Here is a 55,965-nt window from a genome sequence, read left to right on the forward strand (position 1 = left end):
CTCTCTGAGCTTTAAAACCCGGTGTTTGTGTATTTGCGACATTGTGAGATATTACGTTCATGCGCTGAGCAGCATTAATCATACCGCTCAAACTGATAGACATAATGCGAGACATTTTTTATCTCCCGCTCTGTTTTTTACGTGCTTTGTTCCTCGTAATTTTCACATTCTCCACATGTAAACCCCGGCCACATGGCACGAGCGGCTTTATCGAGACAGTCGTCGTAATAGGGACAATCAAAATTCCTTACTCCTTTTCCTTCTTTGCATCGAACTGGGTTAGGCGCTGGTTTTTTAACGACCTGCTGATCAACTTTTTTCTTAGCCGCAGCCATGAAGCGTAACCTCCCTTTAGTATTCGGTAATTTACGTTGCATTCTTAAAACTTTTACTTAGATTTTCCGCTAGTCAAGAATTTTATTTAAGCAGCCACAAAATTATTAAACCTACAAGGGCAAATCCCCAACTTGCTAATTCCATATTTTTTTATCCTGGCACCTCCAAGCAGATAGGATTTTTACGGAAAAAAGCTTCCTAATAAAGCTTAGAATCTTCGTCAAGAGAAAAGAAAGAGGGTGTTCTAAAAAATCGCGACGATAACCCGAGCCGTATCGTAGGGGCATGGCATGCCATGCCCCTACTGAGGGTGTTCTAAAAAACTCCGCACCAAATTGTAGGGGCGCAAGGCCGTGCGCCCCTACAGTCACATGGTGAATAATATTTTTAGCTACCCGAGTCTGGGAAGGTCTTCTAAGCTGAGTTTCGTCCCTGCTTTTTCTATGTTTAGCTACCCCATAAGGGAAGTTTTAGAACACCCTCAGAGAAAAGAAAGGATATTTTTCTAATAACCGTGTCGTGGCATTGTTGAAGTTGGCGGTGTTCTTAAGTAAATTAATACGGCTATTCAGATCCTTAGGAAAAATTCTTGAGCGAAAGGAGATGTTTGTGAAACAGCCGTTGCAAGCCGTAAGAGGCATGATGGACATCCTGCCCGAGGAAGTGGGAAAATGGCGTTTTTTAGAGGAAACGGCAAGGTCTATATTCCAGCGTTTTGGATATCGTGAAATTAGGACACCTCTTCTGGAAGCAACCGAACTTTTCGCCAGAAGTATAGGAGAAGCCACAGATATTGTTGAAAAAGAGATGTACACCTTTTACGATTCTAAAGGGAGATCCCTTTCGCTTCGTCCCGAAGCAACAGCTTCTATCATAAGAGCTTTTATCCAGCATCAGCTCCATACAACTCGCGACCTTAAATTCTTCCTCATTGGGCCTATGTTCAGGCATGAAAGGCCTCAAAAGGGGCGCTATCGGCAATTTCATCAAATTGACGTGGAAGCCTTTGGAGTTCGAGATCCGATACTAGATGCAGAGCTTATGTTTATGGCAGTGCAGTTTTTACAAACGCTGGGGGTAAAGGATATCTCGCTCGAATTGAACACTCTGGGATGTCCTATTTGCAGGCCTCAATTTAGATCCGTCCTTCAGGATTATCTCAAAGAGCGAACGGAACTTTTATGCCCGGACTGCGTTCGAAGGATTACTCGAAATCCCTTAAGATGCTTTGATTGTAAAGTTTCTCAATGTAAATCAGCTCTTCAGGATGCTCCACGTCTCATAGACTTTGTGTGTAAGGACTGCGAAACTCATTTTGGGCATGTTAGGTCCTATCTTGATGATCTTGGAGTTAGCTATGTAGTTAATCCGGTTATGGTGCGAGGGTTAGATTATTACGTTCGCACTGCCTTTGAGATTGTTACACAACACCTGGGAGCTCAAAATGCCGTGGGAGGTGGAGGGCGATATGACGGTTTGATGAAGGATTTGGGAGGACCAGACTTGCCAGGTATAGGTTTTGCCCTCGGTATTGAACGTATAATGCTGCTTATGGATGACTCGAGAGCTTTATACCAGAAGCCTAATATTGACGTTTTTATGGTTCTTCTTGGAGAAGCCGCTCGTAGAAAGGGATTTCTTATTGCTCAACAACTTAGAGAAGCTGGTTTGTCTGTGGAAATGGATTACGAACCCAAAAGCGCGAAAAGCCAGATGAGATCAGCCGACAAGTCAGGAGCGATGGTATCTGTGATTATAGGGGATGATGAACTGAACCAATCTGTCGCGCAGATCCGATTTATGAAAATGGGATCTCAGAGAATCTGCGAGCTAAACGAGCTTGTTTTCGAACTGACTTCGATCTTAAAAGATCAAACTTTATAAAATTCCAGGGGTAGAAGGGTTATTCGAAAAATCCCTTATTCTTTGTAATGTAGGGGTAACCACACAGGGTTACCCCTACAACAATTTTTCTTTCAGAAATTCCCTCAAGGTGAATGAATATTCGGTTTGTTCCTGCCTTATTTATGTATAGCCTGTGTTTACCATCCTTTTATCTTCGCAACTTAGGAAGATTTTCTATAGCTTTCAACGTTTCGGAAATTTCTTCTTCAGAAAGAGAATAATTTGTTAATTTGCCTTCCATATAAGCCTGATAAGCTGCCATATCGAGAAGGCCGTGACCGCTCCAGCAAAATAGTATCACCTTTTCTCGTCCTTCCTCTTTAGCTTTTAGAGCTTCTTCAATCACAACTGATATGGCATGAGTCGTTTCGGGTGCAGGGATGTAACCTTCTGTCCTTGCCCAGGTAATTCCGGCCGGGAAGGTGTCAAGTTGTTGAACCGCCTTTGCTCGAATTAACCCATCCGCAAAAAGTTTGCTCACCAGTGGAGCCATTCCATGATATCGCAATCCTCCTGCATGTAGTGGAGGTGGAACAAAATGATGCCCCAGAGTATGCATGGGAAGCAGAGGAGTTTTTTTAGCGGTGTCGCCAAAGTCGTAGGTGTATGGACCTTTGGTAAGAGTAGGGCACGAAGCTGGCTCCACGGCTATGATATCAATATCTTTCCCGTAAATCTTGTCTCTCACAAAGGGAAAGGCAAGACCCGCAAAATTGCTTCCTCCACCTACGCAGCCTATAACTACGTCAGGATGTTCTCCTAGAAGTTTCATTTGTTCCTGGGCCTCAAGCCCAATGATTGTCTGATGGAGCAATACGTGATTCAGAACGCTTCCCAGTGCATATCTAGCCCCTTCGTGGGTTATTGCTGCTTCTATGGCTTCGCTGATAGCTATTCCTAGACTTCCGGGTGAATCAGGATCATTCGCCAGAATGGATCTTCCTGTGTCCGTCTTGTCACTTGGGCTCGGTATGCATGTGGCTCCCCACGCCTCCATCATGATCCTGCGGTATGGTTTCTGATTGTAACTTACTTTAACCATGTAAACTTCGCACTGGATTCCAAAAAAGGATGTGGCAAAGGCTAGAGCGCTTCCCCATTGGCCTGCTCCGGTTTCGGTGCATATCTTTTTTGTGCCGTCTATTTTGTTGAAATACGCCTGAGGAATGGCAGTGTTGGGTTTATGACTTCCTGGGGGGCTTACGCCTTCGTCCTTGTAGTAAATGCGAGCAGGGGTATTCAAATAACGTTCGAGATTTAGAGCTCGTCTCAAAGGTGTCGGGCGCCATATAAGATACTTCTGTAAAACAGGTTCCGGTATATCAATCCACCTTTCTTGACTTACTTCTTGTTCAACAAGACTTGGCGGGAAAATGGCAGCAAGGTCTTCTGGCTTTACAGGTTGTCCGGTAGCTGGATGCAAAACCGGCTCTAAAGGACTGGGTAAATCAGCAACTACATTATACCATTTTTTTGGGATTTTATCTTCGGGCAGCATAATTTTGAACATAGACTGAGGCCTCCTCATAAAATAAACCCCGCCACTAAAATCTGGCGGGGTTATTTGAAAAGAATATTGGTTGAACTCTTTTATGCTCCTAATTCTTCTTTAATGCTTACGGCTATCTTATACAGCACAGCTAGGATAAAGAATCCTGCTGACCAGACCCCAAGAGTAATAAACACTTCGGGAATTGTCGGTATGTAGCGAGTAATGGTTTCAAATGTGTTGGGGATAAAACCTGTAATAACAAGCGTAATTCCTTTCTCGATCCAGAGCGAGAAGAAAGTGGCAAAACATGCAATCTTAAGGGTCTTTTCCTGTTTTCGAGTGTTGGGATTGATGAGAAGCGCAAGAGCAACCACAGCAAGGATGTTTGACAGCCATGTCCAGGGCACAAGTTCAGCGTGACCGTGAAGACCAAACAATAGATAGTTAAAGTGGTTCGTATGACCTGGAACCTGGCTGTAATAAGCGGTGAAAAGTTCCAGGAGCACGAAAAAGACGCTGATGATGAGAGCATAAGTTACGATTTTTGCCAGAGCCTGGATAGCTTCTTCGCCGGGATCAAATTTAGTTCTCTTCTTGATGAAGAGAGCAAGCAGTATCAAAAGAGCAGGACCTGAAGAAAATGCCGAAGCAAGAAATCTCGCAGCCATAATAGCCGTCAACCAGAAATGACGTCCTGGAAGACCTGCGTAAAGGAAGGCCGTTACAGTGTGAATACTGACTGCCCAGGGTATGGAGACATAGATAAGAGGTTTTACCCATTTTGGAGGTGCAACGCCCATGCGTTCTGCATCAAGCACATTCCAGCCGATGAGTATGTTCAGGAGTAGGTATCCGTTTAGAACCACCATGTCCCAGAAAAGTATGGAGTTGGGAGTGGGGTAACGAAGCACATTGAAAAGACGATGAGGCATTCCAAGGTCAACGATAATGAATAGGAGACACATGGAGACGGCGGCTATAGCCAGGAATTCTCCAAGAATGGTAATCCTACCAAAGGCTTTGAAGTTATGGAGATAATAGGGGAGCACCACCATAACAGCGGAAGCTGCAACTCCAACGAGGAAAGTAAACTGGGCGATATACAATCCCCAGGAAACATCACGGCTCATGCCCGTGATGCCCAAGCCTCGGTAGTATTGAAACAGGTAACATATAAATCCAAGCCCTATAAACACGCTAAGCAACTTTAACAGCTTCTTAAAATCATCCCCTGATTTAGTGAAAACTCTGTCAAACATGGCTCTACCTCACTGAGAGAAATATGGGTTACACCAGGTAATACACATTCGGTTGTGTTCCAACCTCTAGCTTCCTGCGAAGGCTGAGCCGCTTACTAAGTATGCGACGCACTTCAGATGATGGATCATCTAGATCTCCAAATATTAGAGCTTTTGCAGGGCAGGCCTCTACGCAGGCAGGAAGCAATCCCTCTCCCAAACGTTCATCGCAGAAGGTGCATTTTTCTACCACGCCTCGACGTCTTATCGGGTAGTCATAGTTAAGCTGGGTAAGATATAGCTTTGGATCACGCCAATTAAAGCTTCTTGCTCCAAAAGGACATCCCGCCATGCAGTATCTACAGCCTATACAGCGATGATGATCCATCATAACAATACCATCGGCTCGCTGAAATGTGGCTTTAGTCGGGCATACTCTGACGCAAGCCGGGTTAGAACAATGGTTACAAAGCAAAATAAAGGGCCCTTCGTGGAAATCCTCCGGCACGTATTCATGAGCTGTGCCCGGGAATGAATGTTCAAAATTGTCTTTCCAGATCCACTTGATTTCTTTCTCGTTTGGAATTGTGGGCACATTATGAAGGCTATGACAGGCTTCAATGCATTTTCGACATTCGCCTTTTTTGTTTTGTTCCTGGCAACGCTTAACATCCACCACCATAGCCCAGCGTTTCCCATGAAGAGCCTTTGGATGCGCTTTATAAGTTGGTCCCTTTTCTTCTGTGACCTTTTTTGCGGCTGATACTTTTAGCGCAGGTAGGAGCGAGACTCCCAGAACGCAAGCACCTGTTATCTTAAGAAAATTCCTTCTTTTTTCATCCATTGTCTCTTCTCCTCTTTACTTCTTGGTTGCCTGAGCTGTTTCCTGTTTCGGCGGCAGATGGCAGTCCCAGCAGTATGGTGCCAGCCCTATATAGTTATGACAGGTATCGCAGAATTGAGCTTTATTGGAGTGGCATCTCATACAGGCACGCTGCAGACTGGCTGGATAAGTAGTTCCTCCTGCAGTTACGTAGTAACGTTTTGCGTTGCGAACCGCCTGAGTTCTCCAATCGTTAAGAACCACCATGTGGGCTTTTCTCATGTAGTCTTTGCTCGCCACACATTCCTTCTTCTCAAGAATTTGTATTGCTGGTGTGTCGAGCTTGGGATCGGGCGGAGGGGAAGCCTTGCCGCCGTTTAGCCAGAAGGGCAGGCTAACAAAGCCTATGAATATAACTAAACCGATCAAAATGGGTTTTGCATCATAGATCTTCATCGGTTTCTTCCTCCATACCTGGCAAAGGTTCACCACGCAGGTTGGTTGTTCGTTCCTGTTCACCGGTCATAATTAGAGCATTACCAACCAGTTCGTGAACTCCAGTAACCTGAACGCCGGGGACCCAATAGTTCATAAGAGGTGTAAGAACAGCACGGTCTATGGCGCAGATACAGGCGAGCATATTAACGCCGTGTTTTTCATTTACATATTTTACAGCGTTTGCTCTTGGTAACCCTCCCCTCATTCTCATTTCCATATATTCGTCAGTGTTCAATCCAGATCCGCTTCCGCAGCAGAAGGTCTGCTCTCTTGTAGTTTCAGGTGGCATCTCGTAGAAATTATTGCACACGTTCTTGATTACGTATCTAGGTTCTTCAAACATTCCCATGCCTCGAGCCACATTACAGGAGTCGTGGAAAGTGACCACTAGATTGTCGTTTCTGCTCGGATCGAGTTTTAGTTTTCCATGTTTGATAAGATCCGCGGTGAATTCAACAATGTGGATCATCTTGGTTGACTTAGCGTGTTCAAAGCGGGTTCCTGTTATAGGAGATACAGGGACCTCCAGATTTTTTGGTGGAGCCCACCAGGTAGATAAATACTGATGAATGAGACGCCACATGTGGCCACATTCGCCGCCTATAATATATTTTACCCCGAGGCGTTCCGCTTCTGCATAGATCTTATAGTGAAGCCGCTTTGCCATTTCGTGAGAGGTGAAAAAGCCAAAGTTACCACCCTCCGATGCGTATGTGCTCCAGGTGTAGTCGAGACCCAATTCATGGAAAAGCATAAGATATCCCATACAGGTATAAGTTCCCGGGTCGGCGAATACGTCACCTGATGGGGTTACAAATAGGATTTCGGCGCCCTTACGGTTAAAGGACGGTTCGGGTCGAACGCCTGTAACACCTTCTATTTCGTCGCAGAAGAATTCAATCATGTCACGGAATGCATGAGGCTGAATACCCAGATGGTTTCCCGTGCGGTAGCAGTTGGATACGGGTCCCATGATCCAGTCTATGTTGCAACCGAGAAGATTCAGGAGTTCCCGACCTATGATGGTGATTTCAGCTGTGTCAATGCCGTAGGGACAAAATAGAGAGCAACGGCGGCATTCGGTGCACTGGAAGAAGTAATACCAGAGCTCCTTAAAGGCTTCCTCTGTTAAATCTCTCGCTCCAGCCTTCCTTCCAAGAAGTTTCCCTGATGTTGTGAAATAACGACGATAAATCGAGCGGAGCAGTTCTGCTCTAAGAACAGGCATGTTTTTAGGATCGCCACTTCCAATGAAAAAGTGACATTTATCAGCACATGCTCCGCATCGAACACAAATATCCATGAAAACCTTAAACGTCCTGAAACGCTCAAGGCGTTCCTTTATGCCGTTTATGTAGATTTCTTTCCAGTTTGGTGGAAGCTTCCAATCATCGTCGGTTACTCTCCATTCTCTTGCAAAAGGAAAACCCACAGCTTCAAGATATTGTGGTCGTGAAGCATTACAGAAAGTTCCGGGACGGAACTCCACCGGCTTATCCATCCACCACGTTTCAGGTGGTGTATGGTTAATGCTTTTAAGAAGTTCGTTTGGTTTAGGAACGCTTGCCATATCTCCTCACTCCTTGTTATTACTCGGCTTTTTCTTCTTCCATCCCTTCCAAAGGTTTTTCTACGGGAAGCCCGGCTTCGACCATCTTTTCACGGAATTCTTCCTCATAATCTTCATACTTATGAACCTTTACAGGGTAATCCCATGGATTTACATGTCTTACCATGCGGTTGTTATTTGGAAGATTTCTGGTTGGGCTAAGGAATATTCCACCCATGTGCATGAGTTTACTGAAGGGGAAGTAGGCAAACAACGTGCTTACCAAGAAAAGATGAACGAAGAACAAAACACCCAGTCCACTTGGGACTGTAGGATGGAAGGTTGCAAGCCCCATCGTTAGCTGCTTAATGGATACAATATCTACTCTCCATACGTATCGCATAAGCATACCAGTAAGTGCAATACCCAGAATGAGGAATAAAACAAAGTAATCGGCTGGAAGGGATACGTATTTAACCTGAGGAATGATGACTCGTCTGATAAAAAGATACGTTGCGGCTGCTACAAGAACAAAGTCTGAAAGAAGAATTCCTGGAAGTCCCATTTCAAAGAAGGTGTCGGCTTTTTCAAGCCATTGAATAAGTCCTGGAACGGGATCCGCAAAAAACCTAAGATGCCTTAACAAAATCACCAGGAACGAGTAATGAAAAACGAGAGCTGCCAACCATAACCACTTTTCCCAATGATAAGTAAGCTTCCCACCTTCTCTAAGTTGCATTTTGGTATTTCGGAAAAGTGAACGAAAGACTAAGATCTCAAGCGCCATCCTGACAACAACACCTAGCTTGTTATAAGGGCTGTCAAACTTGGATGGCTTGATCCAGGGTAGAGAAGAATACTGTTGTCCTGCAGTCGTTGGAATCCTAAAGGGAACAGGCGATCTGGCCCAATCTATGATCCGGTAAATAAAACCCACGAGGAAAATAGCGAAAGCTGAGTAAGGAACAATAACCCCGAAAACATACTGAAGTCCTAGCAACTTTACTCCAACGATTACTGCAAGAGCTAGGCCGAGCACAATACTTAGAGCAAACTTCATTCCCATAACATCTCACCTCGCTCTTTTAATGTTTAACACTTTAACTATCCACACCCCTATTCTTGCAATCGAACCACTGACAATATATTATTCTTAAAGGACTATTGTCCTTCATTCCCCTTTTCAGGATCTGTTTCAGAATTGGGTGAAATCTCGTAGAGCATCCCCGCTCTCTGAAGCAACCGAAACGTTCTGTTTTTTACTTCTTGAAGTCTCACTTCGTAAAGATCTTCACGACATTTTACAAAAACATCGAAACTTTCCATTATAAGTCTATCCACCAATGCATCAAATGATTCAAAGGAAACAGTCGATTCTTTCTCTTTGCCCTTTAGACAAATGTTTCTTGTGACCGTTTTAAGGTCAACTATGAACTGGAGAGCCTCTGAAGGTTTAAATTCCTGGACAGCTCTGATCCTTATAATCCTGTCCAAAAATGGAATAAGTTCCTTGGATGTTCCTCCAGATATAACCCATTCCAATATGCCTTCCAGACCTTCCCGTATTGCTGCTCCTACCGGGTTAAGAAAAGGATTTTTCTGACTTTTAATGAATTTTGCAGTTTCCTCCGGGTAAGTTTCGATAACTCTCTGAAACCAGGTTTCAATGACCTTTTGTTTATTGCGCTCCAGCAACTCAATCCATTCCATAAGACATCACCGAAGTTTTCCAATGTTGCTAAAATACAACACCCCGTAAGCCTCTTCCCTTTTAACACCCCTTATTAAACTCGGTCAAGATAATTCGTGCTAATAAGCACATCCAATCCTTTTACCTGGCTTCCAAAATTTCCAGGATTTTATGAAATATTTCGTTCTGTTCTTCAGTCTTTCGGCATATTTCCTTTAGTAGTTCGCTTATTTTCTCATAGCCCATCTCTTCAGCCTTTGCTGCCCACTCTCTATAGCTTTCAAGATGGTCTTCGTTGTGGTGCTTCCAATGAGAGATTCGCTTTGCAAACCTACCTTTTAAATCCTGGCTTTCCTCCGAATTATGACTATGGTGATGATTGTGATGATGTTCATCGTGGTGATGCATTGGTATCCCTCTCTTTTGAGTAAAGGTATTTATTTCCCTTGGGCAATAATTGTGAAATCATACACTACATGCCTTTGTCAATCTCTTTTTCCCGGGAAGGTAAAAAACCAATAATTAGAGCACAGTATGCTATACCTTATAATAATTTATTCAACTTTTCTGAACAAACTTCTATCTATCTGAGGGTGTTTTAAAAACTCCGTAATAAATTGTGGGGGCAACCCATGTGTCGTCCCACAGTTATGCGGTGAATCATATATTGAAGTTGTTTTTTAGCCACCTGAGTCTAGGAAGATTTCCAAACTGAATTTCGTCATTCAAGGCATCATCGTAGGGGCAACCCCTTGTGGTTGCCCCATAATAGGGTAGGCACAAGGCCTGCCCCTACAAACGGCCAGAACTTTCTCCTCCCCCTGTGAGGTTGTTTTACATGTAGGGACGACCGGCCGGTCGCCCCTACAATATCCCCTATATGCACATCAACCAATATCGTAAAATGGCCGGCGCTACGAACATATCAACCACTTTTTAGAACACCCTCTCCTATCTCTCTTGACATTTTCTCTGCCGATTAGTAGATGTAACGTGAAGTCTTTGGAGGGGGTCAAAAGATAATCACTATTACAGGAGACTTAGATGTCATCTGTGGCAAGTCATCTCACAGGTGCGGTTACTGTTGTAGGTGGTGGTATATCTGGCATTCAGGCGGCTCTGGATCTAGCTAACGCCGGTTTTAAAGTTTACATGATCGAGTCTAGCCCCAGCGTGGGAGGGGTAATGGCAAAGCTAGATAAAACCTTTCCCACAAACGATTGTTCGTCTTGCATGATGGGTCCAAAGCTGGTGGAACTTGCCAACCACCCTAATATCGAATTATTTGCCTATAGTGAACTTGCAGCCGTATCGGGAGAACCGGGAAACTTTGAAATTACCGTCAGAAAAAAAGCCCGTTATGTAGATCCCGAAAAGTGTGTTGGCTGCGGCATTTGTGCTACTAAATGTCCTACCAAGGTTCCCGATGAGTTCAATTTTGGGTTAAGTTCCCGCAAGGCGATTTATATACCTTTTCCGCAGGCGGTGCCTCTTGTTTACACTATAGATCCGGTTCACTGCCGAATGTTCACTAAAGGAAAATGCGGAATCTGCCAGAAATTCTGCCAGAACAAGGCTATAGACTACGAACAAAAAGATGAATTTGTAACGATTCCCAGTGGCGCAATTATTCTCGCAGGAGGATATACGCCCTTTAATCCCAGAGTTATGGAGGAATTGGGTTACAGTCGCTGGCCAAACGTGGTTACGGCGATTGAATACGAGCGCATTTCGTCCGCTGCTGGACCTTTCCAGGGGCATATAATCCGCCCATCAGATCACGAAGAACCAAAGCGTATTGCCTGGATCCAGTGTGTTGGATCCCGTGATGCCGCTCAGGGAATAGAATATTGCTCTTCCGTATGTTGTATGTATGCTACGAAGCAGGCGATGGTTACCAAAGAGCATGATCCATCGGCAGAGACAACCATTTTCTATATCGACATGCGAGCTCACGGAAAGGGGTTTGACGCCTTTGTAGAAAGAGCCAAGCGTGAGTATGGAGTTCGATACGTCCGTAGTAGAGTGTCTCGAATTGTTCCGGATGCTACGGGTAAGCGCCTGGATATAACTTATGTAACCGAAGATCAAAAGCTTTTTACCGAAACCTTTGATATGGTTGTTCTATCTGTAGGGCTTTCCCCTAATCCTTCAGTTATTGATGCTATGAAGGTTCTTCATGTGCCCGTAAATACTTACGGTTTTGCCGATACCCATCCTTTCCATCTTACCCAAACTGTTCGCCCTGGCGTGTTTGTTTGCGGAGTCATTCAGGAACCCAAAGATATTCCGGATAGTGTTCAGCAGGGTAGTAGCGCTGCAGAAGAGGCGATGGCTTTTCTAGCATCAGCCAGGAATACGATGGTCCACGTGCCGGCTCAACCGCCCGAAAGAGACGTTAAAGGCGAAGGGCCCAGAATAGGAGTTTTTGTGTGCCACTGCGGAATAAATATTGCCGGCGTAGTGGACGTAAAGGAAGTAGCAGAGTATGCCGCAACTCTTCCCAATGTGGTTTATGTTTCAAACTGTATGTTTGCCTGTTCGACAGATCAGCAACTGGAGATAAAGCGAGTTATCAATGAATATAAACTGAATCGAGTTGTAGTTGCTTCCTGCACGCCTAGAACTCACGAACCTCTTTTTAGAAACACTTTACGAGAAGCCGGGCTTAATCCTTATCTCTTTGAACAGGCTAACATAAGAGAGCATATAGCCTGGGTGCATCAACAAGAGCCGGAAAAGGCTACTCAGAAAGCCAAAGAAGTTGTTCGGATGGCTGTAGCGAGAGCAAGACTTCTCGAGCCTCTTTACGACTCTTCTTATGAAGTGATTCAGCGAGGACTTGTAATTGGTGGAGGACTAGCAGGACTTACGGCTGCTTACGAGCTTGCCAAACAGGGATTTGAAGTGATGCTGGTTGAAAAAACCGGTCAGCTTGGCGGATTGGCAAGGACACTGCATCAAATAGAAACCGGTTTTCCTGTATCAAAGTATGTGAATGAGCTTATCCAGTCTGTCCAGGCAGATGATCGAATAAAAGTTTTTCTGAATTCTGAAGTCAGCGAGATTAAAGGAACCTGCGGTCGATTTACTGCTTTTATAAATACTCCTCAAGGACAGGAAACGGTTCAAGTGGGAGCGGTTATAGTTGCAACAGGTGGTAGAGAGCATAAGCCGTCAGAGTATCTTTACGGTCAACATGATGCTGTGCTGACCCAGCGACTTTTAGAACATATTCTCTTCACCAACCCTGAACGAATTAAGCAAATACGCCATCTAGTTATGATTCAGTGTGTTGGATCGAGAGAGCCTGGTAATCTCTACTGCTCACGACTGTGTTGCACAATGGCTATAAAGAATGCGTTAATATGCAAGGAGATAAATCCTAACATCAACGTAACAATTCTCTATCGTGACATCAGAACCTTCGGTTTTCGTGAACACTACTATCGTGAAGCCAGATTGAAGGGAATCCGATTTGTTAGATTTTCTCTCGAAGAAAAGCCGCAGGTTGTTCCAAATCATGGAAACCAGACCTTGAGTGTTCGTGTAAGAGATCCTATTACTGGTATATATCTTTCTATCCCGGCTGATCTCGTTGTTCTTAGTGCTGCCATTAGACCTCAGGAAGACCAAAAAGAATTGGCTGAGCGGTTAAGACTGCCTCTTGATGAAAACGGCTTTTTCCTTGAAGCTCACATAAAGCTTCGTCCTCTGGATTTTGCTACACCGGGATTCTTTGTTTGTGGGCTTGCTCAGGGACCTAAATTCTCCTACGAAGCAATAGCTCAGGCAAAGGGAGCCGTGGCTCGAGCCGCTACTGTTTTGTCTCGTAAAGAAATGTTCTCGGATGCTGTGGTAACAAACGTCGATCCTTTCCTTTGTCGAGGCTGCGGAGAATGTGAGAAGGTTTGTAGCTTTGGAGCTATTAAGGTGGTTGATCGAAGATCCGAAGGGAAGGGTGTTAAAGCTGAAGTGGATCCAGCTTTGTGTACAGGATGTGGTGCTTGCAATGTCGCATGCCCAACAGGGGCGGCATCTCTTGCTCACTTTAAGGATACACACGTCCTGGCAATGCTCGAAGCTTTAAGTGGCGTTTCTAAAGATGCGGTAACAAGTGATGTGTAAGTAATTATCCCGTTTGGTGAGGGGATTCGATGAATCGTCAAAAAGAACCTCTTATTGTTGCTTTTGTTTGTAACTGGTGTGCCTATGCGGGTGCCGATCTGGCTGGAGTGTCCCGAATGCAATACCCGACAAATGTAAGGCTTATCCGCCTTATGTGTTCGGGACGCGTTAACGAAGGCTTTATATTAAAAGCTTTTGAACGTGGTGCTACCGGTGTGCTTGTAGCTGGATGACATATAGGCGATTGTCATTACCTGGATGGTAATGTCAAAGCTCAGAAGGTGGTTCAGAGGACGAAAGAAATTCTTGATACACTTGGTATGGATTCTGAGCGGTTGAGACTTAGGTGGGTTTCTGCCTCTGAAGGAGCCCGGTTTGCTGAAGAAATAAAAGATTTTGTGGCATATCTGAAAGCAGTATTGGAAAATAATGCCGAAAAGGGTGAAAGAGTAGCGTTATAGAGTCAAAAAAGCGTCTATATGAATGCATTTTGCTAAAAAATTATAGACTTGCTCTAGCGTTACCAAGGAATTGTAGAGGCTAAGGTTATGAAGCTAACGGATGAACAAATTGCTTACTGCATGGAATGCGGAGTCTGTGCCGGGAGTTGTCCTGTAACAAGAAATTATGAGGATTTTTCTCCAAGGCTTGTTATTAAGCGCCTTCTTGTCGATCGGACAGATGAAGTAACTCGGTCGCCTGTTATTTGGCGCTGCATTACCTGTGCCAGGTGTAGCGTTCGTTGCCCGGCTCTTATTGATATACCCAGAGTCGTTAATGAGTATCGGGAAAAAGCCAGAAAAGGGGGGGCGCTTCCCCAACCAAGCCATCATGAAGTCCTTCATATCATACCCAGGCTTCAATTAAGGTCTCCTGCACAAAGGAGAACTGGCTGGGCGTCTCAGTGGCGAGTTAAAGAGCAGGGAGAATATTTCTACTTTGTAGGCTGTGCTCCCTACCTTAACTCAGTTTTTCAGTATCTAGAAATCCGTCCGATGAATGTCCCTGAAGCTGTGCTAACACTGCTGAATGCCCTGGGGATTGAGCCTGTAGTTAGTAATGAGGAAGTCTGTTGTGGGCATGACGCTTTGTGGACCGGTGATGAGGAAACGTTCGTTAAGCTTGCTAAGAAAAATCTGGATGCTGTAAAGCGTTCGGGAGCTAAAACCGTTATATTCTCCTGCCCGGAAGGATACCTTACTTTCAAGCAGGAATATCCAAAAATTTTCGGGGAACTGCCTTTTCAGATCGTATATGCTTCGGAGTTTTTCTCTCAGAGACTTGATCAACTGAAAGAACTCTTTTCTAACGGATCTTCCGATGTGTCTGAGCGAGTAACCTACCATGACCCATGCAGATTAGGGCGTTTCGACGGTATTTACGATTCGCCAAGAATGCTAATTGATGCGGTTTCTGGATCAGAGCGCTTTGAAATGGAAAGAAGTCGGGAAAACGCTCTCTGTTGTGGCACAAGTGCCTGGATTGAGTGTTCTTCCTGTTCTAAGGCTATACAGTTTGATCGATTGGAAGAAGCTTTCGACACGGTTTATGGGGAAAACTCCGAAAAGGTTCTTATTACATCTTGTCCCAAGTGCTTTATCCACTTAAGTTGTGCAAAGACGGCGCTTCCGGAGGATCACCGAGCAAAACAGTTAAAGATTGAAGATTTGTTTGTGTTTCTAGCTCGTCACATAGCGAGGAAATAGAAAAAATGATGGGAGATAGAGAACATCACGTTTTGGTTGTTGGTGGAGGAATTGCAGGCATTCAGGCATCACTGGATCTTGCCGAGATGGGCTTTTTTGTCCACATGGTGGAAAAGCTACCTTCAATCGGCGGGAAGATGGCTCAACTTGACAAAACCTTTCCTACTAACGATTGCGCTATCTGAATTCTTGCGCCTAAGTTGATGGATGTCGGTCGACATCCAAAGATAGAACTTCTTGCTTATTCTGAAGTGGAAAGGGTTGACGGGACGGTTGGATCCTTTGATGTGACGATCCGAAAAAAAGCCCGTTACGTGGATGAAAGCAAATGCACGGGATGTGGATCCTGTGCTGAAAAGTGTCCAACAAGGGTTTCCGATCCTTACAATGAAGGACTTGGGGAGCGGAAAGCGATCTATCGCTATTTTGCCCAGGGTATTCCTTCTACATACACTATAGACCCTGATGCCTGCCGTCACCTTGCGGGACTTAGAGCCGAAAAGGAAGGTGTTGGAGGCAAAGTAAAAAAATGCGGCGTCTGTGCAAAAATCTGCCAGGCTAAGGCTATTGATTACTTTCAGGAAGATAAGATTATTCAGAGAAAAGTTGAAGCGATTGTATTGGCTGTGGGGTATGAAGTGTTTAAGCCGGAGGGGATCACTGAATACGGCTATGGTAGAGTGCCAAACGTGGTGACAGCTATAGAGTTTGAAAGGCTTCTTTCTGCAAGTGGTCCTACAGCCGGACATCTTTATCGCCCGGCGGATTTTGTTGGTAAGAAGAAAATGCCTGAGCATCTTCCTCATGCTAAACGGTTAGCCTTTATTCAGTGTGTAGGTTCGAGAGATGGTCGTCGTTCCATTCACTGCTCGGGCTTCTGCTGTATGCACTCGATAAAGGAAGCAATAATCGCCAAAGAACATGACAGCGAAGTGGATGCCTGGATTTTTGGGATGGACATTCGAGCTGTCGGGAAGGGCTTTGAAGAATATCGGCTTAAGGCTGAGCAGATCGGGATAAAATTTGTGCGCAGTAGAGTAGCCGAAATTACAAAGGGGCATAATGGGCTTCCGATCGTATGGTATGAAGATACTATGGCGAGGCGAGTCTATTCCAGAGAATTTGACATTGTAATTCTTGCTTCGGCTTGTCTTCCTCCAAAGGATGCTCCGGTGCTTGCTGAAAGATTCGGTATTGAACTCGATACCTTCGGCTTTATAAAAACACAACCGTTTGCGCCCTTTGATACTACAAGAGAAGGCATTTTCGTGTGCGGTTGCGCTCGCGGTCCAGCCGATATTCCTGAATCGGTGGCTCAGGCAAGCAGTGCTGCAGCTAGAGTTGCCCAGGTTGTGCTTAAAGAGTCAAGAAAGGTGGTAGGGCAATGAGGAAACCAACGCAGAGGCGCATATTGAAACCAGAAGATGTCAGAATTGGCGTTTTTGTTTGCCATTGTGGGTCAAATATTGCTGGTTATCTAGATTGCAAAGAGGTAGCAGACTACGCTGCCACTCTACCGGGAGTTGTGTTTTCCACGACGAACCTCTACACTTGCTCAGAATCGGGCATAGCAGAGATCAAGCGAACCATTGAGGAAAAGAAATTAACTAGAGTGGTAGTAGCTTCATGTTCTCCAAGAACTCATGAACCTCTCTTTAAGAGTTCATGCAAAGAAGCAGGCTTAAATCCCTATCTTTTCGAGATGGTGAATATCCGGGATCAATGTTCCTGGGTTCATATGAATAATCGCGAAGAAGCTACCGAAAAGGCTAAAAACCTTGTGCGCATGGGAGTGGCAAAGGCATGGTTCCTTGAACCTCAGGAAGATATTGAAATGCCTATTGAAGCTAGAGTGGCTGTAATTGGAGGCGGTGTGGCCGGGCTTTCGGCGGCAGAATCCCTTGCCGACATGGGTGTTTCGGTGGTGCTTATTGAGAAATCACCTCAACTCGGCGGCTTAACGCTTCGATTGAATAGCCTTGCACCTCATCTTCATAATCCTGATGATCTGCTGAAACCTCTTATAGAGAGAGTAGAACATCATCCCGGGATTAAGCTTTATAAAGAATCATCTATCAGAAGTATTGAGGGGTATGTTGGAAATTACCGTATAGAGCTGGACACTAAAGATCAGGGTGTTGTGCGGGAATCCGTAAGTGCGGTTGTAGTTGCTATTGGTGCTAAGCCATACATGCCAGATAGGGGAAATTACGGGTATGACGGCGAAAAAGTTATAACCCAGTTTGAATTAGAGCAGAAACTAAAAGACGGAAGTATCGGAAATGATATTCGCCATGTTGTGATGATACAGTGTGTTGGAGCTCGATCTACAAAGGAAGGTGAAAAGACTTACTGCGGTCGTATCTGCTGCGCCACTGCCGTAAAGAATGCCGTTATATTGAAAGAGCGCTTTCCTGATATAAAAGTTTCCATCTTGTATCGAGACATGCAGACTTACGGATCCGAATTTGAGGCTATGCTCTGGAAGGCTCGCTCCATGGGCATAAAATTTTATGTTTATGATCAGTTAGATCCTCCTACGATAAAAGACAATACAGTGCTGGTTAAAAGCAAAGTTTTTAGCGACGAAGTCCAGGAACTTCCTGTCGATCTTGTTGTTCTTTCCACTCCCCTTGTGGCTTCCGATGAGGCAACAGGGATTGCTGGATTTATGCGCATTCCAACCGACGCAAATCACTTCTTCCTAGAAGCTCATGTCAAACTGAGACCCCTAGATTTTGCCACTGATGGAGTCTTTCTCTGCGGTAGTTGCCGTTTCCCGTGCACGGCTGAGGAAGCTCGCATTCAGGGAATGGGAGCGGCTGCCAGAGCGGTATCGCTTCTTGCTAAAGGAAAAGTTGTTTCCAGTGCTCTCGTGGCAGAAGTGGATGCATCTACCTGCTGTGGTTGCCAGGGTTGCTTGAGGATATGTCCCTATGGGGCGATTACTTATGATGAAAATAGACACGTGTGTCAGGTTAACCCGATATTGTGTAAAGGATGTGGTGCCTGCACTGCTGCCTGTCCGTCCCAGAGCGTTCAACTGAAGGGATTTAAGCCCAAACAGCTTCTTTCTCAAGTGCGCGCAACAATGGAATCTCTGAGGGAAATGTTTGTGAGTTGCGAATTATAAGGGGGAACAATGGAAAAGATTTTTAAGCCAACCATATTGTGCTTCTTCTGCACGTGGTGAGCATACGCAGCTGCTGACCTGGCTGGGGTCAGTCGATTGCAGTATCCACCCTACATAAGAGTTATAAGGGTTATGTGCTCTGGGAGCGTCTCGCCTCATCATGTATTGAGAGCTTTCCAGGAGGGGGTGGATGGAGTGCTTATCGGAGGATGTCGATTGGGCGATTGTCACTATCAGACGGGAAATTATATGACTGAAAAGCGAATGCGGCTTTTGAAAAAACTTCTGCCTTTCTATGGTATTGAGCCTGAACGGTTGAGAGTGAGGTGGGTTTCTTCAGCGGAAGCTTCCGAGCTTGTGGAAACAATCGAAGATTTTACAAATGAGCTGATAAAACTCGGTCCTTCACCGCTGAGACAGAAAGAACGAGAAAATGCAAATCTTCTTGTTTGTGAGCAATGTCAGTGAGGGATTGTAACAATGTTTGAACGTGAGGAAGCTCAGGTGACCAGACAGATATTAGATCAGGTTAAAGCTTACGTTAGGGATTTATTCGAAAAGGGAACAATACAGGCATTTATCGGGTATAAAAGGGAAGGGGGGCACCCGATACCCGCCCTATTTAAAGATGTCGCTGAGTTGGATGCCCTGGATCTCGGCAATGACGAGAATTATGGTGATGTAAGGTATCCCTTAAGTGATGTTTGCAGGCGGCTTTTAGAAGTTTATCCTGATGGAAAGATTGGAGTGCTGGTTAGGGGTTGCGACGAGCGAGCGATTGTAGAAATGTCCAAATGGAATCAAATCTCCATTGATAGACTTGTTATTGTTGGTATAGCCTGCTCAAAAGAATGGGTTAACCGCTGCGGTTGTAAAAAACCCTATCCTGACGCTTTGATTGCGGGAACTCCAGTGACTGAAGAAATCCGTCATGATGCCTTAGAACTGCTAGAAGAAAAATCCTTTGCTGAAAGGAAAGCTTTCTGGGATGATGCTTTTTCCCGATGCATAAAATGCTACGGTTGCCGAAATATCTGCCCGGTCTGTTTCTGCAAGGATTGCTCTTTAGAAGATCCACTTCTTGTAAAGCCTGGTTTTACACCCGCCGAGTTCCCAATTTTCCATCTTGTTAGAGCCGTTCATATGGCGGGTAGATGTATTGATTGTGGTCTCTGTGAAGAAACGTGTCCAGCAGATATACCCTTAAGAACTCTTTACCGAAAGATTAATGCTATAGTTAAAGAAGAATTCGGATATGAAACAGGTGTAAAAGATGACAGTGTGTGCCCACTTAACACTGTCGCATAAAATTTATCTACGAAATCTTTGACGAATCAATTCCCGTTCTTCGGGAGTGAGTTCTTCCCATCGTTTTAGCTTTTCTCGAATATATCTTTGATCTTCGGGCGGCAACTGCTTCCACTCTTCGTAACGTTTCTGGATGAGTTGCTGCTCCCGAGGAGGTAAATTCTGATAACGTCTCCATCGCTGCCGAAGTTCTTCCCTTTCCCGGGGCGAGAGTTGTTCCCATCGCTGGTAACGATCATATGGCTGCTGAGTATATGGATTCTGGGCAATTTTAATATGGTCTGCTACGGTGACGTAGCTGAAAGAAGATCCATAGGCATAGTTTTGGACAATCGTAAATAGGGCAAATATCAAACTTAATGTTAGTATCCGACAGATCCTGCCCGTCATGATTGGTTCTCCCATCCTTCGTCCAGCACTTTTGTGAGTTTTTCAATACTGTCGAGTTCTTCAAGCATATCGATGTGAGCGATTACGTTGAGATCTTCAGGTGAAATGTTTTCTTCCTGTTGAATATTGGCAGTTGTTAAAAAGGATAGGGAGTGATCCCGCAGTTTCCACCATCCCCCGACTGTAATGATCATAACGCATAGTCCTACAGCTACAGGTTTCAGTAAGCTTGTAAAGACTGATTTATGTTTTGGTTTTCGTATGGCTCTGGTTAGTCTGGCAATTTCCCAGATGTTCAGCGGTTCCGGTTCTGAAAAAGTTTTTAATTTCCGATAGAATTCCGACAGCTTTGTGACTCTTTCCATGCATACTTCACAGGAGGTAATGTGATTTCGGAAAAAAGATTCGCTTTCCGGAGAAAGTTCACCCATCAGCGCCAGAGTAATAAGTTCATCTCGCTTATCTGGAGTGTAAATACAACTTTTTAACTTCATTCTACCCACTCCTTGAGCTCTTTCCTTAAGGTATGTAAGGCTCTAAAAAAATGGGTTTTAACTGTTCCTTCAGCCATACCGGTTACTTCCGCTATCTGAGCAAAGCTCATGCCGTCCAGCATCCTGAGTTTGAATACGATTTCTTGTTTGGAAGAAAGTTTCTTCATAGATTTAGCAAGGGCTTCCTTTAGTTCCTGCCTCTCTAAATTACTCAACTGCAATGCTTCAACTTGTTCGGTTCGATCAGGTGATCGTCCAAACATTTCCAAAAATTTTTCATGTAGCCATTTCCTCCGCCGCTCTTGCAGGTAGAGATTAATCATAATTCGGTAAATCCAGGTATAAAGGTCGCTTCGGTTATCGAACTGAGGAAGTTTTTCCCACACCTTCAGGAAGACGTCTTGAGTGAGGTCAAGGGCGGCTTCTCGATCGAAGTTGCATAAGCGATAAGCCCCGGAGAATATACGATCGCGATAGACCAGGAAAATCTCCTCATAAGCTTCAGCATCACCGCCCTTGGCTCTTTCCAGGGTATCTGCATCAATTTTGGAACAGGCAACACCTGTTCTTATGAGCACATCAGCCTCGCTTTTTAGTTGCAGTTGCTAGAGCCGTCCTCCAAATCCGAAATTCAAATACCATCCACCCGTGGGAGCGTAAAGATTATATCCGGGATAATATCTTGGATATGGACGATAGTAAACCCTTGGGGGTGGTGGGCAACAAGAGGGGCGACAGTATGAATAGCAATGAACACAGCACCGATATTTTGGATGGTGATAATGATGCTTTTCAACGACCACAACATTAGGGGCACTTCCGTAATAGTAACCGCCCTGGACAACCACTCCTCCTCTACCTGCTTCACTTGAAGTTGCAAAAAACAACAGCAAGGCTGCCAAAGCGGCTATGAAGGTAAAAACTCTAATTCGTTTCATTTCTAGTGCCTCCTCTCATAATGATGTTTTCGCCTTTAAATGTTGCATTCTTTTAGATGTTTCTGGTCAGAAAAAGTTTACGGGAGGGTTAGAAAAAATTATGAGGCTTGAATAAACTTTCCAAGGAGCGACGCAAAGGTCGCTCCTGTTTTCATGACTGCTCTGGAAACAGACAACGTAGGGATATATGTTCCAATAGATTATTATTTTTCTGCTTCGAGACGTTCCTTTATGAGCATAGCAACTTTTTCGCCGGAAAGAAGCATCCCACCAAATATGGGTCCCATGCGAGGACCACCAAAGGTAGCATTGGCTGCCATTCCTGCCACAAAAAGCCCGGGAAACACTTCTCTGGTGTTTTCCAGAGTCAGCTTTTCTGCTTTGTCTGACCACATAGACTTTTCACCCTCAATGTTGCCACTTGGCGTCATAAGCCGCCCCGGAACTTTTTTATGAACTACCTTTACGACTTCTGTATCATGTCCTGTAGCGTCCACAACATACTTTGCTCTTATTGCAAGTGGATCTACATGAAGCCCTGCCATTTCCACAGCAGTCCAGTTTATAACAAGTCCAACTATCCTTTCCGGTCTTATAACCACGTCCTCCACAGAAACGCAGTTGAATATGGTCACTCCTGCTTGAACGCACTTTGCGGCTAGCATGCTCACGGACTCAACGGAATCCGCCGTAAAATAGTTTTCGCGAAAATGACGCACTCGAACACCAAAATCTTCAAGAATCCGCTTTGCCTCTTCCTGAACCACAATGTCATTAAAGAGCATTCCTCCGCCCCACATGCCTCCGCCAACACTGAGCTTCCGTTCATATATCGAGACCTTATAACCGGCTCTTGATAGATAAGTTCCGGCTACAAGACCAGCTGGACCGGCTCCCACAATTGCAACATCAACTTCAAGATTATTAGTGAGTTTTTCCATGTATCGCTCAATGATGGCTCTGGTAATCATAATTTCGTTTAATTCGGCGGTTACCATGTTTTGCTCCTTTCTTAAAAGCTTGGTGTTTTCCAATTACAAGGTGTAATTAAGTAAACCGATAAAGGTCTGACGTGTCCTGTTTTGACAATAACTTCCCCTCACCCCCTTTTTCAATATACCTCTGGGTAGCAAATCACTATGACAGAAATCACAGAACTTAATCAATTCCAAAATGTAACTATCTGAAAAATTGGGGAAACCTGATATAAGTTGCTATACTTTAGAAGTCGTGCCCTAAATGAGGTAAACAGTTACCCGAGACCCTTCATCAAGTCCTTCACTGTGTTCATCTATGGTTATAAACCCGTCAGCTCTTGTTAGAAGAGACACCATGCCAGATTTTCCAAAGACTGGTTGAGCCACCCATTTGTTGTTTTCTTTCGTTAACTTAACCGGCACGTAATCTTCTCTGCCGTGAACGGATGGAACTCGAACCGATAAAACAGCCTCAACCGTTCCCTTTGAATATGGAAAATTTGGATGTGCTCCCTGAATCACCTGCAAAAAGGGGCACACCAGAGCAAACATCACCGTTAGCGCTGAGGCTGGCTGTCCCGGAAGTCCCCAGAGGTATGTTTTGCCGCTTGTAGCAAGGATCGTAGGCTTTCCTGGTTTTAAGGCAACGCCATGAAAAAGGATGTGACTTTGGGGGAGTTCCTTAAGAACTTCGAGGGTAAAATCCCGGATCCCGACGGAACTTCCACCTGAAAGCAGGACAACATCGTGAGTTTCCACCAGTTCGTGGCAAATATCTCTAAGGCGTTGTTTGTCATCGGCCACAAGGACTTGAGTTCCGACTTCGGCGCCAACTTCTTCGCAAAGTCCAGCAATAAAAAGAGAATTGACGTCTCTCACAACCCCCACAGGAAGGGGAGTCTTTGTCGTGTAAGGAACTATTTCATCACCGGTTGAAATAATTGCCACCTTTGGTTTTCTATAGACTCTCAGTTCGCAAACCCCAAGAGATGCCAGGACACCTATATCTTGTGGCTTCAAAATTCGCCCCGCCTTAAAAACCTCGACACCTTCTGGGATGTCTTCACCCACAGATAATACGTGTTCACCTGGCGCAACCGGTTTGTAAACTTCTATGCTCGATTCGTCTATCCGTTCAGTGTGTTCTATCATAACGACCGCATCGGAACCTTCCGGTAACGCTCCCCCTGTCGAAATGGCCCCGGCCTGGTTAGGTTCCACCGTAAAAGTTGGCGATTTTCCCATTTCTACCGATCCAACAACTTCCAGAAGAGCCGGAAGCGATTCGCTTGCTCCGAAAGTGTCTCTGGCTCTTACAGCGTATCCATCCATTGTTGCACGGCGAAAGTGCGGCACCGGTTCTCCAGCAAAAATCGTCTCTGCTAGAATCCTTTTGCAGGCTCGATCAAGAGGCACGGTTTCCACGTCCAGAGGTTGAAAATCCTCAATCGTTTTGATGACTTCTTTGACTGAAAGAACTTTTAGGAACTCCACTGCAACTTTCTCCATCCAGAAGGTTAATAAACCAGAGCGGGACACATAGCCCCGCTCCGGCATGTTCTATTGTATAGAAAATTTTTCGCACCTGCTAGGATAACACTTTTGAAAAAACTTCTTTACAAACAACCCCCAGGTTTCCGAGGTTTTTAACTACTGTAATTCCCGCCGCTTCCATTGCAGCAATTTTTGCCTGAGCCGTCCCGCTCGAACCACTTATGATAGCTCCTGCATGCCCCATACGGCGTCCTGGTGGAGCTGTAAGACCGGCAACGAAACCAACAACTGGTTTGGTTACATATTGTTTTACGAACTCCGAAGCTTCTTCTTCAGCCGATCCGCCGATTTCTCCAACCATGACGATGCCCTTTGTTTCAGGATCATCCTGGAAAGCCTTAAGACAATCGATAAAGTTTGTGCCGTTTATGGGATCTCCACCTATTCCTATACAGGTGCTCTGCCCAAGTCCCTGAAGAGTAAGCTGATGGACTACTTCGTAAGTCAATGTTCCAGATCTGGAAACTACTCCAATGTTGCCTGGTTTGTGAATATGTCCGGGCATAATACCAACCTTTGCCTGTCCGGGAGTTATAATGCCCGGGCAGTTGGGACCTATCAGCCGTGATGACGAACTCTTAAGCGCTCCTTTGACCTTCATCATGTCAAGGACCGGGATACCTTCTGTTATGGCAACGATAAGAGGCACGCCGGCGTCTATAGCTTCCAGAATAGCATCAGCTGCAAAGGCAGGTGGCACAAAAATTAGAGAGCAATTAGCTCCTGTAGCTTTTACAGCCTCTTTTACCGTGTTAAAAACTGGTACTTCATCCATATATTGTCCACCTTTTCCGGGTGTCACGCCGGCTACAACTTTTGTCCCGTAGGCTATACACTGCCTTGCGTGAAACTGTCCTTCTCTTCCTGTAATACCCTGAACAAGCACTCGAGTCTCTGAATTAACCCATATACTCATGGTTTGTCTCCCCTTTGTCAGTCATCCTTCTGTTGTTTCAGGATTTGACTATAGCCGCTATTTTCTGGGCTGCATCGTTAAGATCCGTAGCCACGATAAGATTCAAACCTGATTGCTGAAGTATTTCCCTGCCTTGTTCTACGTTAGTTCCTTCCATCCGGATGACCACAGGCACTTTTACTTCGACTTTCTTAGCTGCTTCGACAATTCCCTGAGCCAGCACATCGCATCGGAGTATTCCGCCGAAGATATTTATAAGCACAGCTTTTACGTTGGGGTCGCTCAGGATGATCCTGAATCCATTTTCAACCATCTCGGCGCTGGCTCCACCACCAACATCTAGAAAATTTGCGGGTTCTGCTCCTGCAAGCTTAATAAGATCCATGGTCGCCATGGCAAGACCGGCACCGTTCACCATGTTTCCAACGTTGCCGTCCATTTTTATGTAGTTGAGATTATATTTGGAAGCTTCCACTTCGAAGGGGTCTTCTTCGTCGAGATCCCGGTAAGCCAGGATGTCTTTGTGTCGAAACAGTCCGTTGTCGTCGAAGTTAACTTTGGCATCCAGAGCAATAAGGCGCCCATCCGAGGTTATTACCAGGGGATTTATTTCCACGAGCGAACAGTCATAGTCCATAAAAAGACGGTAGAGACTCGAAACCATGGAAGTGAATATTTTGGCTATATCTGGTGATAGTCCCAGCCCGTAAACTATCTGGCGTGTATGGAAGGGCTGGAGACCTATAAGGGGATCCACGTAAACTGTTATGATTTTCTCTGGTTCTTTTGCCGCTACTTCCTCGATGTCCATACCTCCGGCAAGGCTTGCCATCATGGCTATGGTGCCGGTTCGGCGGTCGGGAAGCATCCCAAAGTAAAGTTCCTGAGCGATAGGAAGTCCTTCTTCCACGAGGATCTTTCGAACGATTTTCCCTTCTGGTCCTGTTTGATGAGTCACAAGCCGCATACCAATGAGTTCACCAGCATACTGCTTGACTTCATCTTCTGACCGAGCCAGCTTTACTCCCCCACCTTTGCCTCGACCACCTGCGTGAATTTGGGCTTTAAGAACCACCGGATAAGAGCCAAGTGATCGAGCCACAGCCAAAGCTTCTTCGACCGTAAATGCCACTCCCCCTCTGGGAATCGGTACACCATACTTTGAAAAAAGTTCTTTTGCTTGATACTCATGGATCTTCATCGCAACATGCTCCTTTTTCCTGGGAAGACCAACATTTAACTATACTTTTTACGTGCGTCCACAATTCGGTGGGTTTAATCATATTGAAAACTTTTTAATTGGTCAAACTGATTTGAAAGTTTTAAACTGAATCAAACCTGTCCATGTTCTATTTGTGGAAATTTACCGCTACTCCCTTAATGGGGGTTGTCCGCAAAGTCCTCTAACAAAGGCTCTCACGTTTTTGCCCAGCACATCATGATTGTATCCGCCTTCCAGCACACCAAAAGTTCCTGCTCCAATCTCTCTTGCCCTGGTGAAAATCATTCTGCCAATCTCGTAATAATCGTCCGTTGTAAGGAGACCACCCCAGTCCTGAATGTGATTATCAAATCCCGCTGAGACTCCAATTACGTCCGGAGTAACTTTCCAAAGGGTAGTTCTTATTGATTCCAAATAGGCTTCCCGGGATGATGACTCAGGATTGTGAATTGTGACATAGTCCTTTGATCCCAGGATGTTTACTGTGCCATCTCCGTAGTGGAGATCGAAATCCAGAATGTGAGCCGACCGAATTTTTCCGCTGTGCTTCAGGAATTCTATGGCGATTGCCATATTGTTAAAGAAGCAAAATCCCCATGAACTGTCTGCGGAAGCGTGATGACCAGGGGGGCGAATGACCGCAAAGGCAGGTTCTGTCATTCCGATTTCCGCTGCTTGAATGGCTCCCCCTGCTGCCAGAGCAGCGATATTGTAAAGTCCGTGACGAGAGACACGGTCTATGTGATCCTTTGTGTGGACTCGAGCGATATCGTCCCATCCTGCAGTGAGAGCCTCGACGAACTCATAGTTTTCTTGCTTGAGTTCATCCAGGATTGGCTCGAGGCGTCCCGCTGCCGCTGCTGGATCGCGAGTATAAGGTCTTAAAAAATCCTGATGTGTCACGATTTTCATACAAATATCCCTCCAGAATAGGGTTGTAAAATCTCATTCCCCTCCGTGCCCAGCGTGATTTTTCTTGTTGTGAAAACACAATAACCCAATTTTCCCTTTTTTCATAGCGTTAAGGATAACATCGTGGTCTGGTTGAGATGGGAAAAAGCGTATTAGAGCTCTAAACTAGAAGCCATTTCATAAATATTTTCGCAAAAAGAGAATGATGCGGGCAAGCTGCACGAAGCCAAGGTAGTTTACCAAATGGCACTCATGAGGGATCCCCAGCCGTCGAAGGACGGGAAAAAGGTTGAAGTGCATGCTACGCTTAATGGCTGGAGGCTTACAATCTCCAACTGAGTGCCAAAACTCTTTGTGACGTAACCACTCCGGGCGGGTCTAATGACCTGTTTGTAGTACTTTTCCTTCCTTGCATCCAGTTTTGCTTGGTTTTCGTAATTTGGCGATTAACGGAACGACGAGTTTGCAGTCATGATAATAGAAATCGCCCCAAACAAAATTTATTATTCTAAGCTAAAAAAAGCCTTTTGGGAAAGATAGAACCGAGGGTGTTCTAAAAACTAGATAATCGAGGTATAAGTCTATGGATACCCCCGGATAAGTGGGGCAATAAAAGTTTTAATGTTGAGAGGGATGTAAAATTAGAAGAAGCAGGCTTAGTCTAGAAAGAATCTTTCAAATAGTTGTGAGCATCATAAAAGAGGAAGAAAGGATCACCTCTCGAGGGCGTCCGAGGATTTATTCTGAGGCCTTTATTGTATCTTTGTTTTTATACCAGACCCTGAACAACTTATCATATCGAGAAGTGCTGGAAGAATGCAGGAGGGTATACGGTAAGAGCCCTGGGCTTTATACTTACTACTACCGTGTCAGGATGCTTTCTAAAGAGACACTGAAAAAGCTCCTTAAAGAGATATGCCGAATAATACTGTCCAGAGATAGGATTATAAAGTTTGTTATTTCTGATGGCACTGGTTTTGGTTTTAACGAGCTGTTTCCATTAAAGTTCTTAAGGGGCATGGAAATCAGGAAGGTAAAATCTCATGTAGTTCTGGTGACTTCATCTGGCCGGAGAGTTGTTGTTGCGGTTGAAACGGGAAGTTCCTATGCCAGTGAAGTAAAACTTCTTATTAAAGCACTGGATCAAATTGATTGGTTAGAGCTGGAAGGTCAGAGCCTTATAGCGGATAAGTGCTATGACAGTATCGGTTTGATTCCTCTGAGGAAAGTCTCCAAGGTTCTTTGGGAAAAATGGGGACACAACAGATATCTTATCGAAAGTTTATTTGGGACAATAAAACAAAAAATAGGTTCTCATTTCAGGGTAAAGATAGAGGATATAGCTCAAAAAAGGGCTCTGGCTGCCTTCGTGCTTTATAACATGTATCTTCTGATTACCATCCTTCTTATTTTATTGCTGTTGCAAAGGGCTAATTTTCGGGTGAGACATTTTGATCTCAAATATTCAAACACGGGTATTCGGATATCTCCATAAAAGAAGTTTTTAGAACACCCTCCAGACACACTTGACTAAACACTGTGCATTTTTGATATAATTTCTTACCTTCCAAAATCCGTAGAAGTATTTGCTTCGGAAGAGGGAAAATTCCATGAAGGAAATAATCGCTCACGGTAGTCTATCCCTTCCCACAAAGCAGAGCAAATTATCCTACCTTACTCCTAGTTTTCTTATTTTGAAGCGGCATACTGGCGCTGGTTTGATGAGGTCTCCACAGAGAGAACTCGGCTCCACAGAACACGTCACGTGTCCATATTCCTGCTTCTCCGCTGGAAGTTTCCGGAGTTCAGAGGAAAGCTCTTCAATTTCACGGAGAAAGCTGTCTTTTACTGTTTCACACAGTGCTATCGTGAGGCTGACATTCAGTCTCTCTCTCTCTCTCTCTCTCTCTCTTATCCATATATTCTCCGCCGTATAAGAAGCATCGAAATGCTAAAAACAGGCGTCCCGCTGACGGTCGTCCACGATCAGCTTGGGTACGCCTTATTCACCACAACTCTGTATCTTCGCATGTCACAGGAATAAGCAAAGTGAATCATGAAGCAGAAAGGGGTTCTTTGATTTGCCTTCAGATCCCCTCTGCTTCGTGTTGATGCAATCACAAGAAGGGGAAGTTAGCCAGGAACTGTTTAACTTCATTGAAAAGGAGGAGCTTATGAAACTCAGTTCCAAGGTTATGGGAGGGTTTGGTATTGCCGCTGCCATTACTCTTTTCTTGGGAGTGGTCGGGTGGATTGGGTTGCAAAGGCTCATAGTCAGCCTCAATGTCTTAAAAGATGATGTTATCCCTTCTATATCCCCCATAGGCGACATAGAATCAAACGCAAAATCTCTTCCAATTGCTGCAAGAACTCTTATGAACCCCTTGCTGTCTAAGGAAGATAGAGCAAAGCAATTTACCCACATGGAAGAGGCTAAAAAGAATATTGAAAAGGCAGTGAAAGACCTGGAAGCTGTCCCCCATAAAACAGCCAGCAAAATAGAACTGGAAAAGCAGCTCAAGACAAAGATCAGCGATTATATTGCTTTAGAAAACCGATTTGTTCAAATGGCAAAAGATGTGGAAGCCACTGGAGTCACAAACCCTGTGGAACTTATTAAAATGATTGAACATTTCCAATTTATTCATTACCAGACCATGCTCAGGGTAGCGGATCTTATTGCCCTGAAAGAGGAATTCGAGGGAGGAGAGGATGCTTCCCAATGTGAGTTCGGCAAATGGCTGGCTTCTTTCAAGACAGACAGCGAGAACATCTCAAAGATTCTGAACCAAATAGCCCCTCTCCACGAGGAATTCCATCGGGCAGTTAAAAAAGTCAAAGATGCGGTGAAAAATGGGGATTTAGCGGCTGCCAGCATGATATACAAAACACAGCTTAAGCCAGCAGCAAACTCCACCTTTGAACACTTCGACAAGATGATCGAAGTAGCAAACAAGAGCGAACAGCTTTATAAAGAAATGATCAGATACGGCATGGAAGACCTGGTAGTAAGACAAAACGAACTTGTTAATGCGATCGCAAAAATTGTAAAAATCACCGAAGAAGAGAAAGATATTGCCGTTAACGACGCAAAATCCGTTACCAGGTCATCCAGGACACTTATCATAGTTGGGACGGTAATCGGCGTTATTCTATCCATAGCGCTGGGAATCTATATTGTCACTTCAACCACGAAAGTGCTCAGGCGAATTGCAGAGGGTCTTTCCGATGGATCAGATCAAGTGGCGGCAGCTTCGGCTCAGGTTTCCTCCGCCAGCCAGAGTCTCGCAGAATCCACATCCCAACAGGCAGCGGCAATAGAAGAGACATCATCAGCCATGGAAGAAATGGCTTCCATGACTCGCCGGAATGCGGATAACGCTTCGGAAGCTGAACAGCTCATGACAGAGGCTCGAAAGATAGTCTCTAGCGCCAGTGATTCTATGGACACTCTTGCTGTGGCTATGGAGGAAATAAACCGAGCGAGCGAAGAAACATCTAAGATCATCAAGACCATTGACGAGATAGCCTTCCAGACCAACCTGCTTGCTCTGAATGCCGCCGTTGAGGCTGCGAGAGCTGGTGAAGCTGGAGCAGGCTTTGCAGTGGTGGCCGATGAGGTAAGGTCTCTTGCCATGAGAGCAGCCGAAGCGGCAAAGAACACAGCAGCATTGATCGAAGCCACAATCACAAAAGTCAAAGCAGGTATGAATGCAACAGAGCAGACAAAAGAGATATTTGCAAGGGTAGTTTCCAGCACAGAAAAAGGCTCAGAACTGCTTGGAGAAATTGCGGCGGCATCTCATGAACAAAGAGACGGCATTGAACAGGTGAACAGAGCCATATCCGAGATGGACAAAGCAATACAGGCGAATGCGGCAAATGCTGAAGAATCCGCTGCGGCAGCGGAGGAGTTGAGCGCTCAGGCGGAGCAGTTGCGATCCTATGTGGGAGAACTTCTGGCACTTATAGGAGGGAGGGATTCTCAAAAAGCAGACTTTTCAAGACCATCAAGAGTAGCACAACCCAGAAAGCTCATGAAAAAATCCCTGACTCTGGCAAAACCTGCTGGAACTGTGAAAAAACTTGCTGCTCCCGAAGAGCCTGCCATCCCTGAAGATTCTGTGAGCTAGAAAGCAGGGATTGGTTTAACAGGGGTACGCTCAGCGTGCCCCTTTCTGTGGAGAAAGTAACCAAAAGATACGAGTGTTTAACCTTAGTCTTAAGGAGAACCGATATTGAAAGCCCCTAGAGCCAAAGTGCTGGTTGTGGACGATGACCCGGTTATCCTTAAAGTGATAAACTCTTTTCTAACCCCTAGAGGTTACTTGTGCTTCTTGTCCTCCGCCCTGGACGAAGCTCTCAAAATCGCAAGTCAAAACCACATTGATGTAGCCGTTGTGGACGTCCTTTTGGGCGAAAAATCAGGCATTGATCTCATACGAACCCTGGGGAAAGTCTATCCTAAACTTCCATATATTGTCATCACAGGTCTTGAGAATGAAGAAACGTTTAGTCTTGCTCTGGATGCGGGTGCCTACGGCTACTTATTAAAGCCATTCAGCATGTTTGAGTTGCTCGCAAGCATCGAGGGAGCTCTCGGAAGGCATCGATTGGAAGATCTAAAAGACGACTATAAAGATAATTTCCTGAAAGCACTTAAGAAAACAGAAAGTCTCAGCGTATCCTTAGATCTCCAGAATCGAATTACAGAGGGCATAATCAAAGCGATAGGAGAACTTGTAGATGTTCGTGATCCATATACAGCAGGGCATCAATACCGGGTGGCATTTCTTGCTCGAAGTATAGCCCAGATCCTTGGGCTTCCGGAGGAAACAATGAATGCCGTCTATCTGAGTGCTCTGCTGCACGATATTGGCAAAATAGCAGTGCCAGCGGCAATTCTGATGAAACCGACAAAACTGGATGCTGTGGAATTTGAACTTGTGAAACGCCATCCGCGAGTAGCCTTCAACATTCTAAAGAATATTCCCTTTACTTTCCCCATTCACGAGATTGTTCATCAGCATCACGAACGTCTGAATGGATCTGGTTATCCTGAGGGACTGAAAGGAGACAAAATAAGGCTTGAAGCCAGAATTCTGGCTGTTTCTGATGTTGTCGAGGCCATGATGACCCACCGTCCATACAGACCCGCTCTTGGAGAGGAAGCGGCTCTTGATGAGATCTGCAGCAACAAAGAAAAACTCTACGACCCTGATGTGGTATCAGCCTGTATTGAGCTTTTTACATCTCACGGCTTCAAGTTTTTGCGCCACCAGGAGTCATCATGGAAATACTGGAAAGATACCAATGACAAGGGATAAGTGAAATTTTCCAGACATTGTTCTTGATGGCTTCAAAGATAGGACCTCCTTCTATTTCTCCAGCGGCTTTTCTTACCCTACTGTAGGTCGCTCTTTATTCTGAACTTTAAAAACCGCCTTTTTCTATCCAACAGGATTTTATCGAAAACTCCGCAAGAAGACTCCATCTTCGAATTGCGGGGCAAAATGTGAGGGAATTAGGAACTAGGAATTGGGAATTGGGGAGTTGAGAATGCGCAGAACGCAGAAGAATCATCTTCGGTGTGACAAACATACATACAGACTGCTTCTGGCGCTGTGCCGCTTCTCCAAAAACCTCTGCAACTGCGCTCTCTACCCGGCTTTGTAGTGAATGCCGATATAAATGGAGCCGTGAATATTCTGGCGAAGGTATCTGGCGAGTCTCCCGCGAGGGAGATAGCCAGTAATGGGCGAGTGAGCCGCCCGGTGAGAATAAGGGTTCTCAACCAGACTTCTCACGAAGCATCCACATCTAAGGGTGGATGGTAGTTCACACAGTCCACGATATACAGAGTTCGTTTGACAGGGGCGATGAGAGATAAATATGGACGGTGGTTCGGCTTAGCCCCAATTCCCCAGCCAGAACTGCTGAAGTTTCCCCCTTGCACACTCCTCGCAAGAGTAGAAATGAGCTGATCCGGGCTGGCGCGAGACATTCGGGGGCTAAAAAGCGACGTTAGCTTTAAATTTTTCATTGAGACTAAGGCTGGTATGATATATGGTCATACCGGAGGTGATGAAAATGCCAACTTCAAAAATTACGATTACAATTGATAATAATTTGTTAAGAGAAATTGATTTGCTTGTGAAATCTAATTTATTTCCAAATAGAAGTAGGGCAATTCAAGAAGCCATAGTCGATAAACTCAAAAGATTAAAAAAGACCCGATTGTCACGAGAATGTGCTAAACTTGATCCTGATTTTGAACAGGATATGGCAGAAGAAGGATTTTCAGTGGAGATAGATGAATGGCCAGGATATTGAGAGGAGATATTTGCTGGGCTGATTTAAATCCTGTAATAGGCGCTGAGCAGGGCGGTCTTCGCCCTGTTCTTATTTTAAGTCATGACATTTTTAATGAAAGATCAGGTACTGTTATAGCAATGGCAATAACAAGCCAGGAACAAAAAGCAGGATTTCCTTTAACTTTTGAACTCTCCAAGACAAGGTTACCTAAAAGGTCCTGGGTTAAAATAAGCCAGATTCGAACGTTATCGATAAAAAGGATAAGGGGAAAAATTACAAGAGTTTCTCCTGAAGAACTTGACATGATTATTGATGGATTGAATGAAATAATTGGTGGTTAACAAAAACCATGAACCTGATCGTTGTCCCACTGAGACTTCATAGCGGAAGGCTAGTTCATACCTTAAAGATTGCCGATATTGGCTGTGGCACTGGGGCTTCTACATTGGAAGCCTAAAAATTTTCCTTTTTAGCCGTAAGCTAAGTTATTGATTTTATGGTGCGCCCGGCAGGATTCGAACCTGCGACCTACGGATTCGTAGTCCGGCACTCTATCCAGCTGAGCTACGGGCGCACGTTGGATTTGAAATGAAAAGGTATTTTTCTCTTACACTAAGATTGGCAAATGATCAAGACAAAAACCTAGTGCAATGTTGCAAGAAGCGTAGGATGACATATCTGGTGAGTTCGAATACACAGGCTAATTGATTGTATATGCGAGGATGCGATTGTGTTATAAGAGAAAGGCACAGTATCGATGTGTCACTACAAGAGCAACTATGATGAACTAAGTTGAGAAAGGGTTTTTGCGATGATAACTTTTCTTGATTATGGAGCTGGTAACGTCAGAAGCGTTGTTAATGCTCTAATCAAACTGGGCGAAACGGTTCATTTTGTTGAAAAACCCGAGGACATTCTCAAAGCAGAAAAGCTTGTATTTCCCGGGGTTGGATCCTTCGGGGAAATGATGCGAGTGCTTCAACGTAAGGGCTTTGATGAAGCTCTTAGAGCCTACATCCTTTCGGGACGCCCCTTTCTGGGTATCTGCCTTGGCTTGCAGGCTCTATTTGAAGAAAGCGAAGAATCCCCAGGAGTGCCTGGCCTGGGAATATTCAAAGGTATTGTGCGAAGACTAAGAACATCTCTTTCAATACCTCATATAGGCTGGAATGGCGTTAAGGCTCGCAAGCCTTCCAGAATTTTCAATGGATTAAATGGACTGGAAAAGTTCTACTTTGTTCATTCCTACTGCGTGGATCCTCAAGATCCCGGTCTTATTCTTACCACTACGAACTACGGCGAAGAAGAATTCGTTAGCGCAGTAGAATGGGGCAATCTCGTGGCAACTCAGTTTCATCCTGAAAAAAGCGGTTCCATAGGCTTAAAAATCTTAGAAAATTTTCTTTACGGTGATCGGTTGGTGCCGTGTCTCCCGTCAAGGATTCCAGAGCGAACGGTTCTTGCCAAACGTATCATCGCTTGCCTCGATGTTAGAGCCAATGACGAAGGGGAGCTTGTTGTTACCAAAGGTGATCAATACGATGTGAGAGATCCCGAAAAGAGGGAAGTGAGAAATCTTGGTAACCCTGTGGATCTTGCTCACCGATACTACGAAGAAGGAGCCGACGAGATTACTTTTCTCAACATAACAGGCTTTCGTGATTTCCCGCTTCTCGATATGCCCATGCTTGAAGTGCTCAAGGAAACATCACGCCACGTTTTCGTGCCCCTTACAATAGGTGGTGGCATAAGAGATTACGTTGACAGACTGGGACGAGAATATTCGGCTCTGGATGTGGCTTCCGAGTATTTTCGATCAGGAGCCGACAAGGTATCCATCGGAAGCGATGCTGTGCTTATTGTGGAAGATGTGCTCAGGCGGGGGCCATCGGGGAAGAGTTCCATCGAGCAGATTTCCCGAGTTTATGGGAGTCAGGCGGTGGTTATTTCAATTGACCCGCGACGTGTATATGTGTCCCGCCCCGAAGATGTTCCACACGTTGTCATTCCTACAGAAATCCCCGGGCCAAACGGTGAACGCTACTGCTGGTATCAGTGCACAATAAAAGGCGGGCGAGAAGGTAGAAATGTTGATGCGGTGACTCTTGCAAAAGTTTGTGAGAGCCTGGGGGCTGGTGAAATTCTACTTAACTGTATAGATCGAGACGGAACTAACAAGGGATTCGACATTGAACTTATGCAGGCTGTTTCTAATGCCGTTTCCATACCTGTTATCGCATCCAGTGGAGCAGGCTGTGCAGAGCATTTCCTGGAAGTTTTTTTGAAAACCGATGTCGAGGCGGCTCTCGCAGCCGGTATCTTTCACAGGCGAGAAGTAACCATTCCCGAAGTTAAGGCTTTCCTTAAAGGGCGTGTTGAGGTGAGGGGGGCATGAAGGCTTACATAATACGTCGGTTCCTTCAGGTGATTCCAACTTTTATCGGTATAACCTTTATCACTTTCATCATCATTCAACTGGCTCCAGGAAACCCAATCTTAATGAAGCTTCAGATGAAAGGTGAGGGACAGCTTGCCGATACAGCCACCACAAAACAGATAATAGAAGAAACCAAGAAACTTTACGGACTCGATAAGCCCGTTCCCGTTCAGTATCTCATGTGGGTAAAACGGGTGCTAACCTTCGACTTTGGTTATTCCTACAAGGATCATCGCAAAGTGTGGGATAAAATCAAAGAGCGCCTTCCCGTTACTCTTCAGCTTAACATTTTATCCATTCTGCTGGTTTATGTAATAGCTATTCCCGCTGGAGTATATTCCGCAGTCAAGTCGGAAACTTTCTGGGATAGGATTTTAACTATCGGGTTCTTTATTTTGTATTCTCTCCCGAGCTTCTGGGTTGCTGTGATGCTTATTATGCTCTTTGGTGGTGGAGAATACTGGGATATCTTCCCTGTGTATGGCATTTCTTCTTTAGGAGCAGAGCAGTATCCTTTCCTTAAATGGCTTGCCGACCGGATATGGCATCTGGTGTTGCCTGTCTTTTGTCTTAGCTATGGGGGATGGGCATACCTTTCACGGCTTATGAAGGCTGAGCTTCTGGAAGTGATTCGGGAAGACTACATACGAACTGCAAGAGCAAAAGGACTTGAAGAGAGAATTGTCATTATGAAGCACGCCTTAAGGAATGCTCTTCTTCCCCTTATTACTCTCCTGGCTTATTTGCTTCCGTCTCTTTTTGGTGGAAGTGTCATAATTGAAAGCATCTTCTCTATTCCTGGCATGGGGCAACTCGGCTTTGAAGCGGTTCTTTCTCGAGACTATCCCGTTATAATGGCTCTTACGACCATATCGGCACTTCTTACTCTTGTTGGGCTTATACTTTCGGATATTTTATACGCAGTCTTTGATCCGAGAATAAAGCTTCAGTGATTTTGACAAGGGAAATAGAGGCATGACATCGGTTCGGCGATCCTATTGGGGAACAGTATGGTTGCGGTTTCGCCGCAATCGCATTGCTATGGTTGGTCTGGTCGTGGCTATCTTTTTCTGGATCGTAGCTATTTTTGCGCCCCTTCTTGCCAACGATAGACCATTAGTGGCTTATTTGAACGGATCTCTGTCTTTTCCGGTCTTTACTTCAAAAAACAGTGGGAATCCTCAGTCTTCAACCTATGAGGATTGGCGAAGGTTACGCAAAAATAAAGGGCTTTCTCCTTTCCAGAGGGATAAATCGGGTTGGGTTATATGGCCCATCGTTCCTTATTCCCCCACGGAGCACGATCTTATGGAAATTCTTTCTCCCCCCAGCAGCAAACACTGGTTTGGGACGGATGATAGAGGGCGGGACGTCTTAAGCCGCATGATCTATGGGGCTAGAGTTTCCCTCTCTGTGGGCGTTGTGGCTGTGGGGATTGCTACAATTATCGGGATAGTGCTGGGAGGACTTGCTGGTTACTTTGGAAGGTGGGTTGATGCCTGTATCAACCGGCTTATAGAGATTCTTTTAACCATACCCACTTTCTTTCTCATCATTGCTATTATCGCCTTTCTTCCCCCGAGTATCTACAACATCATGGTTGTGATTGGGCTTACGGGTTGGACAGGGATTGCTCGCTTTGTGAGAGCGGAATTTCTTAAGTTGAAAGCGATGGATTTTGTGCTTGCTCTGAAGGCTTTAGGAGCAAGTCCCGCAAGGATTATCTTTGTTCACATGCTTCCCAATGCTATGGCACCGGTGCTTGTGGCTGTGGTTTTCGGCGTAGCTGGTGCTATATTAACCGAGTCAGGTTTGAGTTTTCTCGGGTTTGGTGTGCCTCCACCAACACCTAGCTGGGGGGATATTCTAAGCCAGAGTCGCGATTACGTCGAATTTGCATGGTGGCTTACGGTCTTTCCAGGAGCGGCGATATTTTTAACTATAACCGCTTACAACATAATTGGAGAAGGGCTCCGGAACGCCATGGACCCAAGGTTGATGTAAAATCACGAAACAGAGGATAGGAAATGCTTCCATACACAGATCCCGGGGAAGATAAACAGTTTCTCACGGTCAGTGAATTAACAAGGCAGATTAAGCGCCTGCTGGAAGGGGAATTTGCCGTATGCTGGGTTGTGGGAGAAATTTCCAACCTGAGGGAACCATCGTCAGGGCACCTGTATTTTTCTCTTAAAGACAGTGATGCTCAGATTAGAGCGGTCTGTTTTCGAGGTAGCCGTCTGGCTCTTCGGTTTAAACCCGTAGATGGTCTTGAAGTGCTCTGCTTCGGGCGTATCAGCGTCTATGAACCCCGGGGTGAATACCAGATGATTGTTGAGTATATGGAGCCTCGAGGCATCGGGGCTCTGAAGATGCTCTTTGAACAGCTCCGCAAGAAACTTGCTGCCGAGGGGCTTTTTGACCCAGCCAAGAAAAAAGCTCTCCCTGTTTGCCCTCAGAAAGTGCTGGTAATTACCTCCGCAACAGGAGCAGCTATACGGGATATTCTGGCTGTGCTGCGTCATGCGCCTTTTCCAACCGAAATTACCATAATTCCCGTTCAGGTTCAGGGAGATAAGGCACCGGAAGAGATAGTGGAAGCAATCCGTATGGCTAATGCTTTGCAAAGTCAGAACCAGTGGGATGTTGCTATAATCGGGCGAGGTGGAGGAAGTATAGAAGATCTCTGGGCTTTTAATGAGGAAGAAGTAGTAAGAGCCATAGCGGGATCAAAAATTCCCACAATATCAGCAGTTGGGCACGAGATAGATGTAACTTTATCGGACTATGCTGCAGATTATAGAGCCCCAACTCCCACCGCAGCGGCAAAATGGGTGGTGGATCAGCAGGAAAGCGTCAAACGAAATCTGGAAACTTACGTTTCCTGTCTTAAAAAGGCGATTACGGATCTAATGTTTCGTTCCCAGCAAACATTGGATTTCCTCAGGGAGCGTCTGAAAAGTCCTGAACGGATAGTGGAAGAACGTATAGACAGGCTGAGAAGCTGGCGAGATCGAATAATAACCACAATGGATTACAGAATAGCATCCACCCTTGGTCATATCAGTGTTCTTCACAGTCGCCTTGCTTCTGTTAAGCTGATACGGGATGTTCCGCTCATGAGGCAGCAACTCGAGCATCAAAAAAGTTTTCTTTTGAAGGCTGTATGTGATGTTTTGAGAGAATATGAAGAAAAGCATCGCAGGCACCTGCTGGCAATGGATGCGTTGAGTCCCTATAAAGTGCTTGACCGTGGTTATGCCATCGTGACCAGATTATCCGACGGGAAAATTGTGAAAAAGGCGGATGATGCACCGGTAGGAGAGATGCTCAAAATAATGGTGGCTGAGGGAATGCTTTTCTGTGAAGTGAGGGCTCACGGCTCTAAGGAGTAGATACGCGCATTCCCGTTTATATCCCTATTCGGTGTAAAAACCCCATGACAGCTTATTTGTTCTTTATGAATAGACAGAAAAAACCAAAGGATAAGCTATGGCGGCAGAAAAAAGAAAAAAAGAAATTACCATTGAAGAGGCGATGGGAAAGATTGAAAGTATTGTTCGTCAACTCGAAGATGGAAACCTCCCTCTGGAAGAAGCTATAAAAGTTTTTGCAGAAGGGATGGAACTTATCGAATGGTGTCAGAAAAAGCTTGACGAAGTTCAGGCAAAAGTTCAGAAAATTCTTCGAGAGGATAGAAGCCGGAGCTTAAGGATAGAACCTTTTGAAGAAGAGGGGGAGTAAGTAAGATAGTGATGGACTTTGATCTTAAAGCCTATGTGGCAGAAAAGCGAGAGATTATAGATAGAGCGCTTGATAATTATCTCCCCCCGATTAGTGGGATGGAAGGGCGAGTGGTGGAAGCGGCTAGATATAGCCTGTTTGCGGGTGGGAAACGACTCCGGCCTATCCTCTGCATAGCGGCTCACGATGCCTGCGGTGGATCTTCAAAGGCTCTTTTACCGGTCGCCTGCGCACTTGAAATGATCCACACCTATTCCCTGATACATGATGATCTTCCCGCAATGGATAACGACGATTTTAGGCGAGGAAAGCCAACCAACCATAAAGTTTTTGGAGAAGCGGTGGCTATACTCGCAGGGGATCTTTTGTTGACATACGCCTTTGAATTGATGGCGGAGCACGGTTTGCAGGATTCTTCCAGGGCTTTGATGCGGGTAATACATCTTATTGCTATGGCTTCCGGCTTTAAAGGCATGATCGGTGGACAAATGATTGATCTTGCCTGTGAAGGGCAGGAAGTTGATATGGCAACGGTTGAATACATGCACGTGAAGAAAACGGGTGCACTTATTACGGCTTCAGTCCAGGCTGGAGCTATTCTTGCTGGGGCTTCAGAGACAGATCTTGATAAAATGAGCCGTTACGGACGTCATCTGGGGCTGGCTTTTCAAATTACCGACGATTTGCTGGATGTCACAGGTAGCTTTGATGAAATGGGAAAAACTCCTGGATCCGATGATCGTAAAGGAAAGCGAACTTACCCGTTTTTAATTGGGGTTGAAGAAAGCCGCAGAATTGCCAGGGAACACGTGGAGCAAGCTCTGTCTGCTATTTCTGGATATAATGCCAAAGCAGATCCACTGAGGGCTATCGCTTTTTATGTTTTAAATCGAAATAAGTAAGAATAAACCTGGAACTTGCATTTACCAGGGATGCAAGCATGCACCCTTACGAAATCGGGAATGGGGATAAAGTATGAAGCATTGAGTTACTTTTCCCAGCTCCTGATCCCCAATTCCTGAATGTATTATAATGGAGGACGGCATTGGAGAGAGGAAAAATACTGGATAGAGTCAATGGCCCTGAGGATTTGAAAAAACTGTCCCTTATAGAACTTCAGGCGCTTGCTGATGAAATAAGGAATTACATTATAGATGTTGTGTCTAAAAACGGAGGACATCTTGCACCTAATTTGGGAGTTGTAGAACTTTCTATCGCTGTTCACTATATTTTTAAGTCTCCGGAAGATCGCATAGTGTGGGATGTAGGGCACCAGAGTTATACTCATAAGATTCTTACGGATAGAAAAGACCTTTTCCCAACAATTCGAACTTACGGCGGAATTTCCGGTTTTCCCAAGAGAGAAGAAAGCCCTCATGATGCCTTCGGAACGGGTCATTCCAGCACATCCATTTCGTCGGCACTAGGTATAAGCGTTGCTAAATCTATCAAGGGCTGTAAACGTAGAGTGATCGCCGTAATAGGCGATGGCAGTATGACCGGCGGTATGGCTTTTGAAGCCTTGAACCATGCGGGTGATCTCGGTAAAGATCTTATCGTAATCTTAAACGACAACGAAATGTCCATTTCTCCTAACGTGGGTGCTCTTTCTTCCTTCCTCAGCAGAAAGCTTTCAAGCCGTATGGCGGTGCAGCTCAAGAAGAATGTTGAACAAATGATGAAAGCTATACCCGGTGTGGGACCCAATATAATTCAGCTTTTGAAAAAGAGCGAAGATTCTCTGATCGCTTTCTTTACTCCCGGACTTCTTTTCCAGGCACTGAAGTTTCATTACATAGGACCCATAAAGGGACATCGGATTGACCTTCTCATTGAAGCCCTTCAAAGCGCCAAGGAGGTTTCTGGTCCCGTTCTCGTGCATGTGCTTACCCAGAAGGGAAGGGGATATAGACCTGCCGAGTCTAACCCGACCCATTTTCACGGCGTTGGACCTTTTAAGGTTGAAACTGGCGAAAGCTGCCCCTCTGGTTCCTGTGCTCCATCCTATACTTCTGTATTTGGTAAGACCATCGTGAAGCTTGCCGAAAAGGATCCCAGAATTGTTGCTATTACAGCGGCGATGCGGGAGGGAACCGGACTTGACCTATTTGCAGAACTCTACCCCGATCGGTTTTTTGATGTGGGGATAGCGGAACAGCATGCAGTAACCTTCGCCGCAGGACTTGCAGTGGAAGGCTTTAGACCTGTGGTTGCGATCTATTCCACATTCTTACAGAGAGCCTTTGATCAGGTTATTCACGACGTAGCATTGCAAAAGCTTCCCGTAGTTTTTGCGATGGATCGGGGTGGACTGGTTGGGGAAGATGGTCCTACTCATCATGGAGCCTTTGATCTCTCCTATCTCCGTCACATTCCTGGAATGGTTCTCATGGCTCCCAAGGATGAAAACGAACTTCAACACATGCTTGCTACAGCGATAAAACATGAAGGACCTATTGCTCTTCGTTATCCAAGAGGAAGTGGAGTTGGTGTTCCAATGGATGAAGAATATCGGACATTAGAAATAGGCAAAGGAGAATTGCTTCGGGAAGGTTCTGACATGGTATTGTTTGCAATAGGTGCTACGGTTTATCCTGCTCTCAAAGCGGCTGAAATGATTGAAGAGAAGGGAATTAGCGCCGCGGTTATCAACGCTCGCTTTGTTAAACCCCTGGATGTGGATCTTTTGATGGAATGGGCAAAAAAAACCGGTGTGGTGGTAACGGTTGAGGAAAATGCCCTCCAGGGTGGATTCGGCAGTGCCGTGCTGGAAATGTTTGAAGAACAGGGATTTTTCCCGGCTCGAATTAAACGATTGGGACTTCCTGATAGATTTATCCCTCATGGCAGTCAGGCTCAATTAAGGCGCCTTGTTGGAATTGACGCAGAAAGTATAGCTCAGGCTGCAGAAAGTCTTGTCCGTGGTATAGGCACTCATGGCTCGGTTCTCAGAGCGGTTGGATAAAGTGATGGTTGAAAGGGGTCTTGCTGAAAGCCGAAGTCGAGCTCAAGCTATGATCCTAGAGGGAGTGGTTTATGTTGATGGGGTTCTGTGCACAAAAGCCGGTAAAGAAGTTAAGCCAGACAGCGTAATAGAAGTTCGTAAAGATTTTCTGCCCTATGTCAGCCGGGGAGGCATAAAGCTTTCTCACGCTATAGAAACATTTCAAATTCCCGTAACGGGCAAGGTCTGTATGGACGTGGGGGCATCAACGGGTGGTTTTACCGACTGTCTTCTCCAGAAAGGAGCAAAGCGAGTATATGCCGTTGATGTAGGTTATGGTCAGCTTGCATGGAAGCTACGCCAGGATCCAAGGGTGGTTGTTCTGGAAAGACAAAATATTCGCTATCTTCCAAAGGAACTTGTGCCTGAACCGATTGAACTCGTAACCATTGATACATCTTTTATATCGCTCAGGCTCGTAATTCCGGCAATTATACCCTTCCTTGATAATAACTCCTGGCTTATAGCTTTGATAAAACCTCAGTTTGAAGCGGGGCGTGATAAGGTAGGAAAGGGAGGCATAGTAAGGGACGAAAAAGTTCACCAGGAAGTGTGTGATATCATTTCTGATTTCGTGAAGTCTTTTGGATTCAATGTTGAGGGCGTGGTTGAGTCCCCAATAAGAGGGCAAAAAGGTAATAGAGAATTTATTATTGCGGGATTGCGATCTGTTGAATGATAAATTTCTGGTAAAATATTGCTTGCGAAGGCAAGTTTTATCTTGCGTTGGCAGTGATCGTATGTATAATTAAGGCGTAAAGCGTGGTCGGGGCTATCTATTTATAATCACTAAAGTTTTAGGAGGAAAGCGATGACGAAGACTGAACTTGTAGGCAAGATGGCGGAAAAGGCAGGTATTAGCAAGGCTGCTGCGGAGAAGGCACTTAAGGCTTTTATGGATTCCGTTCAGGAAGCCTTGTCCAAGGGAGACAAGATTGCTCTCGTTGGGTTTGGCACTTTCAGTGTTGCTGAACGTGCCGCAAGAGAGGGAAGAAATCCCAAAACCGGCGAAAAGATCACAATTCAAGCCTGCAAAGTAGTCAAATTTAAACCCGGAAACGATCTCAAGAAGGTGGTTAAGTAGCGATTTTTATTCGCTATACAGGTTCGCCTTCGCCCGCGCCATCTCTCTTTTCATATTCTTTATAATCTGGACAGAAATTTAAGGGGCATGGCATTGCCGTGTCCCTCTTTTATTTTTCATTGAACATTTTTCAAATGTAATATGTGATCCCTTCCTGATTAAAGCAATCTCTTTAATGTGGAGTTCTTTACCAGATTGGCTTTCAACAATGAGTTTTCTTACGGCTTCGATGTTAGCGTAGCTAATCCCGTAACAGGTAGATCTTAAACGCTGAAAAATATACCTTATAAAACGGCGCTGAAGGGCAGTGTGAAGTAGAGTAAACCTGTCGGCACGAATAACTATTTTCCCTTCCTGCTCCTCAAGACAGATCTCCGGTAAAATCCTGTTTATCTCTCGTTCCCAGTAATCGTTTTCCTGAGATGCCAGGTCAGTGAAGCGATTAAGGATTTTAGTTATAGGTCGTTTGAAAATATCTTCTGCTAGCGGAATAAGTTCCATGCGAACTCTGTTTCTTTGAAAGCATGGGCTTGAGTTGGAAGAGTCTTCAACGAAAGTGAGTTCCCGCTCTCTTAAGTATTCAAGGATTTCTTTTCGAGAAAGGCACAGAAGGGGTCTAATAATGTTTCTATCCTTTTCCAGGGGACGCATTCCTTCAAGCCCCTCAAAACCCGTGCCCCGAAAAAGTCTTAATAAAAGTTCTTCAGCCTGATCGTCACCGTGGTGAGCAAGAGCGATGCTGTGAGCCTGAAGCCGTTTTCTCGCCCGTTCGAAGGCTTCGTGACGGCAGAGCCTTGCGCCCATCTCCAGAGATACTCCCATGCGGCGACAGGTGGAAAAGACATCAACTCTTTCAGTCAAAACATCTTCAATCCCTGCCTTTTTCATAGTCTGGACAACAAATTCCTCTTCCGAATCGGATTCGGGTCTGATACCGTGGTTGACATGAATGACGGAATATCTGGAAACTTCAAGTAGCCTTTTAAGTCTTAACAGAATGTAAGCCATTGCTATAGAGTCAGGTCCACCGGAGACTCCAAGCAAAATATGTTCCCCCGGGGATATGAGCCGGTAAAATCTTATGAAACGATAAACCTCGCTTTCGGCGGGATGAAGGCTTTTTTGATGCTGGTTCTGGTTGTTCATTTGGGCGATAAGCGGGAGCGTGTTCCCACGCCCCGACTCTGCTGTGAATTCAATACAGGGGCGACTCTTACCTGTCGCCCCCGCGCAGTTTATTCTGTGGCACTAACTGGTGAAGAACTTCCCCCGGGATGTAGCGGCGCAATAGCTCTGGTTGCGTCCCTGGTAGTTTCTTTTCCGGATTTTTTATTTTGACTTGCCGCAATGTCAGGTATGGCTTTCTTCCACTTTTTGCCCTGCACGAGAAGCTTTCCTTCATGGTTCAGAACGGTGTTGTCTTCCAGGATGATCAATCCAAAGCGTTCAGCCATCTCACTTCTGAAGCGGTATTCCATGGATTTTTTCCGCAGTTTGTAGTTCAGTATAATCAGAGTCATGGCAAAGATAGAGATAAGTGCAAGTATTCCCACTATGAAGATCAGACTTATTTTTACGGTTTTTTCGCCGATAGTTCCGATGACGGTAAGGATTGTATCGAGGTTATAAAGCGCCACAACTCCAAGTCCCAGTAGAAGCAAAAGCCCCAGGAACGGGACATGTTGAAGCTGTTTGACCATCCTGGTAAGTCTCGGGTGTTTTGTAGCAATTTCCGTCTGTGCGTTATTATGTGTATCGGCAGCGTTTTGATCTGGCTCTCTATCAATCATGTATCGGTTGAAAGCGGCGATGATAACCCCGATAATGAAAGTAATAAGAATCGGCGAAAGAAAAGCTATCGTGAAGTAGGCTCGCCACGGAAAGGGAATATCAGCCGCGGCACCGGTTCTATCAACAGTTTCCGAACCGAGTTGATAGATCCAGCATCCAACAAAAATAAGCAGTTCAAGCCATCCCAAGAAGTAGAGATATTTCCTGAAAAGCTCCTTGCGTTCCTCGGCATTAAAAAGGTCCGAAAATTTTTCTATAATCTTTTTTTCCTGGGTCATGCCATGTAGCCTCCTTCATCCATGTTGGGATTGTAAAGCTCCTGGGTAATCATCTTCTTAATAAGTGATAGTTACATCCGTCAACCACAGCTCACACTTAAATCATATACCGGCTTTGCTCCTAAGGTCGAGCATTCCGTGTTTAGAATACATCTGCCGAGAATACGTAAATTTGCACATCGTTTGACTTCCAGGCATCGGGAGGAAGCCCCGCCTTTCGACATGTCCATTCCAGAAAGGTTTCCCGACTCCATCCGTATTCAGCGGCAACCTGAGGCAGTAACAATCCACTGTAAAAACTCTTTCTCACAACAAGCCCGTGTTTTCCGATCTCTATGTCCGATATGTCCTTAAGAGGTTCAAGCGGAGTAAGCACGGATATCTCGATGTCGATAAACGGAAACTCTTCGGCATTTAGCGGTGGAAAGCGCGGATCGTGGAATGCAGCCTGAATCGCCATGTCTCTAACGGTTTCCCACAGAGGACGATGTCCCTCTACGTAGCCGATGCAACCTCTCAGTTGCTTGTTCTTATGAATTGTTACAAAGGCACCTCGCTTTTCAGCAAGTTTACCACCAGGTCTTGTGATGCTCGGAAGGCTCTTCCCTTCAAGTTTTGCCTTTATAGTGTTGTACGCAAGTTCCTTAAGAATTCGCTTTTCATCTTCAGAAAGTCCTAGGTCCACTCCGACCTTTTTCCCATGACCGGGGTTGTCAACAAAGGCGGCGGCTAGATATCCAACTACTGCCGATCTGTCGCCCGTTACATCTGCAGAGGTAGCATATTTCAAGACCATGGATTTTGTTGCTCCAAGCTCTTTACAGGCAATCATTACAGTCACCATAGGACCTGCGCCGCAGGCTTCCCCCAGCCCTTTTTTGATGTCTTCAAAAAGCCCCGCAGGATCAAAGGAAGTGATACGGTCTGCAATTCTCCTGTCCAGCTCGTGAGCTTCTTTTTCTGAGTGATAATGTGAAAGATCTGTGCTGGCTATAAGGAGCACATCATCCTTGTTTTTCAGGACCTTAGCGAGAGCTTTCCCGAGAACCTCAGCGGTTTCATATGTCTGAATTCCCATCACGATTGGAGTAAGAAGAAAGTTATTTTCCAGTATAACCTGAAGGAAAGGAAGCTGGATTTCCAGAGAGTGTTCCCTTGCATGAGCTTCGGGAAGGTCCTTTATTATAGGGGAAGTTTTCAAAAGTTCTTCCGCTATTTCTCGATCGAGCGGCACGACACCAAGCGGTGTTTCATATCCTCCGGGTGTATATACGCTGGCTCCCTGAAAGTAGGCATGATGACTTGGTGCTACAATAACAATTCGCCGACGTGGGCTTGTTTCTAAGAGCTTGTAGGCATAAGCAGCGACCCATCCTGAATAGATATAACCGGCATGAGGAACTATCAGTCCTTTGAGAACGCCCTTTGGCACTTCGACAGAAGCTCTATCCAGGTATCTTCTTATTTCTTTTTTCAATGTTTCGGGATGTCCTGGATACCATGTGCCTGCAATAATTGATTTTCTTACGCGTTCCATGGGTTGCATTCCCTGCAATATGCTCTAATTTTTCCTATCCCCTGGAAGGTTCTAAGGGGGTTAAAAATCCAAAGAGCCTGTTTAACCATTTCCAAGATAGGAAAAACCTTTTTTATAGTCTAGTTTTTTCTTGCTTGCCGAATCCGAAGGACGCAAAAAATTTTTTTCTTCCTGTTGATCCAGGTCCGAATTTTTTCTGTCCCGTAAGGATTCTTAAGCTTTTAAGATGTGGCGGCTTTCGGGGATATTCTTTCTCGCTTCCATTCTTCCATAGCCGGAATGACATCGTCGTGCCATTTGCTTTCAAAACGAACTGTGAGGAATTCTCGATAGAGAGATTCGACGGTGTGTCGGATTTCTTCTATAAAAAACATACGTTCCAGGAATCGTCCTTCTGGATCTTCGTCTCTGGAACGGGATGGCTGGGATGGAGTTTTAACATTTTTCATAGTCCAGAGAGAAACATCCAGAGTGAAATAATACTCATCGTCGCCTTTTTGAAGGATCCATTGAGCCTCTTCCAGCATTTTGCCTTCCAGAAGGGCTGTGTGAGCTTCCTTCAGGTTGTGGCTTTGAGTTGTGCATATAATGCGTTCACGCCCGTCATCCGGGCGGCTCAAAACTATCCTGTCCCCCAGGTATATATTGGAACCGCGCTCTGCCGTATCGGTCTTGAACCACAACCAGGTGAGAAACTCATAGCCGAGAAATCGTCCCTCTTCAAAGGCTCGATGAGAAGATGGAGAGATTAACTGTGATAACTTGTCCTTCAAGCTGTTCGGCAATTCTTCCATGTGAAGTGCTAGCTGGAGATGATAGAGAGGGACCGGGTGGAGCCGAAAGACACGTTCAAAATGTTCAAGGAAGGCTTCTATAAACTTGCTACTTGTCGTGCCGAGAATAAGACGTTTAGTAGCCGTATCCCACACCACTTCAAAGCCTGAAGGGCAGGGGAGAGCCGCCTTTATGAGTTCCTCCTCGACGGCTTCTTTGAGAGCGGTGCGGACCTTTTTTGAAGGAAGGTGTCCCTTTTCTTTTTTATAAGCAAGCAGGGCTTCTTGAAGCCGCTGTTTGATAATCATGGGAGGGACTTTTTTCTGATCGAGGCGAAATTGAAAAGCAAGGTAATTTGCCTTTTGGTAACCGTCAGAAAAGGATGTATCGAAAAGATCTTCCCATGAGACGAAACCTGATGAAGAAATGTTTTCGGGAGTGCAGGGTGTAAAGGTTCCCTTTGAGATATGTTCTGCCACAAATCCCCAGAAATCTTCCGTAACAGGATCGGGAACGAAAAAGAATGTAAGCTGCATCGAACCGGATTTAATGCTCATTGATCCCTCGCTTTAGCTGATTTTAAAAAGTTAACCCAGGATCTGGTTGTGAATTTTGCGCAGGGGACGATTTAGCCAAATCACCCCTGTGCGCTTAAATAGTTTTTTGTTTACTTCTGGGCTTGCTTTTTCTGGGCTTTCAATTGTTCGATTTGTTCGCGAAGAGCCTTAGCCCGTGCTTTAAGGCGCTTTTCACGTCTTTTTCTTCGCCGTTCGATTTCCCGCCTTCTTTCTAGTTTTTTATGTTTTGCCATACTCAATCCTCCCTTGTAGGTTGCTTTTATTGCTTTTGCTGTTTTTTTATGAATTTTAGGGCGTAAACCCACAACATCCCCACTGCAGAACCGTAGCTGCTTGCCTCACTATTAAGCCCAGCCGTGGCAGGCGCACTTTACCGAAATAAAGCGAGATCGTCAATGATGAGGGGAGGGTGTTTTGAAAACTCTTCTTTATTTAGACAGGTAGGTGCATGCTATGCCCCTACCTGTTTATGATGGGTATTTTTTAAAGCCCTAAATTGATTCTTTATTTTCTAGCTACCCCTAGTCTATTTCCAAAAACTGTATATTTAATTCCTTTTTCTTTGCAGAATTTTGTAAACGCTAGGGTCCAATATTCGTTGACATCGTCTGCTAATATCAAACCTCCTTTTTTCACATATGGAAAAACCGTAGAAAGTTCAAACATCACATGCTCGTCTGTGTGAAGGCTGTCGTGTAAAAACATATCTATGGCTCCAATCTTATTCAACAATTCAGGTAGAAGCTCTTTGCTATCTCCAAATTGTAAATGCCACCTATTTCTTAAATATGAAGGGACAAGCCATCCAACTTGGTATCCGGGTGGTATGTGGATATGATATGCTTTACCAATTTTTAGATAAATCTCTAAGTCTGCTCCTGGTAAGTCTATAGATAACAATCGTCCCTTTTTATTAGCATTGAGGGCGAGCAAAACTAAAGCGCTGGTACCCCCAGGTCCAACGCCTGTTTCGATAACAACTTCAGGTTTTAATAATCTTACAAGTGTATATAAAATATGTCCATGGTACTCGAACATCCAACCCCCTAATCGAGGATCTGGGAAATCTTTTCTCGCTTTTTCTATGCTTTCGTTAATCTGTTTATAAAATTCTTCATTAAGCTTTAATTCAAAAAGATACTTCGTTAATATAACTGGATTCAATCTTAATTTCATAGAACCTAGTATAAAATCTTGAACAAAAGATTTAGTGGCTTCAGGATTGATGATCGATTTCAGCAACATTTTCGTTTAACTTCTCCTATTGTTTAGCGAAATTATTATAGCTTCTATAAGTAATTCATTCTGATTTCTAAACTATATATTTTATGGTAAAATTTGTAGAATTGACTTGTATATTTACCTGTATTGCAGAATCATAACATAACCTAGTTTTGCTGGGCTAACCTCTAAGGTTTGTTGTTACCACTTTGTATATTTCAATGGTTTCTTCAGCATATTTGTCCATGTCGAATGACCAGTTGGTTGCTTCCATGAATCTGGGAATTTCCTGTGGATTTTCGATGAAATATTTCATGTATCTTGCGAGTTCTTCCACGTTCCCAGGTTCAAACAGGAATCCATTTACTCCATGTTCCACCGCCTCGGCAATGCCTCCAATACGGCTTGCAATAATTGGAGTTTTCGAGAGTCTTAGCTCGTTTACTACGATGGGTGCGCAATCTTCCCATATTGAAGGTACTATGGCAATATCTATAGAAGAAAGCACTTTTTGAATGTCGGTTGGACTGTATCTTCCCTTAAATTCAACATTGGTGCCGGAAGTGCTTTCTTTCAACTGTGATGTGTAAGTTTCATCTCCTCCGCCGAAAATAAACACAGTGAAGCTATCCTGGTATTTCTTTAGTATTTTTGCGGCTTCAATGATTAAATGAACTCCCTTTGTTCTTAATATGCTTCCCAGGTATCCAAAGACTATTTTGTTAGGTTTTGGATGGAATTGAGGGTTTTTAGGTTTTATACGTAAGAAATTTATGCTGATAGGATGCATTACTTTTGAATTTTTATCTGTCACATCATATTTGTTGTAGATTTTTTTAACCCTTTCACTTGGGAATATTATTGCTTGAGCCATGTTCAGTTCATTTACAAAAAACCGGCGTCTCTCGAGAAACAGGGAAGCTGGTAGTGTTTTAAGTTTAACGGTATTAAGTAATGGATAATGCCATTTATTCAACAGGCTGACCATTTTAATAGCAAGAGGGTCGAGAAATCTTCCGAAAGTTGTATTTCTGAAGTAGCCTCCATAAAATCCATAAATGTATCCAAATCTGTGATTGGTTGTAATAATTATACATGAACGACATTTTTCTCCATCTTGAAAATTGTCACAGACTTTTTGATTTATATCCATCATATCTCTTTGATTGCATAGATACCAGTAGTTGTGAACGCCAACTACAATAGGAATTCGCTTAAGTCTTGCTATAGTAAGAAGAGATCCGGTAAGAGATTCGAGTTCGTGGAAATGTATGACATCGGGTCTTTCAGTTTCAAGCACTTTTATAAATAGTTTTTCAATAGGCTCGCACTGAATATGAAAAGGTGTGGATTCGTATGAACCCACAACGTTTGGTGAGTTAACCACTTCGTATATTCTGGTGTAGGATTTTTGCCATCTTTTTATATATACCGATTTGGTCAGAGGGTTGTATCTTCCACCACAAAAATAAGCATTGTCGCATCCATGTTTATGAAGATATTCCATCAATGTTTCTACATGTATGATGGATCCACCTGCTTTTCTATATTCTATAGTCCACCAGCCTGTGTGAAGAACCTTTAACATGTTGCTATTCCTTTGTTTAATTTCCTGGCATTATTTTGTCATTTCTACCAAGTTTTCCCGTAAAGCCATGCCATATGCCTTTCAAGTAGAAATGTAGGGTATTCAATTTTCCACCCCTTGCTTTCCAAATAAGAAGAAAATAAACGATTCTTCCAATAGTGTCTAACCATTTCCCGCGTCTAGAAAGCAAGTGAACATGGTTTCTAAGTCCGTAGTACTGCTTCCAATCCGGAGCGTCTATCAAAACAATATTTTTCTTCCAAAGAAAATTAGTAATGATCTTCTTCTGAACAGGATGAAATATAATGCTTTCTCGAACATACATAACCTTGTATCCGTTTTCCCACATGCGATGAATATACTCCACATCATCGCCCCAAATGAAATAGTCCTCTCTTGGAAAACCAATAGCATAAACAATGGATTTAGGGATAAACATCCCTATAAGTGGAGCAAAAGGTGCTTCCAGAACACAGTTGGTAGGAATATCAGAAAGAAATACAAAAGTCTTAATTTTGTTTTTGATCCTGATTCCCACTCCCCAGGACAACTCCTGTTTATTTTTATCTGTTGGCAAGGAAACAAGGCATAATCGGAGGGCTGCTCTTTTTATAAGTTCAGACAAAGCGTTTTTAGTTGGTTCAGCGTCGTCATCCATTAGCCAGAAATAGTCCACATCCATTTCCATCCCTTTTTTTAACCCCGCAGCAAATCCACCAGCGCCTCCCATGTTTTCCTCAAGCCTGACATAAATAATTTTTCCCTGTTCTATTTCCTGAGAAAATAGAGATTCAATATGTTCTTTCGTTCCGTCAGTGGATGCATTATCAACCACAATAATGTTCTTTGGAGATACTGTGCCGCTTAATATGGATTTTATACATTTCGTAAGAAGTTCTTTTCGGTTATATGTGGGAACTACCGCACAGACTCGATAGTCTATCAATTTTGCCGTCTCCTTGCTTATTTAATTTCCTGGCATTATTTTATCATTCCTTCCAAGTTTTCCCGTAAGTCCGTGCCAAAGTCCTTTCAAATAGAAATGAAGGGTGTTCAATTTTGCTCCTCGTTCTTTCCAGACTAGAAAAAAACGAACAATGGTTCCGATTGTGTTTATCCATTCCTTACGTCTTGAGACACAATGAATCCAGTTCCTAAGTCCATAATACTGTTTCCAATCAGGAGCATCTACTAAAACAATGTTTTTCCTCCACAGAAAATCAACGACAATCTTTTTTGGAATAGGATGGAACATAGTGCTCTCGCGGACATATATAGCCTTAAATCCATTTTCTCATATGCGATAAAAATATTCTATATCATCACACCAAATAAAATAGTCTGTTCTTGGGAAGCCGATCGTTTTAACAACTTTTTTAGGAATTAAAATTCCTATAAATGGTGCGGCGGGGGCTTCCAGGACGCAGTTGGTAGGGATATCAGTAATAAGTTGATGGAAGATTCTAAACTCATTGTTAATCCTGATTCCTAACGGAAACAGTTCCCCTTTATTTCTATCTGTTGTTATCAAAGGAACAAGACATGTTTCCGGATCTGCTCTTTTTATAAGTTCCAGTAGCGCATCTTCAGTTGGTTCCGAATCGTCGTCCATCAACCAAAAATAGTCCACATCCATTTCCATGCCTTTTTTTAACCCCGCAGCAAATCCACCAGCGCCTCCCATGTTTTCCTCAAGCCTGACATAAACAATCCTTCCCTGTTCTATCTCCTGAGAAAATAGGGATTCTATATGTTCCTTTGTGCCGTCGGTGGAAGCGTTGTCAACCACAATGATGGTTTTAGGGGATACTGTGCCGTTTAGTATGGATTTCAGGCAGTTCGTAAGAAGTTCTTTTCGGTTATATGTAGGGACTACCGCACAGATTCGATCGTCTATCATAATCAAACCCCTTTATTTCTTGTTCTTTTACTATCTTACCGCGGTCTATATAAGCAATGCGGTGTGCTAGTTGTTCGAGCAAAAACTTATCGTGAGAAACTAGTATAATTGTCTTTCCCTGTTGAAGAAGGTCATGAAGAGCATCAATACATTTCTTTCGAAATGATTCGTCCCCAACGGAAAGAATTTCGTCAACGAGCAGTATATCTGCTCCGCTGTGGACAGCTACCGCCATACCGAGTTTTAGATGCATACCAGAGGAGTATTTCTTTACAGGGGTGTCAATGAACTGCCCTAGCTCGGAAAAGGCAATAATGTCGTCGAGTTTATTTTTGATTTCTTTGATGCTCATTCCGATAATCGTGCCGTTTACAAAGATATTTTCTCGCCCGGTAAGATCGGGATGAAAGCCTGCTCCAACTTCGATAAGTGGAGCCACCTTGCCGAATATTTCGATAGATCCCCTGGTGGGATAGGTGACCGATGCGATCAGTTTAAGTATAGTGGATTTACCGACTCCATTTGGTCCGTAAAGCCCTACGCATTCACCCTTTTCAACTTCCAGGGTTATGCCCTGAAGAGCCCAGAATTCATCTTTTTTAAGAGCGTTTTCATTTCTCCGGAAGAAGTGCATGATGTCTTCTCGCAAAGAACGGTGAAACACTTCCCGGAGTGAGTATTTTTTCCACACATCCCGAAGCACCAGAGCAAGTGATTTGTTAAATGACATCGGCAAAGGACCTCTCTATGTGTGTAAAGAAACGATGAACTATAGTAGCCCAGCAGAAAATAATGAAACTTACCATCAGAAACTGCCACCAGACCACATCTCGCCCCTCTACAAGACACCGCCTCATGTTCTCTATTATGAAAGTAAGGGGGTTCAGGAAAAGAAGCAGTTTGAGCTTTATGTTCACCTTGTCAATTGAATACATAACCGGTGATGCGAAAAACCATAGTTGAACAAGAAATCCGGTAGCGGCTTTAACATCGCGGTAATAAACATTAAGTCCGGCGAGAAAAATTGATACTGAGGATGTGAAAATAACCAGAATAGCGAAAAGCGGCAGGAACCAGAGAGCGGTCCATGTTATGGGAATGCGGTAAAAGATTAAAAGTCCTGCAAGACATATGGATGCTATGAAAAAATCCGCAAGTGCTACAACAAGATAAGAGAGAGGAAGAATTTCTCTTGGGAAATAAATCTTTGTTATGAGTCCGTAGTGGTTTGTAAGGCTTGGGATGGCGTGGTTGAGAGAAGAAGCGAAGAATGTCCATGGAAGAGCCCCCGCGTAAAAGAAAACAGGATAGGGTATGTCGGAAATGCGCATGTTCAGTATCAGTGAAAATACGAAGGTAAAGAGTATCATCATGCTTAAGGGTTGAAAGACCGCCCACAGAATTCCAATAACGGACTGCCTGTATCTTATAACAAATTCTCTCCATGCGAAAACCATCAGGAGGTCTCTATATTGCCAAATCCTCTTTATCATAGTGCAACTCGCATCCTTACGCCCAGATTTAACTCGACCTAAAAAGGTTTTGTGCTAGGTGGAACTGGAAGTCAAAGTCATTTTTCCTGTTTCTCTGCTGAACCATCAGCAAGCGTTCTAGCTATTGTTTATGCCTTTAGCGTTCAATAAAAAATCTTCAACACCACCATAAGGGCTGCAATAGTGCTGAACCCAACAGCCATGAAGGTGGTTAGCATAGTAAAACGGGAATTGATGTCTTCAAAGCGTTTGTTTATGTCTTCAAAGCGCCTGTTAAAATCCTCAAAGCGTTTATTCATTATCTCCAGGATCATCTTCTGTCCTTCTTCAAGCCTGGTTAAGCGTTCGAGGATATCGAAATATTTGGCTCTGTCTATACCAAGCTCTTCCTGAAGAATTTCCATCACGATTTTTCTTATTTCTTCTCGACTTATTTCCAAAGTTGCCATCTTAAAGTTCCCTCTTGGAATGGTTGTGACGACCAATTAAAAACTCAATAAAAAATCTTCAGCACCACCATAAGGGCTGCAATAGTGCTGAACCCAACAGCCATGAAGGTGGTCAGCATAGTAAATCGAGAGTTTATGTCTTCAAAGCGTTTATTTATATCTTCGAACCGCTTATTTATATCTTCGAACCGCCTGTTAAAATCTTCAAATCGCCTATTGATGTCCTCGAAGCGTTTATTCATCATTTCAATTATCATTTTTTGGCCTTCTTCCAGTCTAGTTAAGCGCTCGAGGATATCGAAATATTTGGCTCTATCTACGCCAAGTTCTTCCTGAAGGATTTCCATCACGATTTTTCTTATTTCTTCTCGACTTATTTCCACCGTTGCCATCTTAAAGTCCCTCTTGGAATGGTTGCGACGACCAATTAAAAACTCAATAAAAAATCTTGGCTCATGTTCAAAAGTAGTGCAACCTAGCTAACTGAGAGATAAAAGCAGGGGAGATTCGTTTCAAGTTGATCCGAAACTCACACATCGCCACATAACCGGCCAGGTACTTTT

At 44.4% G+C, this 55,965-nt stretch carries 56 protein-coding genes and 1 tRNA gene (1 of these 57 running past the window's edge); 22 read left to right on the forward strand and 35 right to left on the reverse strand.

The window, feature by feature from the left end; translation table 11 throughout:
- Window positions 1-115, reverse strand: partial view of a flagellar hook basal-body protein gene (locus WHS38_07795; protein MEJ5300876.1) — the 5' portion only. The gene continues 644 nt to the left of window position 1, outside the view; only the first 115 of its 759 coding nucleotides appear in the window; it begins with the start codon at window positions 113-115; its stop codon lies off the left edge, out of view.
- Between the two features lie 22 nt (window positions 116-137).
- On the reverse strand, window positions 138-335 hold the full coding sequence (locus WHS38_07800; GenBank protein MEJ5300877.1) for a hypothetical protein: 198 nt from the start codon (window positions 333-335) through the stop codon (window positions 138-140).
- 610 nt (window positions 336-945) lie between these two features.
- Here WHS38_07800 and hisS point away from each other — a divergent pair.
- Window positions 946-2,220, forward strand: a complete 1,275-nt coding sequence (gene hisS, locus WHS38_07805) for a histidine--tRNA ligase (protein MEJ5300878.1) — start codon at window positions 946-948, stop codon at window positions 2,218-2,220.
- Window positions 2,221-2,389: 169 nt separating this feature from the next.
- Here the strand turns inward: hisS and WHS38_07810 are convergent, their stop codons facing one another.
- The 8 genes from WHS38_07810 to WHS38_07845 all read right to left on the reverse strand — a co-directional run bounded on the left by WHS38_07810 (window position 2,390) and on the right by WHS38_07845 (window position 9,939).
- Window positions 2,390-3,751 carry a TrpB-like pyridoxal phosphate-dependent enzyme gene (locus tag WHS38_07810; protein ID MEJ5300879.1) on the reverse strand — a complete coding sequence of 454 codons (1,362 nt, stop codon included), beginning with the start codon at window positions 3,749-3,751 and terminating at the stop codon, window positions 2,390-2,392.
- Between the two features lie 80 nt (window positions 3,752-3,831).
- Window positions 3,832-4,992 carry an NrfD/PsrC family molybdoenzyme membrane anchor subunit gene (nrfD, locus tag WHS38_07815; protein MEJ5300880.1) on the reverse strand — a complete coding sequence of 387 codons (1,161 nt, stop codon included), beginning with the start codon at window positions 4,990-4,992 and terminating at the stop codon, window positions 3,832-3,834.
- Between the two features lie 28 nt (window positions 4,993-5,020).
- Window positions 5,021-5,815 (reverse strand): 4Fe-4S dicluster domain-containing protein, encoded by a 795-nt coding sequence (locus tag WHS38_07820; GenBank protein MEJ5300881.1) that lies wholly within the window; start codon window positions 5,813-5,815, stop codon window positions 5,021-5,023.
- A 15-nt stretch (window positions 5,816-5,830) separates the two neighbouring features.
- Window positions 5,831-6,250 (reverse strand): sulfate reduction electron transfer complex DsrMKJOP subunit DsrJ, encoded by a 420-nt coding sequence (gene dsrJ / locus WHS38_07825; GenBank protein ID MEJ5300882.1) that lies wholly within the window; start codon window positions 6,248-6,250, stop codon window positions 5,831-5,833.
- Window positions 6,237-7,862 carry a (Fe-S)-binding protein gene (locus tag WHS38_07830; protein MEJ5300883.1) on the reverse strand — a complete coding sequence of 542 codons (1,626 nt, stop codon included), beginning with the start codon at window positions 7,860-7,862 and terminating at the stop codon, window positions 6,237-6,239. The genes dsrJ and WHS38_07830 overlap by 14 nt, the downstream gene beginning before the upstream one ends.
- Before the next feature lie 19 nt (window positions 7,863-7,881).
- Window positions 7,882-8,907 (reverse strand): sulfate reduction electron transfer complex DsrMKJOP subunit DsrM, encoded by a 1,026-nt coding sequence (dsrM, locus tag WHS38_07835; GenBank protein ID MEJ5300884.1) that lies wholly within the window; start codon window positions 8,905-8,907, stop codon window positions 7,882-7,884.
- A gap of 95 nt (window positions 8,908-9,002) precedes the next feature.
- Entirely contained in the window at window positions 9,003-9,551 is a 549-nt protein-coding gene (locus WHS38_07840) for an RsbRD N-terminal domain-containing protein (GenBank protein ID MEJ5300885.1), read from the reverse strand.
- 121 nt (window positions 9,552-9,672) lie between these two features.
- Complete coding sequence (locus WHS38_07845; GenBank protein ID MEJ5300886.1) at window positions 9,673-9,939, reverse strand: hypothetical protein; 267 nt, start codon at window positions 9,937-9,939, stop codon at window positions 9,673-9,675.
- Window positions 9,940-10,575: 636 nt separating this feature from the next.
- Between WHS38_07845 and WHS38_07850 the strand changes: the two genes are divergently transcribed.
- The 7 genes from WHS38_07850 (at window position 10,576) to WHS38_07880 (ending at window position 19,806) form a co-directional block, all read left to right on the forward strand.
- Window positions 10,576-13,659, forward strand: coding sequence for a CoB--CoM heterodisulfide reductase iron-sulfur subunit A family protein (locus tag WHS38_07850; GenBank protein ID MEJ5300887.1), 3,084 nt, complete (start codon window positions 10,576-10,578; stop codon window positions 13,657-13,659).
- Between the two features lie 29 nt (window positions 13,660-13,688).
- A complete protein-coding gene (locus tag WHS38_07855) occupies window positions 13,689-14,120 on the forward strand; it encodes a hydrogenase iron-sulfur subunit (GenBank protein MEJ5300888.1) in 432 nt (143 codons plus the stop codon).
- Window positions 14,121-14,207: 87 nt separating this feature from the next.
- Entirely contained in the window at window positions 14,208-15,365 is a 1,158-nt protein-coding gene (locus WHS38_07860; protein MEJ5300889.1) for a (Fe-S)-binding protein, read from the forward strand.
- Window positions 15,366-15,373: 8 nt separating this feature from the next.
- Complete coding sequence (locus WHS38_07865) at window positions 15,374-16,753, forward strand: CoB--CoM heterodisulfide reductase iron-sulfur subunit A family protein (protein ID MEJ5300890.1); 1,380 nt, start codon at window positions 15,374-15,376, stop codon at window positions 16,751-16,753.
- The gene (locus WHS38_07870) at window positions 16,750-18,498 is read left to right on the forward strand and encodes a CoB--CoM heterodisulfide reductase iron-sulfur subunit A family protein (protein MEJ5300891.1); all 1,749 of its coding nucleotides are present in this window, start codon (window positions 16,750-16,752) and stop codon (window positions 18,496-18,498) included. The genes WHS38_07865 and WHS38_07870 overlap by 4 nt, the downstream gene beginning before the upstream one ends.
- A gap of 9 nt (window positions 18,499-18,507) precedes the next feature.
- The gene (locus tag WHS38_07875; GenBank protein MEJ5300892.1) at window positions 18,508-18,966 is read left to right on the forward strand and encodes a hydrogenase iron-sulfur subunit; all 459 of its coding nucleotides are present in this window, start codon (window positions 18,508-18,510) and stop codon (window positions 18,964-18,966) included.
- 12 nt (window positions 18,967-18,978) lie between these two features.
- A complete protein-coding gene (locus WHS38_07880) occupies window positions 18,979-19,806 on the forward strand; it encodes a 4Fe-4S ferredoxin (protein ID MEJ5300893.1) in 828 nt (275 codons plus the stop codon).
- Window positions 19,807-19,809: 3 nt separating this feature from the next.
- Here WHS38_07880 and WHS38_07885 read toward each other — a convergent pair whose 3' ends face one another.
- The 9 genes from WHS38_07885 to WHS38_07925 form a co-directional block, all read right to left on the reverse strand.
- On the reverse strand, window positions 19,810-20,196 hold the full coding sequence (locus WHS38_07885) for a DUF3106 domain-containing protein (protein ID MEJ5300894.1): 387 nt from the start codon (window positions 20,194-20,196) through the stop codon (window positions 19,810-19,812).
- Window positions 20,193-20,690, reverse strand: a complete 498-nt coding sequence (locus WHS38_07890; GenBank protein ID MEJ5300895.1) for a zf-HC2 domain-containing protein — start codon at window positions 20,688-20,690, stop codon at window positions 20,193-20,195. The genes WHS38_07885 and WHS38_07890 overlap by 4 nt, the downstream gene beginning before the upstream one ends.
- The gene (locus WHS38_07895) at window positions 20,687-21,268 is read right to left on the reverse strand and encodes an RNA polymerase sigma factor (protein MEJ5300896.1); all 582 of its coding nucleotides are present in this window, start codon (window positions 21,266-21,268) and stop codon (window positions 20,687-20,689) included. Before WHS38_07895 ends, WHS38_07890 begins: the two co-directional genes overlap by 4 nt.
- 27 nt (window positions 21,269-21,295) lie before the next feature.
- Window positions 21,296-21,628: a hypothetical protein gene (locus tag WHS38_07900; GenBank protein ID MEJ5300897.1), complete on the reverse strand. Its 333-nt coding sequence runs from the start codon at window positions 21,626-21,628 to the stop codon at window positions 21,296-21,298.
- Window positions 21,629-21,831: 203 nt separating this feature from the next.
- Entirely contained in the window at window positions 21,832-22,626 is a 795-nt protein-coding gene (locus WHS38_07905; GenBank protein MEJ5300898.1) for a sulfide-dependent adenosine diphosphate thiazole synthase, read from the reverse strand.
- A gap of 237 nt (window positions 22,627-22,863) precedes the next feature.
- Entirely contained in the window at window positions 22,864-24,099 is a 1,236-nt protein-coding gene (glp, locus tag WHS38_07910) for a gephyrin-like molybdotransferase Glp (GenBank protein MEJ5300899.1), read from the reverse strand.
- 94 nt (window positions 24,100-24,193) lie between these two features.
- On the reverse strand, window positions 24,194-25,075 hold the full coding sequence (sucD, locus tag WHS38_07915) for a succinate--CoA ligase subunit alpha (GenBank protein ID MEJ5300900.1): 882 nt from the start codon (window positions 25,073-25,075) through the stop codon (window positions 24,194-24,196).
- A 37-nt stretch (window positions 25,076-25,112) separates the two neighbouring features.
- Window positions 25,113-26,276 (reverse strand): ADP-forming succinate--CoA ligase subunit beta, encoded by a 1,164-nt coding sequence (gene sucC, locus WHS38_07920; GenBank protein MEJ5300901.1) that lies wholly within the window; start codon window positions 26,274-26,276, stop codon window positions 25,113-25,115.
- Between the two features lie 168 nt (window positions 26,277-26,444).
- The gene (locus WHS38_07925; protein MEJ5300902.1) at window positions 26,445-27,209 is read right to left on the reverse strand and encodes a histone deacetylase family protein; all 765 of its coding nucleotides are present in this window, start codon (window positions 27,207-27,209) and stop codon (window positions 26,445-26,447) included.
- Window positions 27,210-27,894: 685 nt separating this feature from the next.
- On the opposite strand from WHS38_07925, the gene WHS38_07930 reads away from it, so the two are divergent.
- The 3 genes from WHS38_07930 to WHS38_07940 all read left to right on the forward strand — a co-directional run bounded on the left by WHS38_07930 (window position 27,895) and on the right by WHS38_07940 (window position 32,536).
- Complete coding sequence (locus WHS38_07930; protein MEJ5300903.1) at window positions 27,895-28,704, forward strand: IS5/IS1182 family transposase; 810 nt, start codon at window positions 27,895-27,897, stop codon at window positions 28,702-28,704.
- A gap of 679 nt (window positions 28,705-29,383) precedes the next feature.
- Window positions 29,384-31,342 carry a methyl-accepting chemotaxis protein gene (locus WHS38_07935; GenBank protein MEJ5300904.1) on the forward strand — a complete coding sequence of 653 codons (1,959 nt, stop codon included), beginning with the start codon at window positions 29,384-29,386 and terminating at the stop codon, window positions 31,340-31,342.
- Between the two features lie 105 nt (window positions 31,343-31,447).
- Window positions 31,448-32,536, forward strand: a complete 1,089-nt coding sequence (locus WHS38_07940) for an HD domain-containing phosphohydrolase (protein MEJ5300905.1) — start codon at window positions 31,448-31,450, stop codon at window positions 32,534-32,536.
- A gap of 333 nt (window positions 32,537-32,869) precedes the next feature.
- On the opposite strand, the gene WHS38_07945 is transcribed toward WHS38_07940, so the two are convergent.
- Entirely contained in the window at window positions 32,870-33,016 is a 147-nt protein-coding gene (locus WHS38_07945) for a hypothetical protein (GenBank protein MEJ5300906.1), read from the reverse strand.
- Between the two features lie 283 nt (window positions 33,017-33,299).
- On the opposite strand from WHS38_07945, the gene WHS38_07950 reads away from it, so the two are divergent.
- Window positions 33,300-33,542, forward strand: a complete 243-nt coding sequence (locus tag WHS38_07950; protein MEJ5300907.1) for a ribbon-helix-helix domain-containing protein — start codon at window positions 33,300-33,302, stop codon at window positions 33,540-33,542.
- Window positions 33,527-33,865, forward strand: a complete 339-nt coding sequence (locus WHS38_07955) for a type II toxin-antitoxin system PemK/MazF family toxin (GenBank protein ID MEJ5300908.1) — start codon at window positions 33,527-33,529, stop codon at window positions 33,863-33,865. The genes WHS38_07950 and WHS38_07955 overlap by 16 nt, the downstream gene beginning before the upstream one ends.
- 156 nt (window positions 33,866-34,021) lie before the next feature.
- Here the strand turns inward: WHS38_07955 and WHS38_07960 are convergent.
- A tRNA-Arg gene (locus WHS38_07960) sits at window positions 34,022-34,098 on the reverse strand.
- A gap of 237 nt (window positions 34,099-34,335) precedes the next feature.
- Between WHS38_07960 and hisF the strand changes: the two genes are divergently transcribed.
- From hisF to WHS38_08005, 9 genes are all read left to right on the forward strand, one after another.
- Window positions 34,336-35,919, forward strand: coding sequence for an imidazole glycerol phosphate synthase subunit HisF (gene hisF, locus WHS38_07965; protein ID MEJ5300909.1), 1,584 nt, complete (start codon window positions 34,336-34,338; stop codon window positions 35,917-35,919).
- Window positions 35,916-36,914, forward strand: a complete 999-nt coding sequence (locus WHS38_07970) for an ABC transporter permease (GenBank protein ID MEJ5300910.1) — start codon at window positions 35,916-35,918, stop codon at window positions 36,912-36,914. The genes hisF and WHS38_07970 overlap by 4 nt, the downstream gene beginning before the upstream one ends.
- Window positions 36,915-36,936: 22 nt before the next feature.
- Window positions 36,937-37,965: an ABC transporter permease gene (locus WHS38_07975; protein ID MEJ5300911.1), complete on the forward strand. Its 1,029-nt coding sequence runs from the start codon at window positions 36,937-36,939 to the stop codon at window positions 37,963-37,965.
- Window positions 37,966-37,988: 23 nt separating this feature from the next.
- Entirely contained in the window at window positions 37,989-39,356 is a 1,368-nt protein-coding gene (xseA, locus tag WHS38_07980; protein ID MEJ5300912.1) for an exodeoxyribonuclease VII large subunit, read from the forward strand.
- 97 nt (window positions 39,357-39,453) lie between these two features.
- Window positions 39,454-39,705, forward strand: coding sequence for an exodeoxyribonuclease VII small subunit (gene xseB / locus WHS38_07985; protein MEJ5300913.1), 252 nt, complete (start codon window positions 39,454-39,456; stop codon window positions 39,703-39,705).
- Between the two features lie 11 nt (window positions 39,706-39,716).
- The gene (locus WHS38_07990; GenBank protein MEJ5300914.1) at window positions 39,717-40,607 is read left to right on the forward strand and encodes a polyprenyl synthetase family protein; all 891 of its coding nucleotides are present in this window, start codon (window positions 39,717-39,719) and stop codon (window positions 40,605-40,607) included.
- 143 nt (window positions 40,608-40,750) lie between these two features.
- Window positions 40,751-42,670, forward strand: a complete 1,920-nt coding sequence (gene dxs, locus WHS38_07995; protein ID MEJ5300915.1) for a 1-deoxy-D-xylulose-5-phosphate synthase — start codon at window positions 40,751-40,753, stop codon at window positions 42,668-42,670.
- Window positions 42,671-42,674: 4 nt separating this feature from the next.
- Window positions 42,675-43,388 carry a TlyA family RNA methyltransferase gene (locus WHS38_08000; GenBank protein MEJ5300916.1) on the forward strand — a complete coding sequence of 238 codons (714 nt, stop codon included), beginning with the start codon at window positions 42,675-42,677 and terminating at the stop codon, window positions 43,386-43,388.
- 132 nt (window positions 43,389-43,520) lie between these two features.
- On the forward strand, window positions 43,521-43,793 hold the full coding sequence (locus WHS38_08005) for an HU family DNA-binding protein (GenBank protein ID MEJ5300917.1): 273 nt from the start codon (window positions 43,521-43,523) through the stop codon (window positions 43,791-43,793).
- A gap of 78 nt (window positions 43,794-43,871) precedes the next feature.
- Here WHS38_08005 and tilS read toward each other — a convergent pair whose 3' ends face one another.
- From tilS to WHS38_08075, 14 genes are all read right to left on the reverse strand, one after another.
- Window positions 43,872-44,939, reverse strand: coding sequence for a tRNA lysidine(34) synthetase TilS (gene tilS / locus WHS38_08010; GenBank protein MEJ5300918.1), 1,068 nt, complete (start codon window positions 44,937-44,939; stop codon window positions 43,872-43,874).
- 89 nt (window positions 44,940-45,028) lie between these two features.
- Window positions 45,029-45,862, reverse strand: a complete 834-nt coding sequence (locus WHS38_08015) for a hypothetical protein (GenBank protein MEJ5300919.1) — start codon at window positions 45,860-45,862, stop codon at window positions 45,029-45,031.
- Window positions 45,863-46,004: 142 nt separating this feature from the next.
- The gene (gene amrB, locus WHS38_08020; GenBank protein ID MEJ5300920.1) at window positions 46,005-47,399 is read right to left on the reverse strand and encodes an AmmeMemoRadiSam system protein B; all 1,395 of its coding nucleotides are present in this window, start codon (window positions 47,397-47,399) and stop codon (window positions 46,005-46,007) included.
- 221 nt (window positions 47,400-47,620) lie between these two features.
- Complete coding sequence (gene rdgC, locus WHS38_08025; GenBank protein MEJ5300921.1) at window positions 47,621-48,730, reverse strand: recombination-associated protein RdgC; 1,110 nt, start codon at window positions 48,728-48,730, stop codon at window positions 47,621-47,623.
- A gap of 110 nt (window positions 48,731-48,840) precedes the next feature.
- On the reverse strand, window positions 48,841-48,984 hold the full coding sequence (locus WHS38_08030) for a hypothetical protein (protein MEJ5300922.1): 144 nt from the start codon (window positions 48,982-48,984) through the stop codon (window positions 48,841-48,843).
- Window positions 48,985-49,255: 271 nt separating this feature from the next.
- Window positions 49,256-49,996: a class I SAM-dependent methyltransferase gene (locus tag WHS38_08035; protein MEJ5300923.1), complete on the reverse strand. Its 741-nt coding sequence runs from the start codon at window positions 49,994-49,996 to the stop codon at window positions 49,256-49,258.
- A 157-nt stretch (window positions 49,997-50,153) separates the two neighbouring features.
- A complete protein-coding gene (locus WHS38_08040; protein MEJ5300924.1) occupies window positions 50,154-51,560 on the reverse strand; it encodes a glycosyltransferase in 1,407 nt (468 codons plus the stop codon).
- Between the two features lie 16 nt (window positions 51,561-51,576).
- The gene (locus tag WHS38_08045; GenBank protein MEJ5300925.1) at window positions 51,577-52,506 is read right to left on the reverse strand and encodes a glycosyltransferase; all 930 of its coding nucleotides are present in this window, start codon (window positions 52,504-52,506) and stop codon (window positions 51,577-51,579) included.
- A gap of 21 nt (window positions 52,507-52,527) precedes the next feature.
- Complete coding sequence (locus tag WHS38_08050) at window positions 52,528-52,815, reverse strand: hypothetical protein (GenBank protein MEJ5300926.1); 288 nt, start codon at window positions 52,813-52,815, stop codon at window positions 52,528-52,530.
- Between the two features lie 39 nt (window positions 52,816-52,854).
- On the reverse strand, window positions 52,855-53,460 hold the full coding sequence (locus tag WHS38_08055) for a glycosyltransferase (GenBank protein ID MEJ5300927.1): 606 nt from the start codon (window positions 53,458-53,460) through the stop codon (window positions 52,855-52,857).
- Complete coding sequence (locus WHS38_08060) at window positions 53,420-54,190, reverse strand: ABC transporter ATP-binding protein (protein ID MEJ5300928.1); 771 nt, start codon at window positions 54,188-54,190, stop codon at window positions 53,420-53,422. Before WHS38_08060 ends, WHS38_08055 begins: the two co-directional genes overlap by 41 nt.
- Complete coding sequence (locus tag WHS38_08065; GenBank protein ID MEJ5300929.1) at window positions 54,180-54,953, reverse strand: ABC transporter permease; 774 nt, start codon at window positions 54,951-54,953, stop codon at window positions 54,180-54,182. Before WHS38_08065 ends, WHS38_08060 begins: the two co-directional genes overlap by 11 nt.
- Window positions 54,954-55,096: 143 nt before the next feature.
- Entirely contained in the window at window positions 55,097-55,402 is a 306-nt protein-coding gene (locus tag WHS38_08070; GenBank protein MEJ5300930.1) for a hypothetical protein, read from the reverse strand.
- Window positions 55,403-55,446: 44 nt separating this feature from the next.
- Complete coding sequence (locus WHS38_08075) at window positions 55,447-55,794, reverse strand: hypothetical protein (protein MEJ5300931.1); 348 nt, start codon at window positions 55,792-55,794, stop codon at window positions 55,447-55,449.
- Window positions 55,795-55,965 lie beyond the last annotated feature (171 nt).

The sequence above is a fragment of the Thermodesulforhabdaceae bacterium genome (assembly GCA_037482015.1).
Taxonomy (GTDB): Bacteria; Desulfobacterota; Syntrophobacteria; order Syntrophobacterales; family Thermodesulforhabdaceae; genus JAOACS01.

What these genes read in the sequence shown, in the direction of transcription:
- hisF (MEJ5300909.1), top strand. Translation starts at nt 34,336, where the DNA reads ATGATAACTTTTCTTGATTATGGAGCTGGTAACGTCAGAAGCGTTGTT.
- dsrJ (MEJ5300882.1), bottom strand. Translation starts at nt 6,250, where the DNA reads ATGAAGATCTATGATGCAAAACCCATTTTGATCGGTTTAGTTATATTC.
- WHS38_07990 (MEJ5300914.1), top strand. Translation starts at nt 39,717, where the DNA reads ATGGACTTTGATCTTAAAGCCTATGTGGCAGAAAAGCGAGAGATTATA.
- WHS38_07900 (MEJ5300897.1), bottom strand. Translation starts at nt 21,628, where the DNA reads ATGAAACGAATTAGAGTTTTTACCTTCATAGCCGCTTTGGCAGCCTTG.
- WHS38_08070 (MEJ5300930.1), bottom strand. Translation starts at nt 55,402, where the DNA reads ATGGCAACTTTGGAAATAAGTCGAGAAGAAATAAGAAAAATCGTGATG.
- WHS38_07905 (MEJ5300898.1), bottom strand. Translation starts at nt 22,626, where the DNA reads ATGGTAACCGCCGAATTAAACGAAATTATGATTACCAGAGCCATCATT.
- WHS38_08040 (MEJ5300924.1), bottom strand. Translation starts at nt 51,560, where the DNA reads ATGTTAAAGGTTCTTCACACAGGCTGGTGGACTATAGAATATAGAAAA.
- WHS38_08030 (MEJ5300922.1), bottom strand. Translation starts at nt 48,984, where the DNA reads ATGGCAAAACATAAAAAACTAGAAAGAAGGCGGGAAATCGAACGGCGA.
- WHS38_07880 (MEJ5300893.1), top strand. Translation starts at nt 18,979, where the DNA reads ATGTTTGAACGTGAGGAAGCTCAGGTGACCAGACAGATATTAGATCAG.
- WHS38_08050 (MEJ5300926.1), bottom strand. Translation starts at nt 52,815, where the DNA reads ATGTTCCATCCTATTCCAAAAAAGATTGTCGTTGATTTTCTGTGGAGG.
- WHS38_08060 (MEJ5300928.1), bottom strand. Translation starts at nt 54,190, where the DNA reads ATGTCATTTAACAAATCACTTGCTCTGGTGCTTCGGGATGTGTGGAAA.
- WHS38_07925 (MEJ5300902.1), bottom strand. Translation starts at nt 27,209, where the DNA reads ATGAAAATCGTGACACATCAGGATTTTTTAAGACCTTATACTCGCGAT.
- WHS38_07885 (MEJ5300894.1), bottom strand. Translation starts at nt 20,196, where the DNA reads ATGACGGGCAGGATCTGTCGGATACTAACATTAAGTTTGATATTTGCC.
- amrB (MEJ5300920.1), bottom strand. Translation starts at nt 47,399, where the DNA reads ATGGAACGCGTAAGAAAATCAATTATTGCAGGCACATGGTATCCAGGA.
- dsrM (MEJ5300884.1), bottom strand. Translation starts at nt 8,907, where the DNA reads ATGGGAATGAAGTTTGCTCTAAGTATTGTGCTCGGCCTAGCTCTTGCA.
- xseB (MEJ5300913.1), top strand. Translation starts at nt 39,454, where the DNA reads ATGGCGGCAGAAAAAAGAAAAAAAGAAATTACCATTGAAGAGGCGATG.
- rdgC (MEJ5300921.1), bottom strand. Translation starts at nt 48,730, where the DNA reads ATGAGCATTAAATCCGGTTCGATGCAGCTTACATTCTTTTTCGTTCCC.
- sucD (MEJ5300900.1), bottom strand. Translation starts at nt 25,075, where the DNA reads ATGAGTATATGGGTTAATTCAGAGACTCGAGTGCTTGTTCAGGGTATT.
- nrfD (MEJ5300880.1), bottom strand. Translation starts at nt 4,992, where the DNA reads ATGTTTGACAGAGTTTTCACTAAATCAGGGGATGATTTTAAGAAGCTG.
- WHS38_08055 (MEJ5300927.1), bottom strand. Translation starts at nt 53,460, where the DNA reads ATGATAGACGATCGAATCTGTGCGGTAGTCCCTACATATAACCGAAAA.
- WHS38_07850 (MEJ5300887.1), top strand. Translation starts at nt 10,576, where the DNA reads ATGTCATCTGTGGCAAGTCATCTCACAGGTGCGGTTACTGTTGTAGGT.
- WHS38_07870 (MEJ5300891.1), top strand. Translation starts at nt 16,750, where the DNA reads ATGAGGAAACCAACGCAGAGGCGCATATTGAAACCAGAAGATGTCAGA.
- WHS38_07820 (MEJ5300881.1), bottom strand. Translation starts at nt 5,815, where the DNA reads ATGGATGAAAAAAGAAGGAATTTTCTTAAGATAACAGGTGCTTGCGTT.
- WHS38_07935 (MEJ5300904.1), top strand. Translation starts at nt 29,384, where the DNA reads ATGAAACTCAGTTCCAAGGTTATGGGAGGGTTTGGTATTGCCGCTGCC.
- WHS38_08015 (MEJ5300919.1), bottom strand. Translation starts at nt 45,862, where the DNA reads ATGACCCAGGAAAAAAAGATTATAGAAAAATTTTCGGACCTTTTTAAT.
- WHS38_07955 (MEJ5300908.1), top strand. Translation starts at nt 33,527, where the DNA reads ATGGCCAGGATATTGAGAGGAGATATTTGCTGGGCTGATTTAAATCCT.
- sucC (MEJ5300901.1), bottom strand. Translation starts at nt 26,276, where the DNA reads ATGAAGATCCATGAGTATCAAGCAAAAGAACTTTTTTCAAAGTATGGT.
- xseA (MEJ5300912.1), top strand. Translation starts at nt 37,989, where the DNA reads ATGCTTCCATACACAGATCCCGGGGAAGATAAACAGTTTCTCACGGTC.
- WHS38_07970 (MEJ5300910.1), top strand. Translation starts at nt 35,916, where the DNA reads ATGAAGGCTTACATAATACGTCGGTTCCTTCAGGTGATTCCAACTTTT.
- WHS38_07950 (MEJ5300907.1), top strand. Translation starts at nt 33,300, where the DNA reads ATGCCAACTTCAAAAATTACGATTACAATTGATAATAATTTGTTAAGA.
- WHS38_07975 (MEJ5300911.1), top strand. Translation starts at nt 36,937, where the DNA reads ATGACATCGGTTCGGCGATCCTATTGGGGAACAGTATGGTTGCGGTTT.
- WHS38_08035 (MEJ5300923.1), bottom strand. Translation starts at nt 49,996, where the DNA reads ATGTTGCTGAAATCGATCATCAATCCTGAAGCCACTAAATCTTTTGTT.
- WHS38_07860 (MEJ5300889.1), top strand. Translation starts at nt 14,208, where the DNA reads ATGAAGCTAACGGATGAACAAATTGCTTACTGCATGGAATGCGGAGTC.
- WHS38_08005 (MEJ5300917.1), top strand. Translation starts at nt 43,521, where the DNA reads ATGACGAAGACTGAACTTGTAGGCAAGATGGCGGAAAAGGCAGGTATT.
- WHS38_07890 (MEJ5300895.1), bottom strand. Translation starts at nt 20,690, where the DNA reads ATGAAGTTAAAAAGTTGTATTTACACTCCAGATAAGCGAGATGAACTT.
- WHS38_08075 (MEJ5300931.1), bottom strand. Translation starts at nt 55,794, where the DNA reads ATGGCAACGGTGGAAATAAGTCGAGAAGAAATAAGAAAAATCGTGATG.
- WHS38_07800 (MEJ5300877.1), bottom strand. Translation starts at nt 335, where the DNA reads ATGGCTGCGGCTAAGAAAAAAGTTGATCAGCAGGTCGTTAAAAAACCA.
- WHS38_08065 (MEJ5300929.1), bottom strand. Translation starts at nt 54,953, where the DNA reads ATGATAAAGAGGATTTGGCAATATAGAGACCTCCTGATGGTTTTCGCA.
- tilS (MEJ5300918.1), bottom strand. Translation starts at nt 44,939, where the DNA reads ATGAACAACCAGAACCAGCATCAAAAAAGCCTTCATCCCGCCGAAAGC.
- WHS38_07830 (MEJ5300883.1), bottom strand. Translation starts at nt 7,862, where the DNA reads ATGGCAAGCGTTCCTAAACCAAACGAACTTCTTAAAAGCATTAACCAT.
- WHS38_07845 (MEJ5300886.1), bottom strand. Translation starts at nt 9,939, where the DNA reads ATGCATCACCACGATGAACATCATCACAATCATCACCATAGTCATAAT.
- WHS38_07810 (MEJ5300879.1), bottom strand. Translation starts at nt 3,751, where the DNA reads ATGTTCAAAATTATGCTGCCCGAAGATAAAATCCCAAAAAAATGGTAT.
- WHS38_08000 (MEJ5300916.1), top strand. Translation starts at nt 42,675, where the DNA reads ATGGTTGAAAGGGGTCTTGCTGAAAGCCGAAGTCGAGCTCAAGCTATG.
- WHS38_07840 (MEJ5300885.1), bottom strand. Translation starts at nt 9,551, where the DNA reads ATGGAATGGATTGAGTTGCTGGAGCGCAATAAACAAAAGGTCATTGAA.